General features: G+C 69.5%; 45 protein-coding genes, 1 tRNA gene and 4 pseudogenes (1 of these 50 running past the window's edge). 36 read left to right on the top strand and 14 right to left on the bottom strand.

Translation table 11 applies throughout. The features are described 5' to 3' along the window. Positions 1-469 carry the 5' portion of a hypothetical protein gene (locus EG812_RS28115; RefSeq protein ID WP_126713379.1) on the bottom strand. The gene continues 1,376 nt to the left of window position 1, outside the view, so only the first 469 of its 1,845 coding nucleotides appear in the window; its start codon is at positions 467-469; its stop codon lies beyond the left edge, outside the window. Here EG812_RS28115 and EG812_RS28110 point away from each other — a divergent pair. Both EG812_RS28110 and EG812_RS28105 read left to right on the top strand, forming a co-directional pair. Continuing rightward, a complete protein-coding gene (locus EG812_RS28110; protein ID WP_502697219.1) occupies positions 371-1,420 on the top strand; it encodes a tetratricopeptide repeat protein in 1,050 nt (349 codons plus the stop codon). The genes EG812_RS28115 and EG812_RS28110 overlap by 99 nt on opposite strands. Then, the gene (locus EG812_RS28105) at positions 1,417-2,436 is read left to right on the top strand and encodes an HAD-IIA family hydrolase (protein ID WP_126713377.1); all 1,020 of its coding nucleotides are present in this window, start codon (positions 1,417-1,419) and stop codon (positions 2,434-2,436) included. The genes EG812_RS28110 and EG812_RS28105 overlap by 4 nt, the downstream gene beginning before the upstream one ends. A 6-nt stretch (positions 2,437-2,442) precedes the next feature. Here the strand turns inward: EG812_RS28105 and EG812_RS28100 are convergent, their stop codons facing one another. Next, positions 2,443-2,781 (bottom strand): SCP2 sterol-binding domain-containing protein, encoded by a 339-nt coding sequence (locus EG812_RS28100; protein WP_043723725.1) that lies wholly within the window; start codon positions 2,779-2,781, stop codon positions 2,443-2,445. Between the two features lie 111 nt (positions 2,782-2,892). On the opposite strand from EG812_RS28100, the gene EG812_RS28095 reads away from it, so the two are divergent. The 13 genes from EG812_RS28095 to EG812_RS28035 all read left to right on the top strand — a co-directional run bounded on the left by EG812_RS28095 (position 2,893) and on the right by EG812_RS28035 (position 18,605). Further along, on the top strand, positions 2,893-3,435 hold the full coding sequence (locus EG812_RS28095; protein WP_126713376.1) for a hypothetical protein: 543 nt from the start codon (positions 2,893-2,895) through the stop codon (positions 3,433-3,435). After that, the gene (locus tag EG812_RS28090) at positions 3,432-3,635 is read left to right on the top strand and encodes a hypothetical protein (RefSeq protein WP_126713375.1); all 204 of its coding nucleotides are present in this window, start codon (positions 3,432-3,434) and stop codon (positions 3,633-3,635) included. The genes EG812_RS28095 and EG812_RS28090 overlap by 4 nt, the downstream gene beginning before the upstream one ends. A 15-nt stretch (positions 3,636-3,650) precedes the next feature. After that, the gene (locus EG812_RS28085; protein WP_126713374.1) at positions 3,651-4,505 is read left to right on the top strand and encodes a TlyA family RNA methyltransferase; all 855 of its coding nucleotides are present in this window, start codon (positions 3,651-3,653) and stop codon (positions 4,503-4,505) included. Positions 4,506-4,590: 85 nt separating this feature from the next. After that, on the top strand, positions 4,591-5,475 hold the full coding sequence (locus EG812_RS28080; protein ID WP_013732852.1) for an NAD kinase: 885 nt from the start codon (positions 4,591-4,593) through the stop codon (positions 5,473-5,475). Positions 5,476-5,972: 497 nt separating this feature from the next. Further along, positions 5,973-7,730, top strand: a complete 1,758-nt coding sequence (recN, locus tag EG812_RS28075) for a DNA repair protein RecN (protein ID WP_126713373.1) — start codon at positions 5,973-5,975, stop codon at positions 7,728-7,730. 118 nt (positions 7,731-7,848) lie between these two features. Then, positions 7,849-9,027: a putative cytokinetic ring protein SteA gene (steA, locus tag EG812_RS28070; RefSeq protein WP_126713372.1), complete on the top strand. Its 1,179-nt coding sequence runs from the start codon at positions 7,849-7,851 to the stop codon at positions 9,025-9,027. A gap of 28 nt (positions 9,028-9,055) precedes the next feature. Beyond that, on the top strand, positions 9,056-9,997 hold the full coding sequence (locus tag EG812_RS28065; protein ID WP_126713371.1) for a copper transporter: 942 nt from the start codon (positions 9,056-9,058) through the stop codon (positions 9,995-9,997). A gap of 94 nt (positions 9,998-10,091) precedes the next feature. Continuing rightward, positions 10,092-10,949, top strand: coding sequence for a hypothetical protein (locus EG812_RS28060; protein WP_126713382.1), 858 nt, complete (start codon positions 10,092-10,094; stop codon positions 10,947-10,949). Between the two features lies 1 nt (position 10,950). Next, positions 10,951-12,609, top strand: a complete 1,659-nt coding sequence (gene murJ / locus EG812_RS28055) for a murein biosynthesis integral membrane protein MurJ (RefSeq protein ID WP_126713370.1) — start codon at positions 10,951-10,953, stop codon at positions 12,607-12,609. A 7-nt stretch (positions 12,610-12,616) separates the two neighbouring features. After that, positions 12,617-13,750, top strand: a complete 1,134-nt coding sequence (locus EG812_RS28050) for a glycosyltransferase family 4 protein (protein WP_126713369.1) — start codon at positions 12,617-12,619, stop codon at positions 13,748-13,750. Continuing rightward, on the top strand, positions 13,750-16,131 hold the full coding sequence (locus EG812_RS28045; RefSeq protein ID WP_126713368.1) for a hypothetical protein: 2,382 nt from the start codon (positions 13,750-13,752) through the stop codon (positions 16,129-16,131). Before EG812_RS28050 ends, EG812_RS28045 begins: the two co-directional genes overlap by 1 nt. Positions 16,132-16,269: 138 nt before the next feature. Beyond that, on the top strand, positions 16,270-18,003 hold the full coding sequence (gene pyrG, locus EG812_RS28040) for a CTP synthase (protein WP_043720374.1): 1,734 nt from the start codon (positions 16,270-16,272) through the stop codon (positions 18,001-18,003). Next, positions 18,000-18,605 (top strand): NUDIX domain-containing protein, encoded by a 606-nt coding sequence (locus tag EG812_RS28035; protein ID WP_126713367.1) that lies wholly within the window; start codon positions 18,000-18,002, stop codon positions 18,603-18,605. The genes pyrG and EG812_RS28035 overlap by 4 nt, the downstream gene beginning before the upstream one ends. A gap of 64 nt (positions 18,606-18,669) precedes the next feature. Here EG812_RS28035 and EG812_RS28030 read toward each other — a convergent pair whose 3' ends face one another. After that, on the bottom strand, positions 18,670-18,975 hold the full coding sequence (locus EG812_RS28030) for a TM2 domain-containing protein (RefSeq protein ID WP_081476265.1): 306 nt from the start codon (positions 18,973-18,975) through the stop codon (positions 18,670-18,672). A 241-nt stretch (positions 18,976-19,216) separates the two neighbouring features. Here EG812_RS28030 and ald point away from each other — a divergent pair, with 241 nt between their 5' ends. The 15 genes and pseudogenes from ald (at position 19,217) to EG812_RS27955 (ending at position 32,689) form a co-directional block, all read left to right on the top strand. Further along, positions 19,217-20,332: an alanine dehydrogenase gene (ald, locus tag EG812_RS28025; protein ID WP_013732863.1), complete on the top strand. Its 1,116-nt coding sequence runs from the start codon at positions 19,217-19,219 to the stop codon at positions 20,330-20,332. Further along, a complete protein-coding gene (locus EG812_RS28020) occupies positions 20,329-21,336 on the top strand; it encodes a site-specific tyrosine recombinase XerD (RefSeq protein WP_050814581.1) in 1,008 nt (335 codons plus the stop codon). The genes ald and EG812_RS28020 overlap by 4 nt, the downstream gene beginning before the upstream one ends. A gap of 179 nt (positions 21,337-21,515) precedes the next feature. Continuing rightward, positions 21,516-22,439, top strand: coding sequence for a ParA family protein (locus EG812_RS28015; RefSeq protein WP_013732865.1), 924 nt, complete (start codon positions 21,516-21,518; stop codon positions 22,437-22,439). A 24-nt stretch (positions 22,440-22,463) separates the two neighbouring features. Next, positions 22,464-23,523: pseudogene (locus EG812_RS28010) on the top strand (segregation and condensation protein A). Continuing rightward, complete coding sequence (gene scpB, locus EG812_RS28005) at positions 23,520-24,554, top strand: SMC-Scp complex subunit ScpB (RefSeq protein ID WP_126713365.1); 1,035 nt, start codon at positions 23,520-23,522, stop codon at positions 24,552-24,554. The pseudogene EG812_RS28010 and the gene scpB overlap by 4 nt, the downstream one beginning before the upstream one ends. Next, entirely contained in the window at positions 24,541-25,311 is a 771-nt protein-coding gene (locus EG812_RS28000) for a pseudouridine synthase (RefSeq protein ID WP_126713364.1), read from the top strand. Before scpB ends, EG812_RS28000 begins: the two co-directional genes overlap by 14 nt. A gap of 150 nt (positions 25,312-25,461) precedes the next feature. Beyond that, positions 25,462-26,142 (top strand): (d)CMP kinase, encoded by a 681-nt coding sequence (gene cmk, locus EG812_RS27995; RefSeq protein ID WP_126713363.1) that lies wholly within the window; start codon positions 25,462-25,464, stop codon positions 26,140-26,142. Beyond that, a complete protein-coding gene (gene der / locus EG812_RS27990; protein ID WP_126713362.1) occupies positions 26,139-27,542 on the top strand; it encodes a ribosome biogenesis GTPase Der in 1,404 nt (467 codons plus the stop codon). Before cmk ends, der begins: the two co-directional genes overlap by 4 nt. Before the next feature lie 196 nt (positions 27,543-27,738). Beyond that, positions 27,739-27,812, top strand: a tRNA-Pro gene (locus EG812_RS27985). A gap of 119 nt (positions 27,813-27,931) precedes the next feature. Next, positions 27,932-29,077, top strand: a complete 1,146-nt coding sequence (locus EG812_RS27980) for a tyrosine-type recombinase/integrase (RefSeq protein ID WP_126713361.1) — start codon at positions 27,932-27,934, stop codon at positions 29,075-29,077. Positions 29,078-29,261: 184 nt separating this feature from the next. Continuing rightward, the gene (locus EG812_RS27975) at positions 29,262-29,438 is read left to right on the top strand and encodes a helix-turn-helix domain-containing protein (protein ID WP_233579677.1); all 177 of its coding nucleotides are present in this window, start codon (positions 29,262-29,264) and stop codon (positions 29,436-29,438) included. Positions 29,439-29,620: 182 nt separating this feature from the next. Continuing rightward, entirely contained in the window at positions 29,621-30,034 is a 414-nt protein-coding gene (locus tag EG812_RS27970) for a transposase (RefSeq protein ID WP_158632566.1), read from the top strand. Between the two features lie 26 nt (positions 30,035-30,060). After that, a pseudogene (locus EG812_RS27965) lies at positions 30,061-30,810 on the top strand (transposase); the annotation flags it as partial. A gap of 272 nt (positions 30,811-31,082) precedes the next feature. After that, positions 31,083-31,448: a creatininase family protein gene (locus EG812_RS30190; protein ID WP_126713358.1), complete on the top strand. Its 366-nt coding sequence runs from the start codon at positions 31,083-31,085 to the stop codon at positions 31,446-31,448. Positions 31,449-31,891: 443 nt separating this feature from the next. Beyond that, a complete protein-coding gene (locus EG812_RS27955) occupies positions 31,892-32,689 on the top strand; it encodes a hypothetical protein (protein ID WP_126713357.1) in 798 nt (265 codons plus the stop codon). Positions 32,690-33,119: 430 nt separating this feature from the next. Here EG812_RS27955 and EG812_RS27950 read toward each other — a convergent pair whose 3' ends face one another. Genes EG812_RS27950 through EG812_RS27930 form a run of 5 tightly spaced genes read right to left on the bottom strand, consistent with a single transcriptional unit; the run spans position 33,120 to position 40,351 of the window. Then, a complete protein-coding gene (locus EG812_RS27950; protein WP_126713356.1) occupies positions 33,120-33,932 on the bottom strand; it encodes a DUF6339 family protein in 813 nt (270 codons plus the stop codon). After that, entirely contained in the window at positions 33,929-34,819 is an 891-nt protein-coding gene (locus tag EG812_RS27945) for a hypothetical protein (protein WP_116510073.1), read from the bottom strand. Before EG812_RS27945 ends, EG812_RS27950 begins: the two co-directional genes overlap by 4 nt. Then, the gene (locus EG812_RS27940) at positions 34,816-36,708 is read right to left on the bottom strand and encodes a hypothetical protein (protein WP_126713355.1); all 1,893 of its coding nucleotides are present in this window, start codon (positions 36,706-36,708) and stop codon (positions 34,816-34,818) included. The genes EG812_RS27945 and EG812_RS27940 overlap by 4 nt, the downstream gene beginning before the upstream one ends. Beyond that, the gene (locus EG812_RS27935; RefSeq protein WP_126713354.1) at positions 36,705-37,697 is read right to left on the bottom strand and encodes a PD-(D/E)XK motif protein; all 993 of its coding nucleotides are present in this window, start codon (positions 37,695-37,697) and stop codon (positions 36,705-36,707) included. Before EG812_RS27935 ends, EG812_RS27940 begins: the two co-directional genes overlap by 4 nt. After that, positions 37,694-40,351, bottom strand: coding sequence for a Z1 domain-containing protein (locus tag EG812_RS27930; RefSeq protein ID WP_126713353.1), 2,658 nt, complete (start codon positions 40,349-40,351; stop codon positions 37,694-37,696). The genes EG812_RS27935 and EG812_RS27930 overlap by 4 nt, the downstream gene beginning before the upstream one ends. A 283-nt stretch (positions 40,352-40,634) precedes the next feature. Between EG812_RS27930 and EG812_RS27925 the strand changes: the two genes are divergently transcribed. Further along, a complete protein-coding gene (locus tag EG812_RS27925; RefSeq protein WP_126713352.1) occupies positions 40,635-42,596 on the top strand; it encodes a DNA cytosine methyltransferase in 1,962 nt (653 codons plus the stop codon). A gap of 13 nt (positions 42,597-42,609) precedes the next feature. On the opposite strand, the gene EG812_RS27920 is transcribed toward EG812_RS27925, so the two are convergent. The 3 genes from EG812_RS27920 to EG812_RS27910 all read right to left on the bottom strand — a co-directional run bounded on the left by EG812_RS27920 (position 42,610) and on the right by EG812_RS27910 (position 45,704). Next, positions 42,610-43,893 (bottom strand): ATP-binding protein, encoded by a 1,284-nt coding sequence (locus EG812_RS27920; protein ID WP_233579674.1) that lies wholly within the window; start codon positions 43,891-43,893, stop codon positions 42,610-42,612. A gap of 78 nt (positions 43,894-43,971) precedes the next feature. Further along, on the bottom strand, positions 43,972-44,412 hold the full coding sequence (locus EG812_RS27915; RefSeq protein WP_126713351.1) for a very short patch repair endonuclease: 441 nt from the start codon (positions 44,410-44,412) through the stop codon (positions 43,972-43,974). Positions 44,413-44,666: 254 nt separating this feature from the next. Further along, on the bottom strand, positions 44,667-45,704 hold the full coding sequence (locus tag EG812_RS27910; RefSeq protein WP_158632565.1) for a sigma-70 family RNA polymerase sigma factor: 1,038 nt from the start codon (positions 45,702-45,704) through the stop codon (positions 44,667-44,669). 211 nt (positions 45,705-45,915) lie between these two features. Here EG812_RS27910 and EG812_RS27905 point away from each other — a divergent pair, with 211 nt between their 5' ends. From EG812_RS27905 to EG812_RS27885, 5 genes and pseudogenes are all read left to right on the top strand, one after another. Then, on the top strand, positions 45,916-47,502 hold the full coding sequence (locus EG812_RS27905; protein WP_233579678.1) for a nuclease-related domain-containing DEAD/DEAH box helicase: 1,587 nt from the start codon (positions 45,916-45,918) through the stop codon (positions 47,500-47,502). After that, positions 47,499-50,642, top strand: coding sequence for a helicase-related protein (locus tag EG812_RS27900; RefSeq protein WP_126713348.1), 3,144 nt, complete (start codon positions 47,499-47,501; stop codon positions 50,640-50,642). Before EG812_RS27905 ends, EG812_RS27900 begins: the two co-directional genes overlap by 4 nt. Continuing rightward, positions 50,639-52,447, top strand: a complete 1,809-nt coding sequence (gene drmB, locus EG812_RS27895; RefSeq protein WP_158632564.1) for an MrfA Zn-binding domain-containing protein — start codon at positions 50,639-50,641, stop codon at positions 52,445-52,447. Before EG812_RS27900 ends, drmB begins: the two co-directional genes overlap by 4 nt. After that, positions 52,444-53,550, top strand: a complete 1,107-nt coding sequence (locus tag EG812_RS27890; protein ID WP_126713346.1) for an AAA family ATPase — start codon at positions 52,444-52,446, stop codon at positions 53,548-53,550. The genes drmB and EG812_RS27890 overlap by 4 nt, the downstream gene beginning before the upstream one ends. A 223-nt stretch (positions 53,551-53,773) precedes the next feature. Then, positions 53,774-54,609, top strand: a pseudogene (locus EG812_RS27885) (IS5 family transposase). Between the two features lie 150 nt (positions 54,610-54,759). On the opposite strand, the pseudogene EG812_RS27880 reads toward EG812_RS27885, so the two are convergent. The 3 genes and pseudogenes from EG812_RS27880 to EG812_RS27870 all read right to left on the bottom strand — a co-directional run. Further along, positions 54,760-56,003, bottom strand: a pseudogene (locus EG812_RS27880) (IS256 family transposase). A 174-nt stretch (positions 56,004-56,177) separates the two neighbouring features. Then, positions 56,178-57,137, bottom strand: coding sequence for an HNH endonuclease signature motif containing protein (locus EG812_RS27875; RefSeq protein ID WP_199743975.1), 960 nt, complete (start codon positions 57,135-57,137; stop codon positions 56,178-56,180). 322 nt (positions 57,138-57,459) lie between these two features. Next, positions 57,460-57,671 (bottom strand): ATP-binding protein (locus tag EG812_RS27870; RefSeq protein WP_158632563.1); only part of this gene is annotated, 212 nt, incomplete at its 5' end.

Here is a 57,671-nt window from a genome sequence, read left to right as displayed (position 1 = left end):
CGGCGAGCGCTCCGGTGGTTTCCAGGGCGGAGACCGCCGGGAAGGCGGCTTCCGGCGCGACAGCGGTGAGCGTTCCGGCGGGTTCCGTGACGGCGGAGACCGTCGCGAGGGTGGCTTCCGCGGCGGTGACCGTCGTGAAGGTGGCTTCCGTGGCGGCGATCGTCGTGAGGGCGGGTTCCGTGATGGTGACCGCCGTGAGGGCGGGGTCCGGGGCGGTGACCGCCGTGAGGGTGGCTTCCGCGACGACAGGGGGCGCGGCGACGACGCGCGTGCTCGGCGGGACGGAGCGGAGCAGGCCGACGGTACGGCGGCCCCGACGCTGCCCGACGAGATCCTCGCGACCGACCTCGACAAGGACGTTCGCGCTGAGCTGCTCTCGATTGCCAAGCCGGTCGCGGAGACGGTAGCGCGTCACCTGGTGGCGACCGGACAGCTGATCGACGAGGACCCGGAGCAGGCGCTGGCGCATGCCCTGGCCGCGCGTCGCCTGGCATCGCGGATCTCCGCGGTCCGGGAGGCCGTCGGGCTGGCCGCGTACCACGCCGGCGAGTGGCAGACGGCGATCGCGGAGCTGCGGACGTACCACCGGATGAGTGGGTTGCAGAGTCACCTGGCGGTCATCGCGGACTGTGAGCGGGCCCTGGGCCGCCCCGAGCGGGCGATCGACCTGTTCCGCGGCGCCGACCAGGAGAAGCTCGACCGGGCCGTCGCGATCGAACTGCTGATCGTGGCCGCTGGTGCCCGAGGCGACCTCGGACAGCGGGACGCGGCCGTGGCCATGCTCCAGGTGCGTGAGCTGACCTCCGACACGGCGGAGCCGTGGACGGCGCGACTGCGGTACGCGTACGCCGATGCTCTGCTGGCCGTCGGACGGCGCGCGGAGGCCCGGGAGTGGTTCTCCCGTGCGGCGGAGGTCGACGCCGACGCCGAGACCGACGCGGCCGAGCGGCTGCTCGAACTCGACGGCGTGCTCATCGAGGGCGACGAAGAGGACGAGGCGGCCGAGGAACTGGTTGCCGGCCCCGGTGCGCCCGGAGCTGTCGAGACCCAGCCGGACACCGACGTGTCCGGAGCAGCTGTCGCGTTCGCCGAACACGCCGGTGACGATGACGCGGACAACGATGACGCGGACGACGACGAGGACGAGGACGGCGCGACCGAGGACGTGACCGTCGCCGTCGCCCTCGAAGGCGAGCCCGGTGACGCTGCGAACGCGGGCGACGCGGTCGAGGACAGCGCGGTCGAGGACAGCCCGGTCGTCGCGGTCGTCGAGGGCGACGCGGTCGAGGACGTGGCCGGGGAGGCTGCGGACGAGGAGCGGGACGCCGACGCGGTGGTGCCGCCGACGGTTACGCCCGTCGACGGTGCGGACCGGTCCGAGCAGGGTGGCTCGCCGGAGTCGGAGACGCAGCGGCGATGAACGGTGGCGGGGAACGGCTGGTCGACGGCTACGCCTTGGTCGTCTTCGACCTGGACGGCGTGATCTACCTGATCGACCGGCCGATCCCCGGCGCGGTCGAGGCCGTCGCGCGGCTGCATGATGAGGGCCGGGCGGTGGCGTACGCGACGAACAACGCGTCGCGTCGCGCGGCCGACGTCGCCGATCTGCTCACCGGAATGGGTGTGCAGGCCCGGCCGGACGAGGTGCTGACCAGCGCTGCGGCCGCCGCCCAACTGCTGGGTGAGCGGCTGCCCGCCGGGGCACCCGTGCTGGTGGTCGGTGCGGAGGCGTTGCGTTCCGAGGTCGCTGCGGTCGGGCTGAAGCCGGTGTCGCGGGCCGAGGACTCGCCGGTCGCGGTGATTCAGGGTTACGGTCCGCAGGTGGGTTGGGCCGACCTGGCCGAGGCGGCGGTGGCCGTGCGGCAGGGTGCGTCCTGGATCGCGACAAACACCGACCGGACGCTGCCCAGCGGTCGGGGACCGCTGCCCGGCAACGGTGCGCTGGTGGCCGCGTTGGCCACGGCGCTCGGTCGGCAGCCGGACGAGGTGGTGGGCAAGCCCGCACCGGAGTTGTTCGCCACCGCCGCGCGTCGCGCCGGTGAGGGGCGGACCCTGGTGGTCGGTGACCGGTTGGACACCGACATCGAGGGCGCCAACCGGGCCGGGTTGGACAGTCTGCTGGTCCTGACCGGTGTCAGTGACGTACCGGAGTTGCTTGCCGCGCCGTCGGACCGGCGTCCCACGTACGTCGGGTGGAATCTGGCCGGGCTCTTCGACCCGGCGGAGGTGGTGCGGGTGCCGGCGCCGGCGAGTGACGTCGGCGGCTGGCACGTGGTCACCGGCACCGACGGCTGGGAGTTGGCCGGTGCGGGGCGCCCTCTGGACGCGCTCGCGGCGCTCTGCGCGGTGGCCTGGTGGCATCGGCCGACCGGAGTACCCCGGGCGGCGTCGGCGGAGGCGGCGCAGGCGTTGGACGCTCTCGGCCTGGCCTCCTGACCGCGCTCAGAGCAGCTTGCGGAGCTTCATCAGGTCGAACGGGTTCGCCTTGATCGACACCCGGCGGTTGGCCACCGCGCGGGTGACGTCGAGTTCGCCGCGGACCAGGGCGACCAGGTCGTCGCTTGTCGTACTCAAGGCGATCTTGGCCTTGGGGTCGTCGCCGTCGGCGAGGTCGATCAGCCGTCCGTCGCTGATCCGGCCGTGGAAGGCAGTCTCCAGGTCGGTGATCCGGCAGGCCAGGGTGCGATCCAGGTCGACCCGCTCACGGACGGTCTGCGCGTTGCTCTCCAGCCGGGCGGCCAGATCCTGCAACGCCTGCCGGCACTCGTCCACCGTGGCCACCATCGCCTCCTCGCCACACCACGTCATCCCCCGGGCACCGTACCGCACGGGGTGGTCCGGGTGGCCCGGTAGCGTGACACCTGCAGACCCGCCGGGTGGAAGGAATCAGGCATGCAGGACGCGTGGCGCGCCTACCTCGAACTGGCCATGGGCTTGACGGAGGCGCCTCGGAAGAAGGCGCAGGACGCGGTGCGTCGGGCGATGGGCTCGACCGGCGCGACCGCCGCTCAACTCCAGGCGCTCGCCGACGAACTCCGTGCGACCGGAGCGGCGAACCGGGAGTCGCTGACCAAGCTGGTGCGGTTCGAGGTCGAGCGGGCGCTCGGTGCAGTGGGGCTGGCCAGCGCCGACGAGGTGGCCGAGTTGGAGCGCCGGGTGCGGGAGTTGGAGCGCCGGCTGCGTACGGCCGGCGCGGCGGGCGGGCCGGCGACGTCCGGCGAGGCTTCGTCGGTGGGTACGCCCGCGACCGCTGCGGCTGCCCCGCCCAGCAAGGCCCTGGCCAAGCAGACCGTGGCGAAGAAGACGGTCGCCAAGAAGGCGGTGGCCAAGAAGACGGTCGCGAAGAAGACGGTCGCCAAGAAGGCTGTGGCGAAGAAGGCCGCCGGTGGTGGGTCCGCCTCGGCACGTCGGGCGGACGCGGACGGCGCGGCATGAGTGCGCCGGGGCCACGTCCGGGTCCGCCGCCACGTCGCTGGAGCGCGGAGGACACCGACGACGTCGAGCACCCGGCGGTGCAGGCCGCGGTCCAGGCGATGGCCAACGCCGCGGCCCTGGCCCCGGCCGACCAGATCGCGCAGTACGAGGCCGCGTACCAGACGTTGCGGGAAACGCTGGCCACCATCGATCAGGCCTGAGGAGACCGTCGGTCAATGGCACGTCGAAACCGGTTGGACGCCGAACTCGTCCGCCGTGGCCTGGCCCGTTCGCGGGAGCAGGCGGCCGCTCTGGTGGAGGCCGGTCGGGTCCAGTTGCGGGGGGTGCGGGCCCACAAGGCCGCCGCCATGGTCGATCCGGCCGATCCGTTGCTGGTCACCGGGGACGATCCCACCTCGGAGTACGTGTCCCGGGGTGGCCACAAACTGGCCGGGGCGCTCGCCGCGTTCACTCCCGGCGGGTTGACCGTGGCCGGTCGGCGCTGCCTCGACGCGGGCGCGTCCACCGGGGGCTTCACCGACGTGCTGCTGCGCGCCGGTGCGGCCGAGGTGGTCGCGGTCGACGTCGGCTACGGGCAGCTCGCCTGGTCGCTGCGTAACGACGAGCGGGTACGGGTCTTCGAGCGCACAAACGTGCGGACGCTCACCACCGACGTGATCGGTGGGCCCGTCGAGTTGACCGTCGCCGATCTGTCGTTCATCTCGCTGCGGCTGGTGCTGCCGGCGCTGGCGGGCTGCACCGACGGGGACCTCGTCCTGATGGTCAAGCCGCAGTTCGAGGTGGGCAAGGAACGGGTCGGCGCGGGCGGGGTGGTGCGGGATCCGGCGCTGCGGGCCGAGGCGGTGCTCGATGTCGCGGCAGCGGCTGCCGGGCACCAGTTGGGTTTGGTGGACGTGGCGGCCAGCCCGCTGCCCGGGCCGAGCGGCAACGTCGAGTTCTTCGTATGGTTACGCCGGGGCGCGCCGCCGGCCGATCCGGAACGGGTCCGGGCGGTGGTCGCCGCCGGGCCGCAGGGTCCGACGATGTCCGGGGAGGTGCCGGGCGCGGCGACGGAGGAGGTCGCAGGGTGAGCGCGAACAGTGGGCGTCGAACGGCGTACCCGTACCGGCCGCTCGCCGGTCGGCGGGATGCTGCCGTGACCGGAGGGTGGGGCCGGTGAGCCGGACCACTCTGCTGGTCACCCACACCGGTCGTCGCCGCAGCACCGAGCATGCCCGGGCGGTGGCCTGCGACCTGATCGCCGCCGGTTTCGAGGTGCGGGTGGTCGCCGAGGAGGCCGAGGATCTGGACCTGCCCGGGGTCATCCCGGTCAGCGGCCCGCAGGCCGCCGAAGGCGCGGAGATCGTCTTCGCGCTCGGTGGCGACGGCACGTTCCTGCGTGCGGCGGAGCTGGCCCGACCGGCGAAGGTGCCGCTGCTGGGCATCAACCTCGGCAAGGTCGGTTTCCTGGCCGAGGCGGAGATCGATGACCTGGACAGTGCGGTCAGTGACGTGGTCTCCCGCAGTTACACAGTCGACGAGCGGCTCACCGTCGACGTCACGGCCGAGTTCGACGGCGGGCCGACCATCGAGTCCTGGGCGCTGAACGAGATCAGCGTCGAGAAGGGCGAGCGGTCCCAGATGCTGGAGCTGATGGTCGATGTGGATGGGCGGCCGTTGTCGCGGTACGGCTGCGACGGCGTCGTCTGCGCCACCCCGACCGGCTCCACCGCGTACGCGTTCTCCGGTGGCGGGCCGGTGGTCTGGCCGGAGGTGGAGGCGCTGCTGCTGGTGCCGATCAGTGCGCATGCGCTGTTCAGCCGTCCGCTGGTCACCGCACCCACGTCGACCATCTCGATCACGGTTGATCCGTACACCACGCTCGCGGTGCTGTCCTGCGACGGTCGGCGCGTCTACGACGTGCCGCCGGGGGCGCGGATCACCGTGCGGCGCGGGGCGCTGCCGGTGCGGGTCGTGCGGCTGCGGGATCGGCCGTTCACCGATCGGCTGGTGGCCAAGTTCGACCTGCCGGTGCAGGGCTGGCGGGGCTCCCGTCGCTGACCGGGCCCGCTTCGTGAGGCCCCGGCGGTAATCGGACGGACACCTGCCTGCCGGCCGGCGGTCCGCCTGGTGTCCACCTGGCGACGTGTCGCCGGTGTGGCGTGCCGCGACTGGTGACCGTGCGATGCGGCGCGTCGCAGACTCCGAGCACTCGAGGGCCTCCTGCTGGCGCAGCAGTGCCCTGCCGAGCGGGACGTCCGGCGCGAAGGGGGCGCAGCGCCGCGTCCGGTTCGGGGTCGGCCGGCAGGACCAGTCCTTGGGCGCGCAGGGCGTCGAGGTGGGTGATGATGTCGGTACGGGGGCGGTGCAGCCGTTCGGTCAGCTCGTCGATGTGGGTCGTGGTGAGCTGCACCAGGCAGCGGTAGAGCTCCTCCTCGGCCGGGGTCAGGCCGACCACCTCCGACATGGGGCTGAACTGTACGACGCTTGCGGTCGGGGCGCGCCGCGGCCCGCGCCGGCTGGTCAACTGTCGGGCACCGCGTCTACTGTCGGGTGCTGTGCTGGAAGAGCTGCGCATCACCGGACTGGGCGTCATCGAGGACACCACGCTGCCGTTGACCGGCGGGATGAACGTCATCACCGGCGAGACCGGTGCGGGCAAGACCATGGTGGTGACCGGCCTCGGTCTGCTCTTCGGTGGCCGGGCCGACGCGGGGCGGGTGCGCGCCCAGCCGGGTCGGGCGGTCGTGGAGGGGCGGTTGCGGCTGACCGGGCGGTTCGCCGAGACGGTGCACGCGCGCATCAGTGACGCCGGTGGTGAGCCGGACGAGGACGGTGCGCTGCTGTTGAGCCGTACGGTCACCGTCGAGGGGCGGTCGCGGGCGCATCTGGGCGGGCGGGGCATGCCGGTGTCGATGCTCGGTGAGGTGGGCGAGCAGGTGGTGGCGGTGCACGGCCAGTCCGATCAGCTGCGGTTGTTGCGGCCGGCCGAGCAGCGTGCCGCGTTGGACCGGTTCGCCGGCCCGGAGCACGAGAAGTTGCTGGACGCGACGCGGGAGGCGTACACGCAGTGGCGGCGGGTGGTCGACGACCTGGCCGACCGGCGGCGTAACGCGCGGGAGCGTCATCAGGAGTCGGATCTGCTGCGGTTGGGCCTCGACGAGATCACCCGGGTCGATCCGCAGCCGGGTGAGGACGACGAGCTGAAGGCGGAGGTGCAGCGGCTGGAGCATGCCGAGGGGCTGCGCGCCGCGGCGCAGTTGGCGCACCAGTGCGTGGCCGGTGGTCTGGAGGCCACCGACGACACGCCGGACGCGTCGACGCTGCTGGGCGCCGCCCGGCGGACGTTGGAGGCGCAGGCCGGCACGGATCCGGTCCTCGGTGAGTTGGCGGCGCGGCTGGAGGAGGCGGCGACCCTGGTCGCCGACGTGTCGGTGGAACTGTCGACGTATCTGGCCGGCCTGGATGCCGATCCGGCCCGGTTGCAGGCCATCTACGAGCGTCGGGCGGCGTTGCGGGCGTTGACCCGCAAGTACGCCGACGACGTCGACGGGGTGATCGCCTGGGCGCAGCGGGCCGGTGCCCGGTTGTCGGAGCTGGACACCTCGGATGAGTTGCTCGACGAGTTGGACCGGGAGGCGTCGCGGCTGGCCGGTGAGGTGGCCGAGTTGGCCGGGCGGTTGTCGGTGTCCCGACAGGAGGCGGCGGCTCGTTTCGCCGATCAGGTCACCGCGGAGTTGGCCGGGTTGGCCATGCCGCACGCCCGGGTGGAGGTGGCGGTGCTGCCCCGACCGGCGGGTCGGGCCGAGCCCACGTTGCCGGTCAACGGGGTGGAGGTCGGTGTCGGGCCGGACGGTGGCGACGAGGTCGAGTTGCGGTTGCTGGCGCATCCGGGTGCGCCGTCGTTGCCGTTGCAGCGGGGTGCCTCCGGTGGTGAGCTGTCGCGGGTGATGTTGGCCATCGAGGTCGTCTTCGCCGGCTCCGGTGGCCCGCCCACGTTGGTGTTCGACGAGGTCGACGCGGGGGTCGGTGGTCAGGCTGCGGTGGAGATCGGGCGGCGGTTGGCCCGGTTGGCCCGCAGTCACCAGGTGTTGGTGGTGACCCATCTGCCGCAGGTGGCGGCGTTCGCCGACCGGCATCTGGTGGTGGCGAAGGACACCGGTGGTGCGGTGACCACCAGTGGGGTGCGGGTGGTGGAGGACACCGAGCGGGCGCGGGAGTTGGCCCGGATGTTGGCGGGTTTGCCGGACTCGGATCTGGGTATCGCTCACGCGGAGGAGTTGCTGGCCGTGGCGGCCCGGGAAAGGCGGTCGTGAGACCATCATTGTGAGCGGAGGCACACCGGCCTTCGCCGGTATGTGCTTCCCTGGGTAGGCGGCCCTGCTCAGGCATGTCGCGACGGATTCGCCTGCCTCACATGCCAGGATGGTCACGATGCGTCTACCCACGTTGCGCCGGGCCCGGAACGCGGAACCGGGACAGATCCTCGGCACCGCACGCCTGGACCGCCGGACGAAACGCCTGGTCGGGCGGCTCCGCCCGGGTGACATCGCGGTCATCGACCATGTCGACCTGGACCGGGTCGCCGCCGACTCGCTGGTCGCGGTCGGTGTCGGTGCGGTGCTCAACGCCAAGCCGTCGGTCTCCGGCCGGTACCCCAACCTCGGGCCGGAGGTGCTGGTCTCCAACGGCATCCCGCTGCTCGACGACCTGGGTGAGGGCATCTTCGAGCGGATCCGCGAGGGCGACACCGTGCGGATCGAGGGCAACACGGTCTTCCTGGGTGACGACCCGGTGGCGCACGGCAGCCTGCAGGACGCCGAGAGCGTGGCCAAGGCGATGACGGACGCCCGGGAGGGCCTGTCGGTGCAGTTGGAGGCGTTCGCCGCCAACACCATGGACTACCTCCGGCAGGAGCGTGACCTGCTGCTCGACGGTGTCGGCGTGCCGGACATCGTCACCGAGGTCCAGGGCCGGCACTGCCTGATCGTGGTCCGGGGTTACGACTACAAGGCCGACCTGGACGTGCTGCGCCCCTACATCCGGGAGTTCAAGCCGGTGCTCATCGGCGTCGACGGTGGCGCCGACGCGCTGGTCGAGGCCGGCTACACACCGGACATGATCATCGGTGACATGGACTCGGTCACCGACGACGTGCTGCGTTGCGGCGCCGAGGTGATCGTGCACGCCTACCCGGACGGGCGGGCGCCCGGCCTGCCCCGGGTCAACGGCCTGGGGGTGTCGGCGGTGACCTTCCCCGCCGCCGCCACCAGCGAGGACCTGGCCATGCTGCTGGCCGACGAGAAGGGCGCCTCGCTGATCGTGGCGGTCGGCACCCACGCCACCCTCGTCGAGTTCCTCGACAAGGGCCGCGGCGGCATGGCCTCGACGTTCCTCACCCGGCTCAAGGTCGGCGGGAAGCTGGTCGACGCCAAGGGCGTCAGCCGGCTCTACCGGCAGGGCATCTCCGGTTCCTCCCTGTTGCTGCTGGTGCTCTCGGCGGTCGCGGCCATGGCATCGGCGGTGGCCGTCTCCACCGTTGGTAAGGCGTACCTGGGTGTGGTCTCCGAGTGGTGGGACAATTTCGTGTTCCAGCTCGGCCAGCTCTTCTAGCCCCCGACCGATTCAAGAGGCTGCAAGCGTGATCAATTTTCGCTACCACGTGGTTTCCCTGACCGCGGTCTTCCTGGCACTGGCGATCGGCCTGGTGGTCGGCACCGCCGCGCTCAACGGCCCGGTGGCCGACTCGCTCAAGGAACACGTCGACGCGCTGAGCAAGGCCAACCAGCAGATGCGTCAGACGGTCCAGAGCATGGAACGGGAGCTGGAGCTGGAGGAGCAGTTCGCCGCCGAGATGGCGCAGATCACGCTGCCGGGCAAGCTGACCGGCAAGCGGGTGCTGGTGCTGACCACGCCGACCGGCCGTGACCACGCCGAAGGTGTGATCAAGATGTTGCAGTTGGCGGGCGCCGACCTCACCGGCCGCATCGATCTGCAGGACAAGTTCATCAACCCGGAGAACAACAACAACCTGCTGGAGCTGGCGGTCACCGCGGCCCGGCCGACCGGGGCGCCGACGGCCAACCTGCCCGGCAACGGTCACGGGGTGGAGACCTCCAGCGCCCTGTTGGCCACCGTGCTGCTGGATCAGCCGGCCGGGTCGGAACCGGTCACCGAGGCCGACCGGCGGGCCGTGCTGGCCGCGTACAGCAACGCCAGCTATCTGAGCGCCGCCGACCGGATCACCATGGCGGCCGAGGCGGTGGTGGTGGTGAGCGGGCTGCCGTACGTGGACAAGGACTCCGCCAAGAAGGACGAATCGGTCGTCAAGATCGCCGAGCAGTTCGACCGGACCGGGGGCATCGTGGTGGCCGGCAACGGCTCCGCTAACGGCAACCTGGTGGCCTTCGTCCGCGGCGACGCCGTGCTCGCGCAGACCATCTCGACCATCGACAACGCCAACACCGTGCAGGGGCAACTGGTCACCACGCTGGCCCTGGTGCAGCAGCTTACCGAGCGCAAGGCCGGTCAGTACGGCGTGGGTGACAATGCCGCGTCGCTGCTGCCTAAACTGCCCCAGTGAGCGCCGGTGCACCCGGTGCACCGAATTCGACGATGTCCGCCGACTGGCAGGAGGGCCGTGTGAGCGTGCGGAGCGAGGCGGCGGCGTGACGATCGTGCGGGGACTGCTGGCGGCGGGCATCGGGGCGGCTGCCGCCCGGTACGCGCTGCGTCAGGTGCGGACCTCCCCGGCCGGGGCCGGGCTTGCGCGGACCAACTTCCGTGGCCGTACCGTCACCCTGGCGGCCGGGCCGGCGCTCGCGGCGGGCGCCAGCGGCGCGGCGGCGTGCGGGGCGGCGAGCGTGCCGGCCGGCGCGGCGACCCTGCTGGCCGGGCTCGGCGCCGGTGCCGTCGGCCTGTACGACGACGTGGTCGGCGCGCGGCCGGAACAGAAGGCGTACAAGGGCTTCGCGGGGCACCTCGCCGCGCTGCGGCAGGGCCGGGTCACCGCCGGCCTGGTCAAGATCGTCGGGGTGGGTGCGGCCGGTCTCGGTGCCGCGACGCTGCTCGCCGCCGACCAGGGCGTGGCCGGGCATCGGCGGCGGCAGCGGCAGGGCCCGCTGGGTCGCGGCGTCGACGTGCTGCTCGGCGCGGGTGTGATCGCCGGGACCGCGAACCTGCTCAACCTGCTCGACCTGCGGCCCGGGCGGGCGTTGAAGTCCGGCCTGCTGCTCGGCGCACCGTTGACCGCGGGCCGGCAGGGTGGGATCGCCGCCGGTGCGGTCGGTGCCGCCGCCGGGCTGCTCCCCGCCGACCTGGACGAGGACGTGATGCTCGGCGACAGCGGCGCCAACGCCCTCGGCGCGGTGCTCGGCGTGGCGTTGGCCGCCCGCACCGGCCCGGTCGGTCGGGCCGCCCTGCTCGCGGTGCTCGCCGGACTCACCGCCGCCAGCGAGAAGGTCAGTTTCACGAAGGTCATCGCGAGTACGCCGGGGCTGCGTGACCTCGACGCGCTGGGCCGCCGCCCCGACTGACGTGACCAGACCGGCCCCCCTCGCCGGCGCCGGCCGGGTGGCCTCGGCTGCCGCGCTCATCGCCGTACTCACCGTGCTCAGCCGGGTGGCCGGGTTCGGGCGTACGGCCGTGTTCACCTGGGTGGTCCAGGACAGCGACCTGGGTGCGATGTACGTGCTGGCCAACACCGCACCCAACATCATCTTCGAGATCGTGGCCGGTGGGGCGCTGGCCAGCCTGGTCGTGCCGCTGCTCGCCGGTGCGGTCGCCGCCGGTGACCGGCGGGCGGTGGCGGCCACCACCGGTGCCCTGCTGACCTGGACGGTGACCCTGCTGGTGCCGTTGGCGGTGCTGTTGGCGCTGGGCGCCGGCCCGCTGATCAACCTGCTGGGGGACAGCCGGTCGCCGGAGGAACTCGCCGCCGGGGCCCGGATGCTGCGGGTCTTCGCGCCGCAGTTGCCGCTGTACGGCATCGGCATCGTGCTCAGCGGTGTGCTGCAGGCGCACCGCCGCTTCGCCTGGCCGGTGATCGCGCCGCTGCTGTCCAGCCTCACCGTGATCGTCGTGTACCTGGTCTTCGTCGGGGTAGCCGGGCCCGGGGCGAGCGTGGCGCAGGCCGGCCGTGGCGCGGAGCTGATCCTGTCGGCGGGCACCACCCTCGGCGTGGCGGTGTTGTCGCTGTCGCTGCTGATCCCGATCCGCCGGCTGCGGTTGCGGCCCCGCTTCGGCTACACGTTCACCGCCGACGCCCGGGCCCGGGTGGGTGGGCTGGCCGTGGCCGGGGTGGTGACCGTCACCGCCCAGCAGGTCGCGCTGGCGGTGATCCTGTACCGGGTCGCCGGTGGGCTCACCGAGGCGCCGCAGGTGTTCAACCTCGCCCAGACCTTCTACCTGCTGCCCTGGGCGGTGCTGGCGGTGCCGCTGGCCACCGCCGCGTACCCCACCCTCGCCGCGGCCTCCGCCGGCGGCGACGAGCAGACCTACCGTCACACCCTGGCGGCCACCCTGCGCGGGGTGCTGCTGCTCAGCTTCCTCGGCGCTGCCGTGCTCGTCGGCACGGCCGGGCCGATCGGGCGGTTCTTCCCCCTCAACGCCGACGCCACCGCCCACGCCATCGCCGGGTACGCCCCCGGGCTGCTCGGGTACGGGCTGTTCGCGGTGCTCTCCCGGGCCCTGTACGCCCGGGGGGCGACCCGCTCGGCCACCGCCGCCATCACCGCCGGATGGCTTGTCGTCCCGCTGGCCCTGCTGCCGCTGTCGACGCTGCTGCCGGTGGCCGACCGGGTGCTCGCCGCAGCACTTGCCAACTCGGTGGGCATGCTGCTGCTCGGCGGGCTGCTGCTGCTGGCCGTGCGGCGCGCCGCCGGGCCGGTGGCGCTGGCCGGTGCCGGCAGGGCCGCCGGCGCGGGACTGCTGGGCGCCACCGCGGGGACGCTGGCCGCGCTGGGCCTGCTGCGGCTGCTCGCGGACGCCGACGGCACCCCGACGCGGTGGGTGGCCCTCGGGCAGGGCATGCTGTCCGGAGCCTTGGTCGGTGTCGTGTTCCTCGCCGTGGTCTGGTTGGTCGACCGACGCGACGTGCGTCCGGTGCTGGCCGGGCTGCGCCGACGGCTGCCGGCCCGCGTACGGGGTAGGCAGGCGGACGGGAACCGCCCGGAGCAGGCCGACGGGAAGGGGTGATCAGCCGGTGGGCACGCCTGAGCGGACGGGCACGGTGGTGCTGCTGCTGGCCTCCAGCACCGGTGGTGTCGGACAGCACGTGCGGGCACTGACCCGCGGGTTGACCGCCGCCGGGCTGCCGGTGCTGGTCTGCGGGCCCGCGGCGACCCAGGACCAGTTCGACTTCGAAGCGGCCGGTGCCCGGTTCGCGGCGGTGGAGATCCCGGCCAGCCCCGCCCCCGGCGACGCCCGGGCGGTCGCGGTGCTGCGTCGGGTGCTCGCCGACGAGCAGGTCCGGGTCGTGCACGCGCACGGACTGCGCGCCGCTCTGGTGGCGGTGCTCGCCCGACCGTCCGCCCCGCTGGTGGTCACCTGGCACAACGCGGTGCTCACCGGTGGGTTGCGGGGCCGCATCTCGCGCCTGGTCGAGCGGATCGTCGCCCGGGGCGCCCGGGTCACCCTCGGCGCGTCGGCCGACCTGGTCGACCGTGCGGTCGCGCTCGGTGCGCCCGACGCCCGGCTGGCGCCGGTGGCCGCGCCGGTGCTGCCTGCGCCGCGTCGAGGGCGCGCCGCCGTACGGGCCGAGTTCGCCGTCGCCGCCGACCAGCCGTTGATCCTCTCGGTCGGTCGGTTGCACCCGCAGAAACGCTACGACGTGTTGATCGACGCCGCGGCCCGGTGGCGGGAGCGCACCCCGCCCCCGGTCGTGGTGATCGCCGGCAGCGGGCCGGCGTATCTGCCGCTGGCCGCCCGGATCAGTGCCGTGCGCGCGCCGATCACCCTGCTCGGGCACCGCACCGACGTGGCGGACCTGCTCGCCGCTGCGGACCTGGCCGTGGTGACCAGCGACTGGGAGGCGCGTCAGTTGTTCGCCCAGGAGGCGTTGCGTGCCGGCGTACCGCTGGTGGCCACCGCGGTGGGCGGCCTGCCGGAGCTGGTCGGCGATGCGGCCGTGCTGGTGCCGCCGGGCGACGTCGACGCGGTCGACGCGGCGGTGCAGGGTCTGCTCGACGACGACGCCGGCCGCGTCGAGTGGGGGCGGCGTGGCGCGGCGCGGGCAGCGACGTGGCCCACCGAGACGGACACCGTCGCCCAGGTGGTCGCGCTCTACGCCGAACTGGCCGCGCCGGACGCCGACGCCTCGTCGACGGGACGTCGGTGATGCTGCGACGAGTCGCTCCGATCGTGCTCACCCTGGTCGTGGTGGTGGTGGGCATCTTCGCGTTGGCGGCGGGGCCGCGGACGCCGCCGCCTCGACCCGGCGCCGACTTCGTGGTGCTGGTCGGGGTGGCCGGGCTGCGGTGGGACGACGTCGACCCGCAGCGCACCCCGACGCTGTGGCAGTTGGCCCGCGAAGGGTCGATCGGGTCGCTGTCGGTGCGTTCGGCCTACCGGCCCACCTGCCCGCTGGACGGCTGGTTGACGCTGGGGGCGGGCAGCTTCGCCGGGTGGACCGGCGGTCAGCGGGACGGCACGTGCCCGCCGACCGAGGTGAGGGTGGACAAGCCGGACCGTATCGGCGCGAACCTGCCGGAGCAGGAGAGCGTGGTGATGCACAACCAGGACCGGCTGCCGTGGGGCACGGTGCCCGGCGCCCTGTCGGAGTCGGTGCGCTGCTCGGTGGCGGTCGGTCCGGGTGCGGCGGTGGCCGCCGCCCGACCCTTCGGCCGGGTCGACCGGTACGAGCCGACCCTGCCGGCGGATCCAGCCGGGCTACTCGGCTCCTGCGTGCTCAGCATCGTCGACCTGGGCACGGTCGCCGGCACCGACCCGGCCGAGCGGGCGGCGGCGGCCCGCGACGCCGACGCGCAACTGGCCCGGGTGCTGGCCGCCCGGCCACCGCACTCGCTGGTGATCGTGGCCGGGGTCGCGGACACCGAACAGCCGTCGCGGCTGCACGTGGCCGTCGCCGACGGGCCGGGTTGGGACAACGGCTGGTTGACCTCGCCGACCACCGGGCGTCGCGGCTACCTGCAACTGATCGACCTCGCGCCGACCGCGTTGACGGCGTTGGGTCGTCCGATGCCGGACCGGCAGTTCCTCGGCCGACCCGCCGAGTCGGTCGGTGGCCGGCCGGACGACCTGGCCGCGGCGATCGCCGAGCCCGCCGACGCCGACCGGGAGGCCGCCGCGCAGCGGGAGGTCGCCGGCGGGTTCTTCATCCTGCTGGCCGGCGTGCAGGTGGTGTTGGCGGTGGCGGTGCTGCCGCTGCTGCGCCGGGCCCGCCGACACGCCGGACCGTACGGTCCGAAGCCGGTGTCCCGGCGGGTGGTGGCGGTGGTGGAACTGCTGCTCGTCGCCGCCGCGTTGGCCATGCCGGCGGCGCTGCTGGCCGAGGCGGTGCCCTGGTGGCGCAACACCTACCCGGCCCTCACCTTCGCCGGGCTGACGGCTGCGCTGCTCGCCGCCGCGACGCTGCTGGTGCGGCTCGCGCCGGGCTACCGCAGCACCCTCGGCCCGCTGGGCGCGGTGGCCGGGTTGACCATGCTGGCCGTCGGTCTGGACGTGGTCACCGGCGCGCGCCTGCAACTCAACGGGGTCATCGGCTACTCCGCGTTGGAGGGCGGCCGGTACGCCGGGCTCGGCACCGTCGGGCTCGGCGTGTTCATCGCCGCCTCGCTGCTGACCGCCGGATGGCTGGCCCAGCGGGTGCGTCGCGAGTGGCGGCCGACGGTGATGGTGCTGATCGGTGGTGCTGCCGTGGTGGTGGTCGGCAGCCCCTACCTGGGCGCCGACTCGATCGGGGCGATCGCGTTGACCGCCGGGGTGAGCGTGGCCGCGGCGATCAGTACCGGCGGCTGGCTGACCATGACCCGGCTGGCCTGGGCGGGCATGGCCGGGCTGGCGGTGATGATCGGGTTCGCGGTGGTGGACCTGGGTCGTCCGCCCGGCGAGCGGGGGAGCCTGGGCCGGTTCCTCGCCGCCCTGGGCGACGGTACGGGCGGGTTGACGGTGCAGCGGTCCAGCGCGTCGAGCTTCCAGACCCTGGTCAACAGTCCGTTGACGGTGCTGGCGCTGGTCGGGGCGCTGTTGCTGTGGTTCGCGCTGCTGCAACCGTGGGGCGGCCTGCGGCGGCTGTTCGGGATCTATCCGGCGATCCGTGCGGCGATGGCGGGCACCGGTGTGGCGGTCGGGATCGGTGGCGTGCTGGGCGCGGTGGCCCTGGACGTGGCCGGTGCGGCCGCGGCGGTGGTGGTGCCGATGGCGGCGCTGTCCGCGCTGCGGGTGCTCGACCACGCCGCGGACCGGACCCGACCCGCCACCGACCGCCCCCAGGACGCCGGGCCGTCCGATGCCGGGCCGCCTGCTGCCGGGCCGTCGGATGCCGGTTCGTCCGATGCCGGGCCCGCTGACGCCGACCGCTCTGATGCCGCCTCGCCGCAGGCCGGGGCGTCGGATGCCGACTCGTCGGGCGCCGGGGCGGTCGGTGCCGGCGACGAGGGCAGCGGCACCGCCCCGGCGGGCGACGCCGGGGCGTCGCACGAGCCGCGACGCGACCGGGGCCGGGCGATACGGTCATCGGCCGAGGTGGCGACCGGGTGAGCCGATGAGGCGTACCTCGGGTGCGCCACCAGGCCCGCACCGGGAAGGTGTTAGCGTGGAATCCCGTGGATCGCGTGATCACTTCGCTGATCGGCTCGGCGGTCTGCACGACCGCGACGGACGACACGGGAGCAGGCCTTGGCCCCAACAGCACGGACGACCAGGCACATTTTCGTCACCGGGGGAGTCGCCTCCTCGCTGGGTAAGGGGCTGACCGCCTCCAGCCTCGGCAACCTGCTGACCGCGCGGGGACTGCGCGTGGTGATGCAGAAGCTCGACCCCTACCTCAACGTCGACCCCGGAACGATGAACCCGTTCCAGCACGGCGAGGTCTTCGTCACCGAGGACGGCGCCGAGACCGACCTCGACGTCGGCCACTACGAGCGTTTCCTGGACCGGGCGCTGTCCGGCAAGGCGAACGTCACCACCGGCCAGATCTACTCCGACGTGATCGCCAAGGAGCGGCGCGGCGAGTACCTCGGCGACACCGTCCAGGTGATCCCGCACATCACCAACGAGATCAAATCCCGGATCCTGGCGATGGGTGACCCGGACGACGACGGCCGCACCCCCGACGTGGTGATCACCGAGGTGGGTGGCACGGTCGGTGACATCGAGTCGCTGCCGTTTTTGGAGGCGATCCGTCAGGTCCGCCACGACCTGGGCCGGGACAACTGCTTCTACCTGCACGTGTCGCTGGTGCCGTACCTGGCGCCGTCGGGGGAGTTGAAGACCAAGCCGACGCAGCACTCGGTGGCGCAGCTGCGCAACATCGGCATCCAGCCCGACGCGATCGTCTGCCGCTCCGACCGCGACATCCCGGACAAGCTCAAGCACAAGCTGTCGCTGTACTGCGACGTCGACGCCGAGGCGGTCATCGCCGCCCCGGACGCGCCGAGCATCTACGACATCCCCAAGGTGCTGCACCGCGAAGGGCTCGACGCGTACGTGGTGCGTCGGCTCGGGCTCTCCTTCCGCGACGTGGACTGGGACGGCTGGGACGACCTGCTGGAGCGGGTGCACCAGCCGCAGCGCACCATCACCGTCGCCCTGGTCGGCAAGTACGTGGACCTGCCGGATGCGTACCTGTCGGTCAGCGAGGCGATCCGGGCCGCCGGGTTCGGCAACCGGGCCCGGGTGCAGCTGCGCTGGGTGCCCAGCGACGACTGCGTCACCCCGACGGGCGCGGCGGCCGCCCTGGCCGGTGTCGACGGCATCGTCATCCCGGGTGGCTTCGGGGTGCGCGGCATCGAAGGCAAGATCGGCACCGCCCGGTACGCCCGGGAGAACGGCATCCCGCTGCTCGGGCTCTGCCTCGGCCTGCAGTGCATGACCATCGAGGTGGCCCGACACCTGGCCGGACTCGAAGGGGCCAACTCGGTGGAGTTCGACGCCGAGGCCGTGCACCCGGTCATCGCCACCATGGCCGACCAGGAGGACATCGTCGCCGGCAAGGGCGACCTGGGCGGCACCATGCGGCTGGGCGCGTACCCGGCGAAACTGGCCGAGGGGTCGATCGTCGCCGAGGCGTACGGCAGCACCGAGATCAGCGAACGGCACCGGCACCGCTACGAGGTGAACAACGCCTACCGTGACCAGCTGACCAAGGCGGGGCTGCACATCTCCGGCACCTCGCCGGACGGGCGGCTTGTCGAGTTCGTCGAACTGGACCGCGAGCTGCACCCGTTCTTCGTGGCCACCCAGGCGCACCCGGAACTCAAGAGCCGTCCGACCCGGCCGCATCCGCTGTTCGCCGCGTTCGTGCAGGCCGCCGTGGCGTACTCGCAGGCCGACCAGCTTCCGGTCGACCTGGACGCCGCCGAGCGGGTCACCCGCAACGGCACCGCCGCGCCGGCGACGTCCGCGTCGTGAGCGCGGTCGAGCACCGCTACGAGGTGCGCTCCCGCCAGGTGCGCTACTCCGGGCGCATCTTCGAGGTGGTCTCCGAGGAGGTCACCATGCCCGGCGGTGGCACCGCCACCCGTGACCTGGTCCGGCACGTCGGCGCGGTGGCGGTGGTGGCGCTCGACGACGCCGGTCAGGTGGTGTTGATCCGGCAGTACCGCCAGCCGGTCGGCCGACGGTTGTGGGAGTTGCCGGCGGGGCTGACCGACGTGGCCGGCGAGGACCCGGCGGTCACCGCGGCACGGGAGTTGGCCGAGGAGGTCGACCTGACCGCCGGCCGTCTCGACGTCCTGGTCGACCTGCACAGCTCGCCGGGCTTCACCGACGAACTGGTCCGGGTCTTCCTGGCCCGCGATCTGGCCGACGTGCCTGAGCAGCAGCGCCACGACCGGCACGACGAGGAGGCCGACCTGCAGATCGTCCGGATCGACCTGGACGAGGCGGTCGGCATGGTGCTGGCCGGCGAGATCACCAATGCGTCCTGTGTGGCCGGGCTGCTCGCCGCCGCCCGCGCCCGCGACGCCGGCTGGTCGGCGCTACGCCGGGCGGACGCCCCACTGCCGGGCTGAGCCGGGAGCAGACGACGCGCAGGGGCCGGGCGAACATCGCCCGGCCCCTGCGTGCTGTCACGGGTCAGTCGCGCAGCGGACGCCCCTGCGCGTCGGTGCCACCGTTGACCAGGATCAGGATGCCGTCGATGAGGCCCCAGAGGCTGCCGACACCGCAGGTCACGAAGGTGACGATGATCTGGATGACAGCGGTTTTGGTGTCGCCGATGTAGAAGCGGCCGGCACCGAATCCGCCCAGCAGGATCTGCAGGATGCCCGCGACGACTTTGCTCTTGTCAGAAACGCCCTGGGGAATCCCGGGCTGAGGGGGATATGTCATGAGGCGACACAGTAGTGATCCATCCGGCGGTCCGTGTGACCGGCATGCCATGAGTGGGACGCTGTGACCGATCACCGTCTGGACGGCTGACCTGTCACTCCGCCGAAGGGTGGGGTGCCGCACCTGACACTTCGTCAACGTCCGCGGGCACCAGGTGTCACAGTGCATGCTCCGACGTGGTGCTGAGCCCGAATAAACTGCGCCGACAGGACCGGTTGTCCGTGTAGTGGCAAAGGGGCCACCACATGCCGCGTAGTCGGGTTAGCGGTCCGGCGGAGAGAGGGTCTGCATCGTGAAGGTCGGCATTCCCCGCGAGGTCAAGAACCACGAGTACCGGGTGGCGATCACGCCTGCGGGAGTCAACGAGTTCACCCGCAACGGTCACCAGATCTTCGTCGAGGCCGGCGCCGGAGTCGGGTCGAGCATCACCGACGAGGAGTTCGCCGCCGCCGGCGCCAAGATCCTGGACACCGCCGACGAGGTGTGGGAGACCGCGGAACTCGTCCTCAAGGTCAAGGAACCGGTCGCCGAGGAGTACCACCGGATGCGTGAGGGGCAGGTGCTCTTCACCTACCTGCACCTGGCCGCGTCCCCCGACTGCACCCAGGCGCTGCTCGACCGCAAGGTCACCGGCATCGCGTACGAGACGGTGGAGCTGCCCGACCGGTCGCTGCCGCTGCTCGCCCCGATGTCCGAGGTGGCCGGTCGACTCGCCCCGCAGGTCGGCGCCTTCTACCTGATGCGTACCGGCGGGGGTCGGGGCGTACTGCCCGGCGGCGTCTCCGGCGTCTACGCGGCCAAGACCGTCGTCATCGGCGCCGGTGTCTCCGGCATGAACGCCGCCGCGATCGCGCTGGGCCTGCAGTCCGAGGTGCTGCTACTGGACATGAACGTCGGCCGGCTGCGGCAGGCCGACGCCATCTACCGGGGCCACCTGCAGACTGTCACCTCCAACGCGTACGAGATCGAGCGGGCGGTGCTGGACGCGGACCTGGTCATCGGCGCGGTGCTGGTGCCCGGCGCGAAGGCCCCCAAGCTCATCTCCAACGAACTGGTCTCCCGGATGAAGCCCGGCAGCGTGCTCGTCGACATCGCGATCGACCAGGGCGGCTGCTTCGAGGACTCGCGGCCCACCACGCACGCCGACCCGGTCTACAAGGTGCACGACTCGATCTTCTACTGCGTGGCGAACATGCCCGGCGCAGTACCGAACACCAGCACGTACGCACTGACCAACGTCACCCTGCCGTACGCGCTGGAGCTGGCCAACCACGGCTGGCGTGAGGCGTCCCGCCGCGATCCGGCGCTGGCGCTGGGCCTGAACACACACGACGGACAGGTCGTGTACGGCCCGGTCGCGGAGGCACACGACCTGCCGACCACCCCGTTGGCCGAGGTGCTGGCCTGACCGGCCGCACCCCGACCGCCGCAGCGGACGGAGCCGGCACGGGCCACCAGCCCGCGCCGGCTCTGCGCCGCGCCCTGCGCGGCTACCTCGACCACCTCACCGTCGAACGGGGCCTGGCCGCGAACACTCTGGTGGCCTACCGCCGGGACCTGGACCGCTACCTGAACAGCCTGGCCGCCGCCGGGGTGAGTGACCTGGCCGCCGTCCCCGCCGGCGAGATCGAACGCCACCTGGCCCGGCTGCGCGCCGGTGACGACGGGCATCCGCCGCTGGCCGCCTCATCAGCCGCCCGCGCCGCCAGCGCCGTGCGGGGCCTGCACCGGTTCGCGCTGCGCGAGGGCCTCGCCGCCGCCGACCCGAGCCGCGACGTGCGACCACCCACCCCGCCGCGCCGGCTGCCGCGCGCCCTGTCGCTGGACGACGTGGTCCGACTGTTGGACGCCGCCGGGCCGGTGCAGGCCGCCGGGGACACCGCGCCGCTCGCGCTGCGTGACCGGGCGCTGCTGGAGTTCCTGTACGGCACCGGCGCCCGCATCTCCGAGACCGTCGGCCTCGCGGTGGACGATGTGGACCTCACCGACGCGGTGGTGCAGCTGCGCGGCAAGGGCGGGCGGGACCGCCTGGTGCCCATCGGTGGGTACGCGATGCAGGCGCTGGGCGCCTACCTGGTCCGGGCCCGCCCCGGGCTGGTCGCCGCCGGCCGCGGCACCCCGAGGGTCTTCCTCAACTCCCGGGGCGGTCCGTTGACCCGCCAGGGCGCCTGGATGATCCTGCGCCGCGCCGCCGAACGCGCCGCTCTGCCCGTCGACGGGCCGCAGGCGGTCTCCCCGCACACGTTGCGCCACTCGTACGCCACCCACCTGCTCGACGGCGGCGCCGACGTGCGGGTGGTGCAGGAGTTGCTGGGGCATGCCTCGGTCACCACCACCCAGGTCTACACTCTGGTCACCGTCGACCGGCTGCGCGAGGTCTACGCCACCGCCCACCCACGTGCCCGCGATTGAGCGGCCCTGGTCGGTGCCGCTGGCCGACACGCCGAGCGGGTGCCGAACGCCCTGCTCGCCGGTGGCGTACAGTCGGCAGCGCAGCCTTGGCGGTGAGATGACCGGGGTGTGCAGCGGCGCCGCAAAGGACGTCGGGCGGCTCCGACGCCGGATGGTCGTCGGGAGGGGGCAACGAGGACATGGCTGGCAACGGTGACCGTGCCGAGACCTGGACGTCGGAGCTCCGCGAACAGCAGAACGCCCTCGGTGCGGACCTGGGGCCCGCCGACCCGGCCGCCTACACAATGCGCAAGCCCATCCCCGAGCCGATGCCCACCGACCGGCACGGCCCGGCGCGGATCATCGCGATGGCCAACCAGAAAGGCGGCGTCGGCAAGACCACCACCACCATCAACCTGGGTGCCGCGCTGGCCGAGTACGGCCGCAAGGTGCTGCTCGTCGACTTCGACCCGCAGGGCGCCCTCTCGGTCGGCCTGGGGGTCAACCCGCACAACCTGGACCTGTCGGTCTACAACCTGCTGATGCAGGACGACGTCACCGCCGAGGACGTCCTGATCAAGACCGACGTGGCCGGTCTGCACCTGCTGCCCGCCAACATCGACCTCTCCGCCGCCGAGATCCAACTGGTCAACGAGGTCGCCCGGGAGATGGCCCTGGCGCGGGTGCTCAGGAGCGTCCGCAAGGAGTACGACTACATCCTGATCGACTGCCAGCCCTCCCTGGGCCTGCTGGCGATCAACGCGTTGACCGTCGCGCACGGCGTGCTCATCCCGCTGGAGTGCGAGTTCTTCAGCCTCCGCGGCGTGGCGCTGCTGCTGGACACCATCGACAAGGTCCGCGAACGGCTCAACTTCGACCTGGAACTCGAAGGCATCCTCGCCACCATGTACGACAGCCGCACCACCCACTGCCGGCAGGTGCTGCAACGGGTGGTGGAGGCATTCGGCGACAAGGTCTACCAGACGGTGATCACCAAGACCGTGAAGTTCCCCGAGTCCACCGTCGCCGGCGCCCCGATCACCACCCTCGACCCGGCCTCCTCCGGAGCCCGCAACTACCGCCAGCTCGCCCGCGAGGTGATCGCCGCGCAGGCGGAGCGGTAGGCTCCGCAATCCCGTGGCCAGGCCGTGGACTACGGTCGTCGGCGTGACCGCCCCGCCCCTCGACCCCGCCGCCGCGGACGATCAGACGCCGGTGGCCGATCCGGACGCGGTCGACGGTGCCGACACCGGCAAGTTCACCGTACGGCTGGCCAACTTCACCGGCCCGTTCGACCTGCTGCTGCAACTGATCGGCAAGCACAAGCTGGATGTCACCGAAGTCGCCCTGCACCAGGTCACCGACGAGTTCATCGCCTACATCCGGGCCATGGGTGACGACTGGGACCTCGACGAGGCCAGCGAGTTCCTGCTCATCGCCGCCACCCTGCTCGACCTGAAAGCGGCCCGGCTGCTGCCCTCCGCCGAGGTGGAGAACGAGGAGGACCTCGCCCTGCTGGAGGCGCGGGATCTGCTCTTCGCCCGGCTGTTGCAGTACAAGGCGTACAAGGAGGCGGCGGCGCACATCGCCGCGCTGGAGGAGGTCGGCGGACGCCGCTACCCGCGCGCGGTGACCCTGGAACCTCGCTTCGCCGAAGCCCTGCCCGACCTGGTGCTCGGCATCGGCCCGCAACGGCTGCTCAAGCTGGCCGTGAAGGCGATGACCCCGAAACCGATCCCCGAGGTCTCCATCGCCCACGTGCACATGGTCCGGGTCAGTGTCCGGGAACACGCCGGGATCATCGCCGAACGACTGCGCCGCGTCGGCACCGCCACCTTCTCCCTGCTCTGCGCCGACTGCGAGGCCACCCTGGAGGTGGTGGCCCGCTTCCTCGCCCTGCTGGAGCTGTACCGGCAGGGGGTGGTGGCCTTCGTGCAGGAACAGGCGTTGGAGGAGCTGACCGTACGCTGGACCGGACCCGCCGACGGTGGACCGGCGCTGACCATCGACGAGTACGCCGGCGCCCCCGCCGAGCCGGCGGAGAACCCGGCGGCACCGGCCGCTGACACGGATACGGAACCCGCGCCGGTGGTCGACACGGATCCGGGGCCCGCGCCGGTGGTCGACAGGGTGGCGGACTCGGGGACCGTGTCGGGAAGCGAAGCAGGCACGGACGGGACGGCAACGAGGCAGGAGCACGCCGGATGAGTCACGAGGAACGCCGGGATTCGCTTGCCGACCAGGCAGCCACCTGGATCCCACCCTGGCAGCGTCCCGCCCCACCCGCCGAGACCGCCACCACCGTGCCTGCCCAGGCACGGCCTTCTGACGATGCCGTGGACGACACGGGTGAGTCCGGCCCGCAGAGCCCGACCGAGCCGCCGCAACAGGGTGCCGGCGACACCCCGCCGCCGGCCGGCGACGGGCAGGTGTCCGACGCGTCGGTGACCCTTCCCGCCGGCGAAACGGCTGCCGACGAGCCGGCAGCGGATGCGTCAATGGCGCTTGCGGTCGGTGCACCGGTTGCCGACGAACAGGCGACAGATGCGTCGTCGACGCTTGCGGTCGGTGCACCGGGTGCCGATGGGCAGGCGGCCGGTGAGCGGGCCGGGACGGCGGTGGGGGAGGCCGGTGGGGCGCGCAGGCAGCGGTCCGGGCGGGCCAGGCCGGCACCCGAGCCGACACCGCTGCTGGATGACACCGAACTGCGGGGCGCGTTGGAGGCGATCCTGCTGGTGGTGGACGAGCCGGTCAGCGAGCTGACCCTGGCCCAGGTGTTGGAGCAGCCGCCGGAGCGGATCGGCCCGATGCTCGACGACATCGCCGCCGGCTACGCCGCCGCCGGACACGGCTTCGACCTGCGGCGGGCGGCCGGTGGCTGGCGGCTGTACACCCGGCCGGAATACGCCAGCTACGTGGAACGCTTCATCCTGGACGGGCAGTCGGTGCGCCTCACCCAGGCCGCCCTGGAGACCCTGGCCGTGGTGGCGTACAAGCAGCCGGTGACCCGGTCGCGCATTTCCGCCATCCGCGGTGTCAACTGCGACGGGGTGATCCGTACCCTGGTCTCCCGGGGGTTGGTCGAAGAGTGTGGCACCGAGTCCGACAGTGGGGCGTACCTGTACCGGACGACCACGATGTTCCTGGAGAAACTCGGCCTCAACAGCCTCGACGACCTGCCGCCGCTGGCCCCGTTCCTCCCCGACGACGTAGAAGAGCTTGCTGATGCATCGCGATAACCGCACCCCCTCGCCCGACGCGCCCGTCTACACCGGCCCGGAACGCCTGCAGAAGGTGCTCGCCGCCGCCGGTGTCGGCTCCCGGCGCGCCTGCGAGGACCTGATCTTCCGGCGGAAGGTGACGGTCAACGGGCGGGTGGCGCAGCTCGGCGACAAGGTCGACCCGGCCACCGCCGTCATCCACGTCAACGGTGAACGACTCCAGGCCGACATCCGGCTGGTGTACCTGGCCATGAACAAGCCCCGCGGGGTCGTCTCCACCATGGCCGACGAGAAGGGCCGCACCGCGCTGGCCGACTTCCTCAACAACCGGGTCGAGCAGCGGGTCTACCACGTCGGGCGGCTCGACGCGGACAGCGAGGGCCTGCTGCTGCTCACCAACGACGGCACCCTCGCGCACCGGCTGATGCACCCCTCCTACGGGGTGCTGAAGACCTACCTGTGTGAGGTGGCCGGGCCGATCCCGCGCAACCTGGGCAAGCGGCTGGCTGCCGGCATCGAGCTGGAGGACGGGCCGGTGAGTGTCGACGCGTTCCGGGTGGTGGACAGTCTGGGGCGTACCGCCCAGGTCGAGCTGAGCCTGCACGAAGGACGCAAACACATCGTCCGGCGGCTGCTCGCCGAGGTCGGGCACCCGGTGAGCCGGCTGGTGCGTACTGCCATCGGGCCGATCCGGCTCGGCGACCTGCGCAGCGGGCGGACCCGACGGCTGACCAACGCGGAGGTCGCCGCCCTGTTCAAGGCCGTGGGTGACTGACCGCGCGGTCGCGGGTACCGCTGGGGGTAGGCTCGCGGACGGCCCGGCGGGCCGTGGGGTTCGGCGCCGGGCATGATGGGACATGTGTGTCAACCGCTTGCGTGACGTCGGTGACGGCGGACCGTGAGGTACGGGCTGAGGAGGACAACGGTGGGAGAAAACATACCGATCGGGCGCTGCGTCGTCGCTGTGGACGGGCCGTCCGGTTCGGGTAAGTCCACCGTGTCGCGACGGCTCGCGACCAGCCTGGGCGCCCGTTACCTGGACACCGGCGCGATGTACCGGGCCATCACCTGGGCGGTGCTGCGCTCCGGTGTCGACCTCAACGACGCGCACGCGGTGGCCAAGGTCGCCGGCGAGGTCGACCTGCGCATCGGCACCGACCCCGAGGGGTACGCCGTCACCGCCGACGGGGTGAACGTCGAGACCGACATCCGGGGCGCCGACGTGACCGCCGCCGTGTCCGCGGTGGCCGCCGTACCGGCGGTGCGGGCGCTGCTTGTCGCCCGGCAACGCGACATGATCGACAAGGCGGGCCGGATCGTGGTCGAGGGCCGCGACATCGGGTCCGTGGTGGCCCCCGACGCCGACCTGAAGGTCTACCTCACCGCCTCGGCTGCCGCGCGGGCCGCCCGCCGCAGCGCCGAGAACGCCTCCGACGTCGCCGCCACCGCCGCCGACCTGGCCCGGCGCGACCAGCTGGACTCGACCCGCAAGGCCGACCCGCTGGCCCAGGCCGCCGACGCCGTGGTGCTCGACAGCACCGAACTGGGCATCGACGAGGTTGTGGCCCGACTGCGTGAGCTGCTCACCGAGCGGGGCGTGGCGTGAGCAACGACGACGGTTGGGTGGAGCTGCGGGAACCGGACCTCGACACCGAGGAGCCGACCGGCCCGCAGCCGGTGGTTGCCGTGGTCGGCCGACCCAACGTCGGCAAGTCCACTCTGGTCAACCGGATCATCGGCCGCCGCCAGGCGGTCGTCGAGGACGTACCCGGGGTGACCCGCGACCGGATCCCGTACGACGCGCAGTGGTCCGGCCGGGCCTTCACCGTGGTCGACACCGGCGGGTGGGAACCGGACGCCAAGGACCGGGCCGCGGCCATCGCCGCGCAGGCCGAGACGGCCGTGGCCACCGCCGACGTGGTGGTGTTCGTGGTCGACGCGACGGTGGGCTCCACCGACGTCGACGAGGCGGCGGTGAAGATGCTGCGGCGCAGCGCCAAACCGGTCATCCTGGTCGCCAACAAGGCCGACAACGCCAACATCGAGCTGGAGGCCACCTCGCTGTGGTCGCTCGGCCTCGGCGAACCGCACCCGATCTCGGCGCTGCACGGCCGTGGTTCCGGTGACCTGCTCGACGCCATCATGGCCGCGCTGCCCGAGGCACCGAAGATCGTGGAGAACCGCCCGCGCGGCCCACGACGGGTGGCGCTGGTCGGCCGACCCAACGTCGGCAAGTCCAGCCTGCTCAACCGCTTCTCCGGCGAGGAACGCGCGGTGGTCGACTCGGTCGCCGGCACCACCGTCGACCCGGTGGACAGCCTGGTCACCATCGGCGGCGAGACCTGGCACCTGGTGGACACCGCCGGGCTGCGCAAGCGGGTCGGCAAGGCCAGCGGCACCGAGTACTACGCCAGCCTGCGTACCGCCGCCGCGATCGAGGCGGCCGAGGTGGCGGTGGTGCTGCTCGATTCCAGCGAGCCGATCAGCGAACAGGACCAGCGGATCCTGTCCATGGTCACCGAGGCCGGCCGGGCCCTGGTCATCGCCTTCAACAAGTGGGACCTGGTCGACGCTGACCGTCGGTACTACCTGGACAAGGAGATCGACCGGGAACTGCGCCGCATCCCGTGGGCGATCCGGCTGAACCTGTCGGCGATGACCGGCCGGGCCGTCGACAAGCTCGCCGCCGCCCTGCACCGGGCGTTGGACAGCTGGGAGACGCGTATCCCCACCGCGCAGCTCAACGCCTGGCTCACCGCCCTGGTCCAGGCCACCCCGCACCCCGTACGTGGGGGACGGGCACCGCGGATCCTGTTCGCCACCCAGGCGGGCGTGGCTCCGCCACGGTTCGTGCTGTTCACCACCGGCCCGCTGGACGCCGGCTACCAACGCTTCGTCGAGCGCAAGCTGCGCGAGGAGTTCGGCTTCGAGGGCAGCCCCATCGAGATCTCGGTACGCCCCCGCAAGAAGCTCGGCCCCGGCGGCCGAGGCAAAGCACACGGCTGATCTGCTTCCCGGGCCCAGGTGAGAGGCTGCTTGCCCTCCCAACTGGGCCCGCCCTCTTCACCCTCCTTCCTAGGACGCTTTAGGGGTGGTGACCTGCCTGGCTCGAAGGTCTCGGTGGGGGTGGGGGCTGTGCGACGGATGGGAGAAGCTGCGCTAAGCTGTACCGGCTGTCGCGGGCAAGGTCCGGCGGTAGCAACGGGACGTGGCGCAGCTTGGTAGCGCACTTGACTGGGGGTCAAGGGGTCGTCGGTTCGAATCCGGCCGTCCCGACTGGTATTCACCAGCGGATATAGAAGATCATATGTGATCTTGCGGTAACGCTGGCGGTAACGGAGATCGCTTAACGTGGGCTGCATCCCTCGATCCCGTTACTGCGGAGGTGCAGCCGCATGGCTGTCTACAGCTACCGCCTCGCCAACGGCCAAGCCCGCTGGTTCTTCATCATCGATCTTCCGCCTGACACCAACGGGCGCCGCCGTCAACACAAGCGGCAGGGGTTTCCCAACCAGGCCGCCGCTTTGAAGGCGGAGGACGATGCGCGCGCCGCGTACGGCGGAGCGGATCTCGGCGCCGACGGCAGCGTCGCCGCGGAGTTGGAGAGCTGGCTCAACGAGCGCGAGTTGGACGTCCAGGAGACGACGCTCAGCAACTACCGGGACGTCATTCGTTGCTACGTGGTGCCGCACATCGGCGGCCGGCAGCTCTATGCACTCGACAAGCGGGTCATCCACGACCTCTACAAGAAGCTGCTGAAAAGTGGCGGCAAGAACGGCGGGCCGCTGTCGCCGACCACCGTCCGCATCGTCCACCGGATCCTGATGAAGGCGTTGGGCGACCTCGGGGTCAACGTCGACGGTGTACGGCAGCCCCGGCAGGCCGAGCGGGAGACGATGGGGCGTAAGGGCGTCTGGACGCCGGCGCAGTCGGCGAAGTTCCTGAAGCACCACGCCGACCACCGGCTGCGTGCCGCGTGGGTGCTGGCAATCGTGGTCGGTGCCCGGCGAGGGGAACTGGCCGGTCTGAAGTGGCCGCGGGTCGACCTCGACCGGGGTGTCCTGCTGCTGCACTGGCAGCGCACCACGACCAGCAACGGGGTGGTGGAGAAGGCGCCCAAGGGCAAGAGCAAGCGGGCGGTGGCGCTCGGACCGGCCCTGGTAGCGGAGCTGCTCGCCCACCAGACGCGCCAGGCGGTGGAGAAGGCCGACGCTGGCGTCCTCTACCACGACGGCGGTTACCTGTTCTGCCGAGAGGACGGGGAGCCGTACTACCCGAAGTACTTCACCGACCAGTGGGCGAAGGCGTGCGTTGACGCCGGCGTTCCCGTGATCGCCTTGCACGATGCGCGGCACACCTCCGCTACCACCGGTGCTGACGCTGGCGTTCCCGAGCACGTGATGCAGCGGCGGCTCGGTCACGCCGACAGTCGGACCACGCGGGAGGTCTACACCCACGTGTTGCCGGAGAGCGAGCGTCGGGCAGCGGAGCTGATGGAGGCGGTGCTCGGAGACGCTGCGACCTGGTCACCTGCGGCGTGAACTCGATTGGCAACGCCACTCGTGCTGATGGTTCTCACATTCGGCAACGCAGCAGGTAAGGGGCGTCCTGCATCGTGGGGTTACGCCGGTACCGGCGTACTCACGATTGCGGGGAGGGGCGCGGACGATGCCAACCACCACGACGGGTGAGCGCAAAGCTGGCCAGGTATGGACGATTGAAGAGGTGCGTGAGCTCGGGCTCACGACTGATGTGGAGACCGCCGCCGCGATCCTCGGCATCGGGCGTACGAAGGCCTACGCCCTCGCTCGAACCGGCGAGTTCCCGGTGCGTCTCCTACGCGTCGGCCGGCGGTACGTGGTCCCCGTACAGGCGATCCTCAATATCCTTGCCGTCGAATAGTCGCTCTGCCCGAGGAGACCGGGTCGCTACCTTCAATCGAACCGACCTGGTTCGGCGGCAGTCAGTCTCTGTTGTCCACCTGAAGACGCCGTAGATATCGGAGATGGCCCTGTCTGCCAGGCTGAGATGAGACAGCCTTCCCGGGCGAGCTAGGCTCGACGGGTGACAGGAAGAGGATCATCGTGACACTACCCAACACCCCGGGTGAGCAGGGCGGACGGCCGAAGCGTCGGACGTTCACGGCGGAGTACAAGCTGCGGATCGTGGCGGAGTACGACGCGGCGAAGGCCTCGGGTGAGGGGGCGGCGATTCTGCGTCGGGAGGGCCTGTACCACTCCCACATCCTGGAGTGGCGTGCCGCGCGGGACGCCGGCGCGTTGACCGCTCTCGGCTCCCGCAAGAGTCCTGTTGGGGAAAGCCGGCGCCGGAGCGCGGAGGCGGCTGAGTTGGAGCGGTTGCGGCGGCGTAACGAGCGCCTGGAAGCGGACCTGGCGCGGACGAAGACCGCGTTGGAGATCATGGGAAAAGCGCACGCGCTCTTGGAAACGCTGTCCGAGAGCGCGGACGACACGCCGCGGCCGGGCAGGAGGCGCTGAACACGGCGTTCGACAACCTGCTGCCGGTGGTGGGCGTGGCCGGGGCGTGTCGGTTGACCGGCCGGTCCCGCGCCACGCACTACCGGCACCGGCAGCCGCCCGTGGTGTCCCGGCCACTGCGGCCGAAGACACTCCCGCCGTCGACGCTGAGCGAGGCCGAACGCCGCGCGGTCCTGGATGTGTTGCATCGGGATGAGTACGCGGAGATGTCCGTGGCGCAGGTGTGGGCCCGGGAACTCGACCAGGGCCGTTACTGGTGCTCACAGTCCACGATGTACCGGATCCTGCGCGGCGCTGGTGAGAGCCGGGAACGTCGCCGGCAGGCCACCCACCCGCCGCGGACGATTCCGCAGTTGGCCGCGACCGGGCCGTCGCAGGTGTGGTCATGGGACATCACCCGCCTGAAAACCACCGGGCGGGGCGTGTTCTACCACCTGTACGTGATCATCGACGTGTACTCCCGGTACGTCGTCGGCTGGCACGTCGCCGGCGGCGAGGACTCCATGCTCGCCCGCGAACTCATCGACGACGCCATCACCCGCAACCGGGTCCGACCCGAGGTCCTACACGCCGACCGCGGCTCGTCGATGACCTCCAAACCCGTCGCCGAACTCCTCGCCGACCTCGACGTCACCCGCTCCTACTCCCGACCCCGGGTATCGAACGACAACCCGTACTCCGAAGCGCAGTTCAAGACGTTGAAATACTGCCCCGCGTTCCCCGACCGGTTCACCTCACTCGAACACGCCCGCCAGTTCTGCACCGAGTTCTTCACCTACTACAACCACGAACACCGCCACAACGGGATCGGCCTGCACACCCCCGCCTCAGTGCACTACGACACCGCCGCCGACGTGCACGACCAACGGCAGGCCACCCTCGACAACGCCTGGCACACCCACCCCGACCGGTTCACCCGCCGCCCCGACCCCCGGCCCTACCGACCACCGTGTGGATCAACAAACCCGCAGCTCAACCCACCGAGCTACACAACACCTGACCACGAAAACGTCTCACTTGACTTGACAGGTTCCGCGGCGGCAACTACGTGCTCTCGAACATTGTGCAGCAGGCAAATGTTGCCGAGCCTCAGCTCGCGCTGTTCCCGGACCGGGCAGCCTGGGAGGTTGCCTGCCGGGACGCTGGCATCGTCGGCACTCTGCATGACGACATGCACGCCGGGGAGATTGAGACCTCGATTCTGCTCGAAGTGGCACCCAAGATGGTGCGTGACGGGTATGAGCTGGGAGATCACGTGGCCGAGCATCCGCATCTGCTCACGATGGGCATGCGTGCCTACACAGAGTCAGGAGTCATTGGGCGGCCCTCGCTCGCTTCGACCGACAAGGGGCGCCTGCTTCTTGCTAGCCTGACCGCGAGCTTCCAGGAGACGCTCGGCCTGCTGAGCATGTAGTGGCTAGCGCTATCCTCAGATGACAAGGGCTGCTCGCAGGCATCGCAACTCATATCATTGAGTTGTTCCAGTGAGGTTCCCCCGGTAGCTCGGAGGCTTTCGATCATGCTCTGATGGAGCTGAAGGGAGTCATCCGAGGCAGTACGAAGAAGTACTCCGATGAGCTGCGTGAACGTGCGGTGCGTTTCTACCGGGAGTCGGACCCGAAGCGATGATCGGGACGTCGGTGAACTTCGTTGGAGAGTGCAACCTACTCTGGAGGCGGGTGGTGTCCGACATGCCGGTCACTGCCGACCGTGCAGGGGGAGGGCTGCAGTGACTGCGGGCGTGGGTCGTTGAGGGTCCTGCGGTCAACCGTGCCAATGGCAGCACACTGCACCCGCGCTTTGCCAAGAGCAAAGCTTGATGGTTGATTTCTAAATTGGGCGAAATGATCGGGATGGGTGATGGCCCCATTGTGGATCGTCGTCGCAGCTCTGGTAGCAGCGGCGTTGGGCATTCTTGCCAATGCCGTGAGCGGATGGCTACCCAAGCCTCAGGGAATTACCACCGGCCAAGTCGTCGTCGTGCTGGTTCTGATCGCGGCGGCCATTGCGTACGTGGCACTTGCGGCCGATGGAAAAGCGCCGTGGCCTAAGGCTGGTAGCGCGCCCACAGCAGCGCCGGAAAGCCCGGCACTGTCTCCACCCGCTACGCCGATGCCAAAGCCAGCGACGAGCTCCACCTCCTCGCCCGCAAGGACGGCCGCGTCGAAGGGGTCGACGCCGCCGAGGACACCGGCACGTGCGACGACTACTGCAACGAAAAGCACAAATCTGACGAACGTGGATTTGGGCGGTTCGATCAGCCCCTACACCGTCCGTAACGACGGACGGGTGAAAACCCTTAGTGTGACCATCGCTCGGGCGACGCCGAATGGCAAGGTGCGCTGGCAGTTCGGGACCCTCGTTGACGGTGACCGGCCCGGGTGCACTGTGAACGACAGCGTGCTGTGCAACGACATGTTCGGTGGAGGCACCGCTGTCGCAGACGACAAAGGCATGGCGGAATTTGCAATCCGATGGTCACCAGGCGATGCATACGACACGCACGGCGACGCATACGACGACGCTGGCTGGGTGGTGGAGGTCGTCGACGAGTCCACCTACGGCTCCTCCCAGCGTAGCTGCCGCTGTATTTCGGTCGCCTTCATGGTCGAGACTGCGTCAGGCGCTCCGCCGCCTTCTGAGTGGCAGCATTGATGACTTCATTGGCCTTTCCCGACTGGCTCCTCGCTCCGACGCTCCCGATTCGTCAGTGATGAGCAGCATCTTGAATTGTTGGGACTTGCCATCATGTTATTGCCCGCGCTGTCCGAGCCTGCAGCATTTTCCAAACGAGGCTGGCGCGGCTCATGTCCGTGCAAGTTTAATGGTTGCCGGGTGCCCCCGGCAGCTTGTGAACGTCGTTCAAGCGGCGCCGCTTCAGCTCAAAGCTATCAGGCAGGCAGAAGACACGGAAGAGCGTTGTCCTAAACACCTCGAAGCGGCCGTTACGCAGGATGAAAGTGGCTTCGAGTTGATCGGAGGTGGCCTTCAAGCCATCGTGGTAACGCCGTCTAACAGGCGTCTTTAGACACACGTCAACCTGTGGTCCGCGGCTCCGGCCCAGCTTCCACCGTTGCTCCTGCCGTTACGAGCTGGTTCCTGACCTCGTCTGCACTTGAGCAGGAACCTGGTGCTTATATGTGCTGGTAGTTAAAGCGGGTCGCAACTGGTCGATGGCTTCCTCCGTGTACCTGCCCACCAGCTCGGCCAAGTGCGCATCGTCGAGTGATTCGAGGCTGACCACCACCGCAAGTCGCCGCAGTCTGCGCGCGGTGATCCGCAGGATGTCCGTCCTTGCAGCGCCGGCCTGCCCGGCTACGGTCAGGTGGCCATGGGCAATGGCGCGGGCGACGCGTGGATGCGCACCGAGCGTCGGGCGCTCGAGGATTGCGACGGCCTCGTCCTCGTAGAGTCGGGCGCCGAGGTCCTCGCCCAAGCTGTGGACACGGGTCCAGAGGCGTCGGAACACGTTGCGTGGACGGCCGATGATGCGTTCGTAGCCTGGCCGGCGTAGTGGATTGGGCCACCGCCAGAGCGCGATATCCGGCAACAGGACCAGGCTGAGAAATGACCAGACCTCTTCGCTCGCCGCGTCGGCGGGCACGATGGTCATCTGCCGGTACAGGGCCGGTGCCAGCAGCCGGTCGAAGGCTGTGCCGTTCGTTCTGCTCAGAGGTGCCGGCCAGTTGGCTTCCGCGGCGATCCCGCGGACGGTCTGCTGCAGGGCACGGAGGTCGTCCTCCGCTACGCGGTGGGGTGCCGTCGGGTACCAGGTGGTGCGCGCATCGGCAGTGGCCGACAGCCTGCGCAGTTCGACGAGGTCCCGGCCGGTGTGGAGGGTTAGCAGCCGTTCCGCGACGTGGGCAGGTAGACGCGGGTAGACGTACAGCCGGTTCATGCGAGGACCCGGTCGAGACCTTGGATGACCGCCTCCAGTTCGCTCGGGTCGTTGCGGTGTTGACTACGTAGGTCGGAGAGCGACCGGTCGGGGAAGTACCTGCGTATCAGGTTGATGAACAGCTCGCCGAGTGTGCCTTCGCCGTGGTCGTGCTCGTCCTGGAGGTCCTCGCAGCGTAGCGCCGTCTGTATGAGCTGACGGACGACATCGTGCCGGAGCACCTCGGCGAGTGTCCTGGAGGCTTCCGCTTCCGGCTGGTTGAGCATCGTGGTGACGGCGGGGTGGTCCGAGTTGAGGTACAGCCGGATGCTGCCGGTGTCCGACCCGTCGAGATCCGGGGCGCAGGAGAGGTACCACAGCGAGCGGCGTCCCTCGGCGAGCCCACTTTCGGCGAAGCTCGTGGCCACCACGGGGAACCGGCTGCCGCTGCCTTCCAGGGTGAAGCGCCGCCGGGCCTGCCAGAGGATGGCGCCGGGTCGGAAGGCTGCCAGCGGCGAGATCGGTGTCGGGTCAGGTGCAGCCAGGACCATCCGGGCGGTCAGGGTGAGGTTTCCGCCGATCTCGGTGCCAGGGATCGCAACCGTCAGTCGGTTTTCACCGTCAACCAGTCTGGCCGGGGTGGAATTGTCGCGGCGGTTGGTGCTGCTGCTGTGCCAGGTGACCAGACAGTGTACGGCTGCGGCGGGCGACAGGCCGCAGTCCTGCAGTACCCCGGGCAGGTCGACATGCAGGGGCCAGTTCGCGGTGAGATCGGTGAAGTAGTCCCAGTCAGGCACCGGCTCCCCCTCGGGGACGGGTGTGCCCTGCGGACCGGTTACCGTCACGGTTCCGGATTGGATGCGCTCCTCGGCCGGGGTCAGGTGGCCCGCACTGATCGGGGCGCTCACGTCGGTGTCACCTCCTCCTGGCGTATCCGCACGGTGACGGCTGCATCAGCCGGTTGGGTGAGAGTGACGGTCCAGTGTTCCGACGTCACGGTGGTCAGGGTCAGTTGCGGACCGGGCGTGAGGTCTCCGTTGTCCCGGTCACGCCAGTGCAGTACTTCGACCGGAGTGGTCTCGTCGGCGGGCTCCGGTGCTCCGTCAGCGATCGCGACCAGTGGCTGGGCGATGAGGGTCAGCGACGCACCGGAGGCTCCGGTGAGGTCGATGTCGAATTCAACCGCACGGCCGCCGTCCCTCAACACGATCTGGCGGGGACGGGGGTGGAAACGCAGTGTCGGACCGGTCGTGGAGCGCGACCCCCGCCCGTGGTGCCTCTGCTGGCGTCCTTTGCCGCCGTTGTGCACTGTCGGTGTGTCGTTGTGGCCTGCCGGTGCTCCCGACGAAGTGGTCGGTGGATCGTGCACCGGGTTGTCCGACCCGGCCGGGATGCGGATGTCCGTGCCACCCGCCTGTGTGTCGAGGAGTGTGCCGAGGACGTTCGCCAGCCGTGAAACCCCGGTCGCGGCCTCGGTGGTGGGGGTCGTCGCGTTGTCCGTACGGCGTTCCTTGAAAATCCGGTCGATGCGGTTGAGTGCCTGGCTGACCGGGTTACGGGCGTACCGCTGCCGTTGCGCCAGCCGCGGCTGCCACCTGTCGTGCGTCGGTGGTTCGGCGCGGGCGAAATCCCCGTCGAGTTCGGGATCGGCGATGAACACGCCGCTGATGGCGTGCCCGAACGGATCCGGAGTGACGTTGCGGTACTCGACAACGAGGCCCGGTCGGCGCATGAGGGCGATCTCCGCGGGCGGCCGGGCATGGCTGCCTGAGGCGGCCGCCCTGTACGTCCGCCATGCCAGTACGCCGAGACGTTGCTCCGGACGGCTGCCGACGATCTCCTGGACAGCCCAGGGCCATGGATGGTCTCCTGCTGCGCCGTCGAAGACCGAGCGGCAGCGCCGGTGCGCCTCGACGAAGTACCGCAGCCGTGCATCGGTCGCCGGGTCGGGAAGATCTATCCGTGACCCGTCGCAGGTGAACCGCAACGTGAGCCCGGGAGGTGACCCCACTTGCCCGACGGTGTTGGCCCACGCGTACCTCGTGGCGGTGTCGGCCATCACGGCGACCACGTCGGACAGGTGCTCCTCTCCGGTCCGGGGAGCGATGACCATGACCGAGGTGCCGGTTGCGTCCCCGGACAGGTGCGTCAGTCCGATGGCCCGGGCCATGTGCTCCGCCGTCGGGCCGGTCACCGGTTCCACGCCGACGTCGCTGTGTGGAACTCCCCACCAGTGGCGTCCGGTGTACTGGCGTCGCCCGACCCGGTAGGGATCGGTGAGTGACATGCCGATCAGTCGGCACTCGGCACCGGCGCTGGTCCTGATGCGGGTGAATATCACCACGGTGTCGATGCTGCTCGCCTCGAACAGCACGGCCTTGCCGTAGCCGTAGGTTCCGCCACCGAACCCCTTGTCGGGGTGTCGGCCGATGTTCCGGACGAGGTCGACGAAATTCCGTGGATCATCCTCACCCACCCGGTCCGCCCTGGTGGGACCGGTGAGCCCTTTCGTACCGGTGTCGGTGACCGTGAGGACCCTGAGGCCCGGGTTGTCCAGGTCGGCCCCGGGTAGAAGACGACGCAGGCTCTGCAGTTGCCCGGGATCGAGGGGCCAGCCGTCCACGGAGAACTCGGCGGGTCGGCCCTCTGTGGCGGCGTCCCAGCTGTTCTGCAGTGTCTCGCGCAGGAACAGCTCCCAGAAGTCCATGGAGTAGGTGCCGAGTGTCCGGCGTACCGACCGCGCGTCGATCCCTCCTGATGGTGGGAGCGGCTCGGCGTACATGGCGATGCGCGTCATGGCTGTTCCATAAGCGCGGCGGCTGCCGCGGAGGGGTCGGTGAGATGATGATCGAAAGCTGACAGATCGATACTGTAGTTCAGGCGGACCAGGTGCTGCTGCAGTGACGCATCGAGCTGCCCGGACGTCACCCGGGGGAAACCCGGGCTGTTGACGTGGTACGCGGCGGCGCGTTTCACCCGGTGCCGGTCCCGGCGGTACGCATCGGCGTCGTCGTTGCGGTAACCGATTGTGGCCAGGGCGTCCAGCAGGATACGCCTGTCCAGTCCCGTACCGAGGAGCCTGTCGACGACGTCGGGGACGCTGTCGCCGGCGCTGTCACGTTCGAACTGCTCGACGTACAGGTAGAGATCGGTGCCTGGGCGTTCCTCCAGTTGGTCGGCGCCGTGTACGCCGACGACCAGACGGTCGCGGTGCGTTGTGGCCTTGACTTCAACGGCAGCGGTGACGGAGGTGAAGTCCGCGCGTGCCTTGTGGGGACCGGTCCAGAGCTGGAGCGGCTCGGGGCCGCCGAGCCCGCAGATCCGTTCGAGGAAGTGCAGCTCGGCGAGCAGGCCGAGCAGCGCCTCCGGTCCGAGTATCGGACCGGGTGCGGGGGAGAGCAGCTCGCGCCACCGGTGCAGGAGCTCCAGGCAGACCCGTCCGGGATCGCCGGGGCGGCGCTGCAACTGTCGGCTCAGGTCGTCGGTGAATGCCGCGAAGATGTCGTTGAGCTCAGGTAGCTGGCAGACCACATCCGCGTACCGTCCCGGGTGACCGGAGTCGTCCTCCAGGCTCCGGGTGGTGACGGTGACGCCGCGGCTGGTGGTGTCCTGCACGGTGGGGTGCCGGTCGGTCAGCGGGATGAGCAGATGTCGGCGCCCGGAGGCGTCGACGCCGACAGCGACCGGCCCCGCGGCCACCTCGACCGCACTGTCCAGCACGCGCATCTCCCGTGGCGGATCGGTCGCCTCCAGTCGGCGGAACATCTCCTCGGCGCTGCCTGTCATGACGCGGCGCCGTCGGTCAAGGCTTCACCCGCCCGTTCGTCGGCGGCGTCGATCTCGTCGATGTCGACGGTCTCGAGCTCCTCGTCGACCGGCGCGAGGCTGGACAGGTCGACCGAGACGTAGTCACGGTCCTCGGGTCCCCGGGCCTCGGGAAAGAACAGACCCACGCCGAGTATGTCCTCCACGGCCGCGAGTTCGGTTCTCGGATAACCGCGTTTGCCACTGCTGCGCTCGACCGTGGACCTCCTGCTCACGGGATAGAGACACAGGAGCCCGGTGCCCCCCAGCTGCCCGTCACGCAGCTCCCGTAACCTCCGGTCGGTGGGGTCTCCGTCGATCATGTCGCTGATTCTGATGGAGGCCGGTAGGTCGGCGACGCGGTCCAGGGTCGAAACCAGTGCCTTGATGTCGGCATAGTCCTCCGGCACCTTGAGCCGGCTGCGGTTGATCATGTGGTACTTGCGGCCCGCCAGCGCCATCCCGCCCAGGCGGTCGCTGCCCTGGTCGATCACGACGATGTTCCAGGTGCGCAATGCGTCGTAGTCGTTCTGCTTGGCGATGTACTCGCACAGGGCTTCCGGGCGGAGGCTGGGGCTGCGCTCATGGAAGCGGTAGTCGCGCAGGAAGGCCATCACTCTCGCGGCCGGCACCCCGGTCAATGCGGTGCGGCCGGCCCGCACGGGAACCTCCCGTACTCCGGGAAGCTTAAGGGCGGCGGTGAGGAGACGGTCGCCGGCGTCGATGTTGTGTCGCAGCCACCCCTCGTCCCGATGGTGGAATTTGATCGTCTGCATGACCTGGGAGCCGAAGCTGTAGCGGACCGTGACGCCCGCGCGCATCTTGGCGGCCGACGTCACTGCCATGGCCGGGTGTTTACGGATCATCACCGCCAACTCTCGTGGCGTCTTGTGCTCCGTCTCGTAGCGGCGGATCTGCTGCCGGATCTCGGCCTCCACGGTCGCCAGGTCCACGAACCATGCTGCGAGCTCGCCTGTCATCCATATCCGGGGCAGGTCCTCGTAGCCGTGGCGGTAGCCGAACCAGCGACCCATCTGCAGCAACGTGTCGTAGGCCGAGGCCGCCCGGACGAAATAGCTGCACACCAGGCCGGCGAGGGTCAACCCACGGGAGAGGGTGTTGCCCCCGATCGCAATGGCGGTGACCGGCTCCTCTCCGTAGCTGAGCCGGACGTCGGACTGGTAGTTGTCGACCACCACCCGGACGTCGGCCATGACGCCGGGGATCCGGTCGTAGACCTGCGGCCACGGTACGGCCGGAAGTCCGAGATCGGCGGCGGGCACCCGGCCCGTCTCCCGTTCCCACTGCTGGTGGAACAGGTCGCGGAGGGTGGCGGTCGACCAGCCGCCACGGAGCGTTTCCAGGTACGCCTGCACGACCTCGGCCGTCCGCTGGTGTGCGACGGCGCGCATCGACGTGTGGATCAGCATGGTCGAATCGGCCGGTGCACCGTCGCGGCAGCGGCGGGCGGCGGTGGCCAGGATGAACCAGCGGACAGCGTCGCCGAGGCTGCCGGTGACGGTCGGCCTCCAGTCGCCGAAGCCGGCACGGGCGCCGGGTGGCCGGACCGAGGGGACCTCGTCGTCAGGGACCGTCCGTACGACATCCAGGCCCCGGTCGACCGGCCCGGCCTCGTAGGTCAGCAGGTCGCGTCCGAAGATCCGCTCGGCACCGAAGTAGTCGTCGGAAGGGGGAAGGTCGACGATAAAGTCGGCGGGGTAGAGGTCGTCGGGCACGGTCGGATCCACGAGCAGGTTCGCGAACGGTGTCGCGGTGTAGGCGACGTAGGCGACCTTCGGTTTACTCAGGATGCGGCGGATCAGGGAGTTGATGGTCGACTGCCGCCCCCTGTTGCCCACGTCGATGCTCGCCTGGTCGGCCTCGTCGTCGATGACGAGGATGGGACAGTCCTGCAGGATGGTGCCGGCGGCCTCCAGGAAACGGGCCAGTTTACGGAGGCGGTACGGGTTCTTCTTGACCACAGCGAGGAGCCGCTGGTCGGGATTGCTGAGCAGGTTGGCGGCATTGCGGGCCTGCCTGTCGTCGAAGTCCGTTTCGCCATCGGTCAGCAGATGCCAACGGCCGCGGTCGTCACCGACGAGAATCTGTTCCATCCGCTGCTGCGTCTGTGACCGCAGGTTGTCGGTGATGCCGGACAGCACCACGACCAACCGGTAGCGTGCGTCGCACAGCTTCGCCGCCACGGACATGAAGTTGGTCGTCTTGCCGCTCTGGACGTGTCCGAGAACCAGGCCGCGACTGCTGAACCGCTCGGTCCCGGGCGGTGGAACAAACGAGACGATCTTGCTCGACGAGTCGTTGATACGTTTGATTGGCTCGTCGTCGAGACCCGTGCCCTCCAGGCGGCGCCTCACCGACGGCCAGAAGACGTCGTCGGACCGGGGGATGTACCAGGGTTCCAGTTGTGTCAATGGATCCGTCAGGGAGCGGGGCTCGTGCAGGTCACGGGGGCGCCCGGCCCGGGCCTGGTACTCCGTGATGGCGACGTCGAGGATATCGGCCGGAACGAATTTGCCCAATTGGCGACGGATCGCCGGGATCGTGCTGTTGCCGTACACGGCACTGGCGATCTGTTCGACCAGATCGTTGAGGTCCTCGTCGCTGATCCGGTGCATCCGTGCCCTTCCGTCTTCGTGGTGCCGATGGGGTGGTTCCAGTGGGGACACCCGGCGGAGCATTGTCCGGTAACCACGTATACAGCATGGGTGGCGCAGGTCACCCTCCTCCGGGACCGTCCGGTTGTCCGGCCGGCCAGCAGGATCGCGCCGAAGCGATCCGATCCCACACCGGTCGTCGGTTCCGCGCTGTCCGAGCCAGGGAAAGAGCCGCATCCCGGCGCCGGCGTCCGCGCCGGGGCGTGCTGGGCTGCGGGCGCCGTCACCGGTAACGTTCGTGCACGTGACCGACCGCGCCGCCGAGCCCAACGCACCCGATCCCACCGCCCGTCGCGGTAAGTACAAGGTCAGACTGGTACGTGGGCCGTTCGTGCAGCTGGCGCCCCACCCCGACGCCGTCACCGACAGCGACCAGCTCCTGCGGTACGCACAGGCGTCCCGTAGGGGAGGGCACCGGTTGGCGGTCGACCTGTTCAGCGGAGCGGGTGGTCTGAGTCTCGGTATGCAGAACGCCGGCTACCGCGTGGTCCTCGCGGTGGACCACTACCCGGAGGCGGTCGAGACCCACCGCCACCACCACGGTGGTCTGAGCGTGGACTGGGACCTGGGTGACCCCGCGCGCATCCGGGAGGTCGCCGAGCTCGTCCGGCATGCAGGCGTCGAGTTGCTGGCCGGCGGGCCTCCCTGTCAGCCGTTCTCCAAAGCCGGCCGGTCGATGATCCGCCACAAGGTGCGCCACGGTCTGCGTGATCCCTATGACGAACGGCGCGATCTGTGGCGATCGTTCCTCGAGGTCATCCGGCTTGCCCGTCCCCCGGCGGTGCTGATGGAGAACGTGACGGACATGGCTCTCGACAAGGAGATGTTCATCCTCCGGACGATGGTGCACGAGCTGGAATCGCTCGGTTACGCGGTGGAGGAGAAGGCGGTCGACACCTTCCGGTACGGCGTTCCGCAGTTCCGTCAACGGCTCATTCTGGTCGGCCTGCGGGACGGTCTGGCGTTCGACTGGCCAGGGGAGCAGCCGGAGCGGGTCACCGTGTGGAACGCGATCGGCGACCTACCGGAGGTGGAGGGGGGCTGGCGTCCGGAAGGGGGTGCCGAGGGTTGGGCCCCCTACGACGTGCCCTTGACAACTTTCCAGAAGCGCATGCGGGAGGGTGTGGCTGAACCGGATACGCACAAGGTCTTCGACCACATCACCCGCCCGGTACGTGAGGACGACCTGCGTGCGTTCGAGATGATGGATCCGTCGACCCGGTATTCCGATCTACCGGACGAGGTAAAGCGGTACCGCGACGACATCTTCGACGACAAGTACAAGCGCCTTGGCGAGAACGAACTGTCACGGACCATCACGGCGCACATCGCGAAGGACGGCTACTGGTACATCCACCCGCGGCAGAACCGCACCATCACCGTTCGTGAGGCAGCCCGTCTGCAGACCTTCCCCGACTGGTTCCGCTTCGCCGGCCCGCCGTCGGCCGCGTTCAAGCAGATCGGCAACGCTGTACCCCCGCTGCTCGGTGAGCACCTGTCCCGGGCCGTGCGCGGTGCGCTCGACAACCCCCGGCCGGCACACGTGTCGACGCGGGAGGTCGCCTCGACGCTCGCAACTTGGTTCGCCTCCGGTCAGGTGAGCGGCATTCCATGGCTGCGTGCGGAGACACGGTGGCAGGTCATCCAGGCGGAGATACTGCTCGACCGTGCCCACCCGGACGTGATGCGCCAGGTGTGGACCCTGCTACGGACATGGCGCCAGCCACAGGACACGGTGGCGGCGGAGGAGAATCTCCGTCGCACCGGCGGATTCATCTCAAGGGCGAACCGGGCCGGGACGGTGGTGGAGCTCGCCCAGCGACTCGCCGATGATCCCCGGGCACTGCGGGACGACGATGAACTGCGGCGGGTTCCCGGTCTCAACGAGTCCATCGCTGACCTGGCCGTGCTGGTCGTTCCCGCGGGCGCTGAGGACGAATCGGAGGAGCCGGTACTCGTCACGAAGGGTGTGTTGCGGGTGGCAGCCCGCTTCAGTGGCCATCCCGTCGACCGACGCAACCGTCTGACGGACGGCCGGCTGGAAGTCGCCCGCATGATCGGGATCGACAGCGATGCGCGCGCCGCGCATCTGGGCCTGATCGAACTCGCGAACACATTGTGCCGGCCGGTCGAGCCGCTGTGCCAGGAATGCCCGTTGGTGAAGAAGTGCGCCGGTGCGCGGATCGACCGACCTCAGCTGTTCTGACTTCCGGTCCGGGTCAGCGGTCCAGCCCGAGGAGCTGGGCCACCTCCGGCGACTGGGTGCGGAGGGTCTCCTCGATGCGCTGCCATGCTCCCCACTGATCCGCCTGCATGGCGGCCATCCGCAGAGCGAGGCCGGCGGTCGTGGCCGCCTGGGTGGCTGCACGCACCTCAGGTGATACATCCACATCCGTCGGGAACGGTCGTCCCTGTCGCCGCGAGGTTCTGCGGTAGGCATCGTTTGCGAGGACGCACAGTTCGTTGACCGGCGCCTCCAGGATGTGGCGCAACTGGGCCGGCAGGCTGACGCGCATCTTGGCGACGTTGATGTTGAATGCGCTGTCGAGGTCGTTGTCAAAATCCAGCGCCGCCCTGGCCAATTTGGTGTGCTCGTCGATACCGCGGATCCCTCCCCACCCGCCCCACTGCACCAGTCGGTTGGCCCGGTACACGTACAGGCCCTGCTGCCGGTTCCAGTTCAGAGGGCCGGAATGCCGTTCGAATTCTGCGGCTGAGGTGAAGCAGTCACGCGGCGGTAGAACGAAGCGTCGGAGTTGAACCAGTCCCGCTGTGCCCGCCATCTCGATCTCGAACTGCTGCCGAGGCAGCTCGGAGGTGTGCGGCTCCTGCAGAGCGAACGGGTTCCACGGGCGCAGTTTTTGTCCATTGACCGAGATCACGATCGGGGCGAGTCCGTCGGACCCCTCCAGGAAGCGGTGGAAGACCATGCTCAGGTGGTCCGACGTGCGCGCTGCCAGGGATTCCAGACGCCGTCGGGCCCAGCCGCCCGCCGGGCGCTTCTCGGGCAGTACGCGATCGAGCGCCTGCCAGACGACCACGGTGCCGGTTCCCTCGGCCAGCCATTGCCGGGCTCTGCCGACCACCGGATCCTGCGGGGACGGGTCCACGACGACCCACTGGTCCCATTCCTCGACAAGGTCGAGGTCCAACTGCCGTGCGCTCGTCCGCGCAACCGTTCGGCTGCTGCGACTGATCACGGTGAGTGTCCGGCACTGGGAGAGCGACGCGGTCTTGAGGCCGAGGCCGTACCGCCCCAGCTCGCCGCGACGGTACGAACGTCTGGTGCCGAACCGGAGAGCCTCCGTGAGCTGGCCGGCTGACATCCCGTGGCCGTCGTCGGCGATAACGACACGGGAGTCCTCCCCGTCGAACTCGACCGTGACGTCGATGCGGGTGGCCCCGGCAGCGACGCTGTTGTCGACGATGTCCGCCACAGCGGTCGGGAACTCGTACCCGATGTCCCGCAGCGACCCGGTCAGTCGCGCGGCCGAGGGCGCCACGTCGTACCACGCTCTACCCGGCATCGGCACCTCCGCTCACGTCGTCCGTGAGGACCAGGATGCCACACCCACCCTGCCTCACCCGACCGCCCACGCTGTGCTCCCGGATCGGCACCGTTCCCGCCAGAGCTGCTCGACGACATCCGCAACGGCCACGGGATCCTCGTGCTCCCAGAAGTGCAGCACTGTCCAGCCGAGTGCTGTCAGGGCCTCGTCCTTCTCGCGGTCACGCAGCACGTTACGTTCCAGTTTCTCCCGCCACCACGTGGCGTTGTTCTTCGGCAGCACCGCATGCTCGGGGCACAGGTGCCAGAAGCATCCGTCGACGAACACGGCCAGACGTGCCCGTGTGAAGGCGATGTCCGGTCGGCCGGGCAGACCGGGATGGTTCGCCCTGAACCGTAGCCCCCGTCGGTGCAGCTCACGTCGTACCGACATCTCAGGCTTCGTCCGCGACCGCGGCATCCGGCTCATCTGCGCCGACACGGCGGCGTTGAGAGCGGTGGGACGTCCCGTCATTGCCGACAACCTACCCCAACGCGGCACGCCCGCCGCCGGTGGTTCCCGGGCCGGAGGGCCTTCACGGTGGTACCGCCGCGTTCGGATGGTCCGGGTCCGGGCTTACTGCCCGTCCCGTTCCGCCCCGAGTGAATGCCTGCGGCGGACGGCGGTGGGGCGCCGGGCCCCGGGGGATCGACCGACGAGATGGTGTCGAACCAACGGCGAGGTGCCGGGGCGCTGTCTCCCGCCTCGGATATGTGGCAGAACGGACATCAGTTCATCAGATCGTCGGCGTCCGGCGCTGCGCCACCCAGGCGCGCCCTCATCCGCTCACGGAGCTGTGGCAGTGCCTTCTGCTCCAACTGGCGGACACGCTCGCGGGTGATTCCGAGTCGGCGTCCGATCTCGTCGAGGGTCATGGGGACGCCGGTTCCGACACCGGCCCGCCAGGCCAGGATTGCCGCCGAGCGTCCGGGGAGGTCCGCCAGCGAGGCCCGGAGAAGAGTAAGTGTCTCCTGACGCTGTGCAACCACGTCGGGTCGCAGTGTGTCGCGGTCCGGGGTCACGAATTCGGCCAGCGACGCATTGCCGTCCCCGATCAGCAGATCCAGCGACACCACTCCGGCATGCAGCCTGAGGCATTCGATTACCGTGCCCGGTTCCAGGCCGAGCTCGTGACAGATTTCCGACACCGTCGCCCTGCCGGAATGCGTCAAGAGCCGGTTCCGGCTCGCAACCACCCGACGTACCTGATCGGACTTGTAGACCGGCAGGCGGATCAAGCGGCTCTCGTTGGCGACTGCTCTCGTCACGGCCTGGCGGATCCACCAGACCGCATAGGTGGAGAACTTCAGACCGCGGGTGGGATCGAACCTTTCGACCGCCCGCATCAGGCCGACAACGCCGTGCTGGTCCAGGTCCTCGCTCTCCACCCCCTGTCCGACAAGGCTGCCGGCGACCGAAGCAACGAGCCGCCGGTTGTGCAGCACCATGGCGTCGAATGCCCGCGCCCGTTCGTCCGGGAGCTCGAGACCTGCGCGGTAGCCGTGCGGAACCTCCTCGTCCGGCCGGTACTGTTCCCCACGGAGCAGCAGCGCCAGGCCGACCTCCTCGGAGGCCGTGAGCAGGCGGTTCCATGGCCGGGACGACGTCCTGTCCCTACGTAGGAGCCTCCGGGCGTCGGAAAGGAAGCGTTCCTTGTGCGACGATTCGACCAGTCGAGCCGGCCCACGGCCATCGAGCTCGTCGCCACCCGGTGGGACGACGGCGACACCGAGCTTGACCAGCCTTTCAAGGACCTGCTGCCGCACCGTCGCACGTGGGTCGCCGACCAGCTCGAGAACGCTGTCGACCTCCCAGTCCCCGACCGACCTGTCCCGTACGTGCGCCAATATCAGTTGTACGCACGTGTCGACAACCTCCTGATCGGCTGAACAAGTCACACCGGCCATTGTGGCCCCCACGGACAACAGAGAGGTTCGGCGGGAGGCTCCCTCATCGTGCACAATCCTGCGGGTGCGGATGGTTCCTGAGCCGATCTCCCCGTCGATGAAGAGTGCCGCCGAGGCCGAGATCTACAGACGTCTCAAACTTGTGGATGCTGGATGGAGCTTCGCCCTGCACAGCCTCAATCTTCCCGAGCACGGATGGAAGCGCGTCAGCGAGATCGACTTCGTGGTGGCGGGACGACGCGGTGTGTACGTCATCGAGGTCAAGGGCGGGTACGTCGGCTGCGCCAACGGTGTCTGGACCTACCGCGACCGCACCGGCACGGAGCGACGGCGGAGGGAGAGCCCTTTCGCGCAGGCGACAGGCGCCATGTTCACCCTGCAGCGCCGTCTCGAGGACCGCCTCGGCCGCGAGACGATGCGTGACATTCCCATCGGTTTCGCCGTCGTCTGCCCGGACTGCCGACTACCTGAGCAGCCCTCGGTCGAGTGGGACGAGGAGACCCTGATCGACCGTCGGCAGCTCGACCGCACCGACGGCCTGCAACGCAGCCTGGGCCGGATGGCGGACTACTGGCGGGCCAAGCCCGGAGGACGTCGGGCCGTGCTCGAGGAACCTCTCCTGCGGGAGGTACTGCAGGCCCTGCGGCCGGACTTCGACGCCGTTCCCACGCTGCGCCAGATCGTCACCGACGCAGAGGCCGACCTCGTCGCCCTGACCGCCAGCCAGTACCGCACGCTCGACTACGTGGGAGACAACCCGCGGCTACTGGTCGAGGGCGGCGCGGGCACGGGTAAGACGATGCTCGCAGCCGAGATGTCCCGTAGATCGGCCGCGAGCGGCAAACGGACCCTGTTCACCTGCCGCAGCCAGGTGGTCGCCGGGTTCGTGCGACACCAACCCGGAATGCAGGACGTCCATGTCGTGCCCTTCGCCAACCTCGCGGGCGGCAGCGAGGGGACCTTCGATACCGTCGTCGTCGACGAGGCACAGGACCTGATCAACTTCGCCGACCTGTCGTACCTGGACAGCAGGCTTGCCGGCGGCCTCGCCGACGGCAGTTGGTACATGCTGCTCGACAGCAACAACCAGCGTGGTCTCGTCGGCTCCTGCGACGACGAGGCACTGGAATATCTCAGATCCCTACGGCCCACGCAGGTGCGGCTGCAGGACAACTGCCGCAACACGCGGCAGATCGTCACGTCGACCCAGCAGATGACCGGAGCGGACACCGGTGTCTCATCGGCGGGGGAAGGACCCGCGGTGGTGGTGGTCGAGGAACCGTCCCGCTCCCGTCGGGCCGCGGCAGCCGCCGCAGAGCTCGAACGGCTCCACGACAACGGGATCCCGAACACGGACATCATTCTGTTGTCACCGCTGCCCCTGGCGGATTCCCTGTTCGCCGACCTGCCGGCCCGCTGGCGACACCGCATCGACGTGCTGGACCTGCACACGCTGCGGAAACCTGCACGGGGCCGGATCGCCTTCGCCAGGGTCGAGGACTTCAAGGGACTGGAGAGCCGGTTCATCCTCCTGGCCGACATCGGCCCGGTCGATCCCCGTCGGATCAGCAACCTCTACGTAGGAATGACACGCGCGAGAGTGGGACTCTGGATGGCTGCCGGTGGGCAGGAGCAGGGGCAGGAGGACGACCGGTGACATCGACGCTCGTTCAGAGTGGCTCGGAGGACCGGGCTTCGGTCCTGGACTACCTCCGCCGGCAGCTTGTCGGTCCCTGGTACGGCGAGGACGAGGTTCTCGCCGAGCGACCGGACCGCCGTTACCTGGCCGGCATTCTCTTTCCCGGTGAAGTACCCCTCGACACGCACGATGACGACATCGTGGACGACAATCCAGCCGCCGGATCGAACGACGAGGCCGAGAGCGACGAGGATCCCGTGGCGCTGGCCGGGCAACTGATGCCGAGCTCGGTAGGACTGAGCTTCGTCATCTCCAGGAGGTCGACCCTCCGGATCGAGGTGACAGCCGCCCGCTACCTGCGCGAGGACCGGCAGACGTGGCGACGTCAGCCGATGGCTGCAACCGGCAGCGCCGCCCTGTACGTCGAGCCGCCGTCAAGGGGACGGCGGACCGAGCACCACCTGTTCGACGGGGACGCCTCCGTTGTGGTCGTCTGGCGGGAGTTCGGCGACGGCGTACTGGTCACGGTATCGCTCGTCAATGAACGGAAGCTGTCGGAGCAGGGGAAACTCGACCCCGCTGACTGTCTGCTGCAGGTGACGCTAGGGTGCAGCCCGGTCGAGGGCGCCATAACCCCGTATCCGTCGACACTGCGACTCCATTCGGACCCTGAGGAAGAGGAACTCGCGCTCCTCTACCGCAAGGTTCCTGTGTTCGCCCTGGGCCACGGCGCCGCCGCCAGTTGGCAGGCGGAAGGAGACCTCGCCACGTCGGTGCAGACGACCTTCGTGCCCAGCCACGTCGTCCCCGATGTCGCGTTCGAACTGCCGGGTGACCAGGAGGTACTGAGTCTGAATCTCCTCACCGGGCTCGAGCGGGACACGGAAGGAATCATCAGCAGGCTGTACAACTTCGTGGACGACTACGACGTCTGGGCCCGGAGCAACCACACACGCCGGGACAAGCTCGCGCAGCCCCTCGTTGCGGCGGCTGACCGGCTCCTCGAACGCGTCGATCGCGCCCGGGCCCGGATGCGTGAGGGTGTGGAGCTGCTCCAGCGGGATCCCACCGCCCGGCGTGCCTTCGTCCTTGCGAACAGGGCCATGCTGATGCAGATGATCCGGGGCGGGCCTGAATTCGCCGGCACGGGCCGCGCCTGGAACGACCGTCTCCCCGCCGCGCCCGAGTACGACGACCCGCAGCGCCGTTGGCGACCGTTCCAGCTGGCCTTCGTGCTCCTGTCCCTGCCCTCCATCGTCGACACGGAGCATGATGATCGCGAACTCGTCGACCTGATCTGGTTTCCCACCGGTGGCGGCAAGACCGAGGCGTATCTCGGCCTGGTCGCCTTCACCGTCTTCCACCGGCGCCTGACGCTCGGGGACGCCGGCGCCGGGACCACTGTCGTCACCCGCTACACACTGCGACTACTGACGGCGCAGCAGTTCCAGCGGGCGGCCACCCTGATCTGTGCCTGTGAGCTGATCCGGCAGGAGCGCGTCGAGGAACTGGGGAGCCGGGCGGTCTCGATCGGGATCTGGGTCGGCGGTAACAACAGTCCGAACAGTTTCGCCGACGCGGCCGACCTGCTGCAGACGGTGAGGAACCGCGAGCCGACGACCAAGAGCTTCCAGGTCGAACGCTGTCCCTGGTGCGGCACACAGATCCTTCCGTCCGGCGACGCCCCGGAGGACGCATGGGGAGTGCACGCCGACAACAACAGCTTCCGGATCAACTGCCCCAACGTCGACTGTGACTTCCACAGATCGCTGCCGGTCTCGTCCGTCGATGACGCGCTCTACGCGGATCCGCCGACGCTGCTCGTCGCCACCGTGGACAAGTTCGCCCGGTTCACCCGCGAACCGCGGGCGGGCGTGTTCATCGGCGCCGGCGCCGATCCCGGTCCGGCGCTGATCATCCAGGACGAGTTCCACCTCATCTCGGGGCCGCTCGGCACCATCGTCGGGCTCTACGAGGCTGCCTTCGACGTGGCGATGACCCGTCACGGCACCCGCCCCAAGATCGTCGCGTCCACTGCCACCATCCGTCGTGCCGATGCCCAGTCGCGCGGCGTCTTCGGACGCCCCATCGCCCTGTTTCCACCCTCCGGCCTCGACGCGGAGGACTCGTACTTCGTCCGATCGGACCACGGCCGACCCGGCCGGCTCTACGCGGGGGTCATGCCCCAGGGGCACACACCTCTGACCGCGATGGTCCACCTCTCGGCGGCGATGCTCAACGCTCCCATCGAACTACCGCTCGGACCGCAGTCCGCGGACGCCTACTGGACCCTTGTCGCCTATCACAACAGCCTCCGCGAACTCGGTAAGACGGTCACCCTGGCACACGACGACATCCCGGCGCGGCTCGGCGTCATCGCACCTGCCGAGGACGACCGACGTGACCTCGACGATGCCGAGATCATGGAACTGACCAGCAACATTCCCCCGGCGGACATCCCGCGTCACCTTCAGCGGCTATTCGTGGAGCGCGGACAGCCAGGTGCGGTGTCGTTCGTGCCCAGTACGAACATGATCTCCGTCGGTGTCGACGTCCCGCGACTGGGCCTCATGCTGGTCGTCGGCCAGCCGAAGACGACCGCCGAGTACATCCAGGCCACGAGCCGGGTCGGGCGTCGCCACCCCGGCCTTGTGGTCACCCTCTACTCGCCGTCAAAACCCCGTGACCGCTCACACTACGAGTCGTTCATCCCGTACCACACCTCGCTCTACCGGGTTGTCGAACCCACCTCCGTGACACCGTTCTCGGTGCCGGCCCGCACCCGCGCGTTGCATGCGGGACTTGTGATCCTGGCCCGTCACGTGCACATCTGGCGTGACGACCGCGCGGCTGCTGACTTCGACCCTGAGGATCCCGCGTGGCGGGCCCTGGTGGAGGAGTTCATCACGCGCGCGCGGGCGGCGGATCCGGACGAGGCTGCCGACGTCGCCCGACACGTGGAACAGCTAGAGGAACACTGGGCCGGCCTCGTCGACCGGGCACATCCGCTGGGAGGGCTCCGATATACCGACGGCGGGCGTGAACGTATCCAGCTGCTGAGGCAGTTCGACAAGCCCGGGCCGGGATGGCCGACACTCGACTCCATGCGCAACGTCGACACGGACGCCCGGGTGCTGGTGCGGGGGGAGGGGCAGTGACGGACCGTCGGTTGCGGCGTATGCAGGCTCTCTCGCCGTTCGGCGTCGGCGCCATCGTGGACATGCTGGGTGAATCCTTCGTCGCGGAGGACGTAACCCGTTGGAAGGGGCGGCGGATGACTCTGGCCGCACCACGCATCGCGGCACACTTCGGCGTCGAGGAGCTACGCCTTCCCCCGGCGCCGCGTGACGGTAGGCTACCCTACTACCGCTTCCCGCAGTGGCTGTTCTGCGGCACGTGCCGCACGATGACGCAGTGGAGCGTCCGCCGGGAGCAGCCGGGGAGAATACCCCGCTGCCAGCACTGCAATCGTAATCCCCAGCTGGTACCTATGAGGTTTGTGGCGGTGTGCGGCAACGGCCATCTCGACGACGTCCCCTGGGTGCGGTGGGCCCACTCCGGGGGCGGCCGGGGACGCGAGCAACGCCAGTGCGGGCGCGCCGAGCTGCAGTTCGATCACCTGACGACCGTGGGCGGCGGACTGGAGTCACTCCGGGTCCGGTGCCGGACCTGCCGGGCCGACAGGAACCTCGCGGACCTCACGTCGCCCGGCGCCCTCGGACGCATCAACATCCAGTGCCGCGGGCGGCAGCCCTGGCAGCGTGATACCGAGGCGGTGACCTGCGATCAGACACCCGTGGTCCTGCAGCGGGGTGCATCGAGCGTTTACTTCCCGGATACCGGATCCGCGATCGACCTTCCGCCCGATTCCGACTGGGTCACCTGGGGCGGCACGGCTGCGCGGGTCGAACAGAACCAGTACTTCCTTCTACTCCACAAGGAACCCGAGAGCGGCATCCGTGAACACCTGATCCGCATGATCGCCGAGCAGGAGAACGTCAAGGAGCAACAGGTCATCGCCATCCTGAACGACCGGCTCGGCGTCACCGGCGCCCAGGCCGGCTCGGGCACCTCCGAGGAGCTGGCGGAGCGCGAGTGGCATGCGTTGACCAACCCCAGGGGCGGACACCACCCGGACGACCGCCTCATCACGCGGCGCACCCCGTTCCCGGCGTCGGAGGGGCACGGCCGGTTGGACCCCGTCGTCGATCAGATGAAGTCGGCCATCTCCGACATCATTCTCGTCGACCGCCTGCGCGAGGTCAGGGTTCTGAAGGGCTTCCGCCGTCACACCATGGATGTCCGTATTCCGGCGGACCTCGGAACACGCAGTGCGTCCCTACCCGCCGTAGAGGTGTACGGCGAGGGCATCTTCATCGTCTTCGACGAGGAAAACCTTCAGCGGTGGGAACTGCAGACCCCGGTGGTGCGGAACGCGGCCACACTCCACAAGCGGTTCGCCGGCAGCATGCACGCCAGGTGGATCGAGAGCACACCCACACCGCGACTCATCCTTCTGCACACCATCGCCCACCTTCTGATGCGGCAACTGACGTTCGACGCCGGCTATCCCTCCTCGTCGTTGCGCGAACGCATCTACGCGAGCACTCCGGATGCCGACACATCGATGGCCGGAGTGCTGATCTACACCGCTGCCGGCGATGCCGAAGGCACTCTCGGTGGGCTCGCCCGATCCGGCCAGGCTGAGCGGCTCGTCACCACCCTCGCCGCCACCCTCGCCGCCGCCCGATGGTGCTCGCTCGATCCGGTGTGCCGGGAGTCGAAAGCCCAGGGCCCGGCCGGACTCTCGATGGCGGCCTGCCACGCCTGCGCGCTCGTCCCCGAGACCAGTTGCACCATGGGCAACGTGCTCCTGGACCGGACTCTCGTGATCGACGACGAATACGGGTTCATGCGTGACCCCCTCGCCGAGCTCCTCGCCGTGCAGGCGGCCACGACGTGACTCTGCTACTGCCGCCGTTGCTGGACCTTAGTCCCGCTCAACGGGAGGTTCTCGCTCTGCCGTTCGAGGAGTCACACCTCGTCACCGGTAGTCCCGGGGCCGGCAAGACCATCACGGCGATCTACCGGGCAGCGGCCCTGCACCGATCAGGCAGACCGACCGTCATGCTCATGTACAGCAAGGTGCTGTCTGCCTACACGCGCGCCGCAGTGGTGCAGATCGGAGCGGCTGATGTCGCGACCACCTACCACAAATGGCTCCACGCCTTCTGGCAGAAGCACTACCGCCGGAGCCCGCCGAAGCTCGACCGGTACGACATCGACTGGATGGCCTGCCTGACCAAGATCGTCAGCGATCCGCCGGTCATGGAACAACGGCCGTACCTCGTCGTCGACGAGGGCCAGGACATGCCGGCTGACTTCTACCTCGCCCTCGGAGCCCTGTCCTCGTCGGTGACCGTGTTCGCCGACGAGAACCAACGCATCGGGCTCCGTCAGAGCACCCTCCGAGAGATCGTCGCCGCGGCAGGAACCAAGCCGCCTGTGGCCCTTCCACGCACTGTGCGCAACAGTCGGCAGATCCGCGACCTCGCTGAACACTTCTGCCCCGGCAGCAGGACCACGGACCTGCTGCCGGACGGTCCTGCACCTCGCCTGATCAGGGTGCCGCACAAGGCCGACGTGGCTGACCAGCTCCTCCTACAGGAGAAGCAGCACCCGAACGAGACCATCGGCGTGGTGTCCCACCGCAGCAGGGACCTGTTCTACTACCACCATCAGTTGAACCAACGCACCGTCAATCCGTTGCAGGGTTACGTCAGCGGACGCCGTACCGGAACTCTTTCCGATCCCGCCTTCAGCGGCCCTGGGATCAAGCTGATCACCTGGCAGAGCGTGAAGGGTCTCGAATTCGACTCGGTGGTGGTCCCAGAACTCCAGACCGTCCCCGGCGACGTCGCCAGCGACAGCATGCGGATGAACCTGTACGTGCTCGTCACACGGGCGCGGCGTCACCTCACCTTCATGTATTCGGGAGTGGGTGAGCCGGCGCTCGTGGACGCCTTACCGAAGCATCTGCTGGACCTGTCGCAATACACGCCCTGACTGGACGTTTGCTTCATCTTCGCGCGAGTAGCGGCCGATTTGCGTCTCGGGCCTCGATGGCGGAAGGTGCCCGACCTGACCGGGAAAGGGCGCATCCCGGTCGATTGAGCCCTGACCGGAATCAGAGCATTCCGCCCCGCGATCGTGTCTGATTCACTTTTACCCCGACATCGACGGACATGAAGTCCGTCACGCCCGCGTCCTCGCGCCGTACGCCTGAGTCATGACCGCACGGCGACCCTATCCGTCCGACCTGTCCGACGCCCGATGGGCCCTGATCGCACCCCGCCTGACCGCCTGGCGGCAGGCCCGCACCGACGCCGGCGTCAGCGGACGCGCCCCCACCCACGACCTGCGCGAGATCTTCAACGCCATCCTGTACGTCAACCGCACCGGCATCGCCTGGCGCTACCTGCCCCACGACTTCCCGCCCCACGCGACGGTCTACGGCTACTTCGCCGCTTGGAGCAAGGAAGGCATCTTCACCGAACTGAACTACCAGCTCACGGCCTCGTCCGCGACCACCACGGCCGCACCATCCAACCCACGGCCTCCATCATGGACAGCCAGAGCGTGAAGACCTCCACCAACGTTCCACTGTCCACACAGGGCACCGACGCCGGAAAGAAGATCGTCGGCCGTAAACGCGGCATCATCACCGACACCCTCGGCCTGCTCCTCGCCGTCATCGTCACCGCCGCCAGCGCCAGCGACAACGCCATCGGCACGGACCTACTCGACCGGGCCACCACCGCCTACCCGACCCTGACCAAGACCTGGGTCGACGCCGGATTCAAGAACCGCGTCGTCGAACACGGCGCCGCACTCGGCGTCGACGTCGAGATCGTCACCAAAGACCCGCAGGCCAAGGGCTTCAGCGTGGTCAAACGCCGATGGGTCGTCGAACGCACGATCGGCTGGCTCATGCACCACCGCCGACTCGTCCGCGACTACGAAACCCGACCCGACAACTCCGCCAGCATGATCACCATCGCCATGATCGACAACCTCGCCAAACGCCTCACCACCGAAACCACCCCAACCTGGCGAGACGACTAAACCACAACACACGCAAAATACGTGAATCAGACGTCCTCTGAGTGCTGGTGGTCGTGGCCTGTCTGCATCTCGAACGGCCCCGGTGAGGAGATACGGGTCACGTCCGCGCTGGTGGTGTAAGAGACGGCCATCGTGTGATCCGGTCTGATGTTATGCGGCGATCGATGCCGCGTCGGTCTGGTCGGTGTCGTGTTGGCTGGTGTCGACGGTGATCAGGCGGGCTTTGGCGAGGAGTTCCAGGCCCATGTAGCGGCGTCCTTCGGTCCATTCGTCGGTCTGTTCGGCCAGGACGGCGCCGACGAGGCGGATGATCGCCGCCCGATTCGGGAAGATCCCGACGACATCGGTGCGCCGGCGGATCTCCTTGTTCAGGCGTTCCTGCGGGTTGTTCGACCAGATCTGACGCCAGATCTCGCGCGGGAAGCCGGTGAAGGCCAGCAGGTCGTCGCGGGCGGCGTCGAGATGCTCAGCGGCGGCCGGGAACTTCGCCTCAATCGTGGCGACGACCCGCCGGAACTGCGCGTGGACGGCGTCGGTATCAGGCTGGTCGAAGATCGTGCGGACCAGGGTGGCGATCCACGGCTGCGCGGACTTCGGCACCTTGGTCAGCAGGTTGCGCAGGTAATGGGTGCGGCACCGCTGCCAGGTAGCGCCGGGCAACGCCGCGCCGATCGCCGCGACGAGACCGCGGTGGGCGTCGGAGATGACGAGCTGGACGCCGGACAGTCCGCGGGCGGTCAGCGATCGCAGGAACGCCAGCCAGCCGGCGCCGTCCTCGTCCGAGGCGACGTCGACGCCGAGGACTTCCCGTTGACCGTCGGCGTTGACCCCGACCGCAATCAGGGCGTGGACATTGACGGTGCGTCCGGCCTCGCGGACCTTCATCGTCAACGCGTCCATCCACACGAACGTGTAGTGGGCGCGTCCAGCGGCCGGTTGCGGAACGCCTCGACCTGGGCGTCGAGGTGGGCGGCCATCTCCGAGACCTGCGACTTCGACAACTGCCGGATCCCGAGCTGCTCAACCAGCTTCTCCACCCGCCGCGTCGACACCCCGAGCAGATAGCTCGTGGCCACGACCGAGACCAAGTCCTGCTCGGCCCGCCGCCGGTGGGTGAGCAGCCAGTCGGGGAAGTAGCTGCCCTGACGAAGCTTGGGAATTGCCAGGTCAATCGTCCCCGCCCGGGTGTCCCACTCCCGAGCCCGGTAGCCGTTGCGCGAGTTGACCCGCTCGTCGCTGCGCTGCCCGTAGCCAGCGCCGCAGATCGCGTCAGCCTCGGCGGACATCACCGCCTGCGCGAACGTTTTGATCATCGCCTGCAACACATCCGGCGACGCGCCCTCGATCTGCTCGCGCAGCAGGTCAACAGGGTTCACGCTCTCTGAAGCGGCCATCGCGTTCCTTCTTCCTTCTCTGACTTGGTCGTCTTGAAGGATCGACGCGATGGCCGTCTCTCATCTACGCAACACGCCCATCACGGGCAAGTCGTACACCACTCCCGTGGACGCAACCGAGATACGTACACCGGCAACGTCTACCTCGATCCAAGTTGTGCGGGCGGCGGTTGTTCAGGAGAAGTCGGACCGGTGCTGCCGCCAGTGTTTCTCTATCCAGCCGATCTGTCCGCGATCCAACCTGATCGCGAGCGGCCGGCCCTGCAGAGGCGTGTAGGCCGGGTATCTGGCCAGTTCATCCCGCAGGCTGATCGTGAGGGTGCCCGGGTCTACGGCAATGTCCCCCTGATCGAAGAGCCGGTGAATATCCCGTCTCAGGAGCAGCCCGCCATCGTCGTGATGCTGGCCGACTGCTGCGTAGCTGTACAGGTGCGCCGCTTCCAGCGCCGCAACGGGGCCGGGACCGGTGAAAGCGCATACCGGTCCGAAGGACGCAAGTAGGCGTTGCCTGAACCCACGCTGACCCACACGGACGCGCACTCTCGCCGGTCGATGGCCTTCCGGACGTGACTGGACCCACCGGGTTGCGTCCTCGAGGAAAGTTGCACCCCTTCCCCTGCCGGCACTGCGCAGTGCCTTGACAAAAGCGTCCCACACGAGCGGACGCATGCTCAGCTGGGATTTCGGGGAGACACAGAGGCTGCGCAGAGTCCTTCCGTCCAGGCAGCGGCCGAGGTCGAGCCAGTTGGCGTCGTGGCGCGACCTGAAAGTCTCGACACGTTCCACGCGGGTGGTGGCAACGTCAAAGGTGTCCGAGCACGGGAAGCACCTGAACTGCGGTGATTGACGCTTACGCCTCTTGATGTCCGCCCTGTTGCAGCGGGGACACCGGTAAAGGATCTTCTCAGCGTGGCCGGTCTCGATCTCCTCGATCAGGGAGGCGCCGATGACTGCCTCCCTGTCCCACAGGACGATCCGGTCACCAACGGCCACGGTCCGGGCGTTCGGAACGGTGCCGTCCCAGCTGTAGTGGGCGTCCGGGTCGTCGTCGTAGCCGTCGTTCCCGCCGTGCTGTCGATCCGCACCGACAGCAAGCATCAGCCATGCCCTGGGCAGACCAGCATCCACCGCCACAGTCGCCTCCCTTTCGTGCGCGGGAGAGAACCTATCTGACGGTTGCGACACTCGCCCGGCCCGCCGAAGACGGTCGGAGCAATGATCGGAGCCGGACCGCCGGAGCGGGCGTGGTGATCATGAGCATGGGCCAGATAGTCGGTGTCCCCATCGAACGGTCCAACGGCTGAACTCAGCCCGTATATGTTTTCCATGTCAGTCACAATCCGGCACGGACCGACTGCGCCACGTGGGATAACCTCAGCGGGCGTCTGTCAACGCCGGCTGAACTTTGACCCCTCTGTTCCGGTCGAATTTTGACCCCCTCGCTGGTTGTTGATGTTCAGTCGTTGGTCTTGGTGGCTGCGGGGACGCGGCCGAGGTCGCGGTCTTTGAGCCGGTAGCTGTCGCCCTTCATCGGAATGACCTCGGCGTGGTGGACGAGGCGGTCGATCATGGCCGCGGCGACGACGTCGTCGCCGAACACTTCGCCCCACCTGCCGAAGGGTTTGTTGCTGGTGACGATCAGCGAGGCTCGTTCGTAGCGGTTGGAGA

This window comes from Verrucosispora sp. FIM060022, assembly GCF_003977705.1.
In the GTDB taxonomy this organism is placed as follows: Bacteria; Actinomycetota; Actinomycetes; order Mycobacteriales; family Micromonosporaceae; genus Micromonospora; species Micromonospora gifhornensis.
Note: the sequence above shows the minus strand (reverse complement) of the source record. Positions and strands in the feature narration are given on the sequence as shown.

Bases quoted from the DNA above. Each gene is read 5' to 3' on its own strand.
- EG812_RS28045 (WP_126713368.1), top strand. From the start codon at position 13,750: ATGCTGCGACGAGTCGCTCCGATCGTGCTCACCCTGGTCGTGGTGGTG.
- EG812_RS28105 (WP_126713377.1), top strand. From the start codon at position 1,417: ATGAACGGTGGCGGGGAACGGCTGGTCGACGGCTACGCCTTGGTCGTC.
- EG812_RS27935 (WP_126713354.1), bottom strand. From the start codon at position 37,697: ATGACAGGCAGCGCCGAGGAGATGTTCCGCCGACTGGAGGCGACCGAT.
- EG812_RS28030 (WP_081476265.1), bottom strand. From the start codon at position 18,975: ATGGCATGCCGGTCACACGGACCGCCGGATGGATCACTACTGTGTCGC.
- EG812_RS27950 (WP_126713356.1), bottom strand. From the start codon at position 33,932: ATGAACCGGCTGTACGTCTACCCGCGTCTACCTGCCCACGTCGCGGAA.
- EG812_RS28090 (WP_126713375.1), top strand. From the start codon at position 3,432: ATGAGTGCGCCGGGGCCACGTCCGGGTCCGCCGCCACGTCGCTGGAGC.
- steA (WP_126713372.1), top strand. From the start codon at position 7,849: ATGCGTCTACCCACGTTGCGCCGGGCCCGGAACGCGGAACCGGGACAG.
- EG812_RS28095 (WP_126713376.1), top strand. From the start codon at position 2,893: ATGCAGGACGCGTGGCGCGCCTACCTCGAACTGGCCATGGGCTTGACG.
- EG812_RS28015 (WP_013732865.1), top strand. From the start codon at position 21,516: ATGGCTGGCAACGGTGACCGTGCCGAGACCTGGACGTCGGAGCTCCGC.
- EG812_RS28000 (WP_126713364.1), top strand. From the start codon at position 24,541: ATGCATCGCGATAACCGCACCCCCTCGCCCGACGCGCCCGTCTACACC.
- EG812_RS27905 (WP_233579678.1), top strand. From the start codon at position 45,916: ATGGTTCCTGAGCCGATCTCCCCGTCGATGAAGAGTGCCGCCGAGGCC.
- EG812_RS27915 (WP_126713351.1), bottom strand. From the start codon at position 44,412: ATGACGGGACGTCCCACCGCTCTCAACGCCGCCGTGTCGGCGCAGATG.
- EG812_RS27930 (WP_126713353.1), bottom strand. From the start codon at position 40,351: ATGCACCGGATCAGCGACGAGGACCTCAACGATCTGGTCGAACAGATC.
- EG812_RS28085 (WP_126713374.1), top strand. From the start codon at position 3,651: ATGGCACGTCGAAACCGGTTGGACGCCGAACTCGTCCGCCGTGGCCTG.
- EG812_RS27980 (WP_126713361.1), top strand. From the start codon at position 27,932: ATGGCTGTCTACAGCTACCGCCTCGCCAACGGCCAAGCCCGCTGGTTC.
- scpB (WP_126713365.1), top strand. From the start codon at position 23,520: ATGAGTCACGAGGAACGCCGGGATTCGCTTGCCGACCAGGCAGCCACC.
- EG812_RS27940 (WP_126713355.1), bottom strand. From the start codon at position 36,708: ATGACGCGCATCGCCATGTACGCCGAGCCGCTCCCACCATCAGGAGGG.